Annotated in this window: 39 protein-coding genes, 1 tRNA gene and 1 pseudogene; 20 read left to right on the top strand and 21 right to left on the bottom strand. The window is 39.5% G+C overall.

What is annotated here, in order from left to right:
- Positions 1–1,063: pseudogene (locus tag H6G68_RS21160) on the top strand (hypothetical protein); the annotation flags it as partial.
- A gap of 56 nt (positions 1,064–1,119) precedes the next feature.
- Entirely contained in the window at positions 1,120–2,355 is a 1,236-nt protein-coding gene (locus H6G68_RS21155; RefSeq protein WP_190908408.1) for a WG repeat-containing protein, read from the top strand.
- A 140-nt stretch (positions 2,356–2,495) separates the two neighbouring features.
- Here H6G68_RS21155 and H6G68_RS21150 read toward each other — a convergent pair whose 3' ends face one another.
- Positions 2,496–5,018, bottom strand: a complete 2,523-nt coding sequence (locus tag H6G68_RS21150) for a sigma 54-interacting transcriptional regulator (protein ID WP_190908409.1) — start codon at positions 5,016–5,018, stop codon at positions 2,496–2,498.
- A 1,005-nt stretch (positions 5,019–6,023) separates the two neighbouring features.
- Here H6G68_RS21150 and H6G68_RS21145 point away from each other — a divergent pair.
- Both H6G68_RS21145 and H6G68_RS21140 read left to right on the top strand, forming a co-directional pair.
- Positions 6,024–6,440: a XisH family protein gene (locus tag H6G68_RS21145; RefSeq protein WP_190908407.1), complete on the top strand. Its 417-nt coding sequence runs from the start codon at positions 6,024–6,026 to the stop codon at positions 6,438–6,440.
- A complete protein-coding gene (locus H6G68_RS21140) occupies positions 6,428–6,763 on the top strand; it encodes a XisI protein (protein ID WP_190908406.1) in 336 nt (111 codons plus the stop codon). The genes H6G68_RS21145 and H6G68_RS21140 overlap by 13 nt, the downstream gene beginning before the upstream one ends.
- Before the next feature lie 5 nt (positions 6,764–6,768).
- Here the strand turns inward: H6G68_RS21140 and H6G68_RS21135 are convergent, their stop codons facing one another.
- The 4 genes from H6G68_RS21135 to H6G68_RS21120 form a co-directional block, all read right to left on the bottom strand.
- On the bottom strand, positions 6,769–7,962 hold the full coding sequence (locus H6G68_RS21135; RefSeq protein WP_190908405.1) for an MFS transporter: 1,194 nt from the start codon (positions 7,960–7,962) through the stop codon (positions 6,769–6,771).
- A gap of 26 nt (positions 7,963–7,988) precedes the next feature.
- Positions 7,989–8,483: a hypothetical protein gene (locus H6G68_RS21130; RefSeq protein ID WP_190908404.1), complete on the bottom strand. Its 495-nt coding sequence runs from the start codon at positions 8,481–8,483 to the stop codon at positions 7,989–7,991.
- 157 nt (positions 8,484–8,640) lie between these two features.
- Positions 8,641–9,354, bottom strand: coding sequence for a rubrerythrin family protein (locus H6G68_RS21125; RefSeq protein ID WP_190908403.1), 714 nt, complete (start codon positions 9,352–9,354; stop codon positions 8,641–8,643).
- A 224-nt stretch (positions 9,355–9,578) separates the two neighbouring features.
- Positions 9,579–10,664, bottom strand: a complete 1,086-nt coding sequence (locus H6G68_RS21120; RefSeq protein ID WP_190908402.1) for an alkene reductase — start codon at positions 10,662–10,664, stop codon at positions 9,579–9,581.
- A 293-nt stretch (positions 10,665–10,957) separates the two neighbouring features.
- Here H6G68_RS21120 and H6G68_RS21115 point away from each other — a divergent pair, with 293 nt between their 5' ends.
- Genes H6G68_RS21115 through H6G68_RS21105 form a run of 3 tightly spaced genes read left to right on the top strand, consistent with a single transcriptional unit; the run spans position 10,958 to position 13,573 of the window.
- Positions 10,958–11,956: a GDP-mannose 4,6-dehydratase gene (locus H6G68_RS21115; protein ID WP_190908401.1), complete on the top strand. Its 999-nt coding sequence runs from the start codon at positions 10,958–10,960 to the stop codon at positions 11,954–11,956.
- A gap of 9 nt (positions 11,957–11,965) precedes the next feature.
- Complete coding sequence (locus H6G68_RS21110; protein WP_190908400.1) at positions 11,966–13,153, top strand: glycosyltransferase; 1,188 nt, start codon at positions 11,966–11,968, stop codon at positions 13,151–13,153.
- Positions 13,154–13,201: 48 nt separating this feature from the next.
- Positions 13,202–13,573: a hypothetical protein gene (locus tag H6G68_RS21105; protein ID WP_190908399.1), complete on the top strand. Its 372-nt coding sequence runs from the start codon at positions 13,202–13,204 to the stop codon at positions 13,571–13,573.
- Between the two features lie 34 nt (positions 13,574–13,607).
- On the opposite strand, the gene H6G68_RS21100 is transcribed toward H6G68_RS21105, so the two are convergent.
- A complete protein-coding gene (locus tag H6G68_RS21100; protein WP_190908398.1) occupies positions 13,608–14,048 on the bottom strand; it encodes a hypothetical protein in 441 nt (146 codons plus the stop codon).
- A 474-nt stretch (positions 14,049–14,522) separates the two neighbouring features.
- Between H6G68_RS21100 and H6G68_RS21095 the strand changes: the two genes are divergently transcribed.
- The 7 genes from H6G68_RS21095 (at position 14,523) to tnpA (ending at position 22,870) form a co-directional block, all read left to right on the top strand.
- A complete protein-coding gene (locus tag H6G68_RS21095) occupies positions 14,523–14,867 on the top strand; it encodes a hypothetical protein (RefSeq protein ID WP_190908397.1) in 345 nt (114 codons plus the stop codon).
- A 55-nt stretch (positions 14,868–14,922) separates the two neighbouring features.
- Positions 14,923–17,049 carry a pentapeptide repeat-containing protein gene (locus H6G68_RS21090; protein WP_190908396.1) on the top strand — a complete coding sequence of 709 codons (2,127 nt, stop codon included), beginning with the start codon at positions 14,923–14,925 and terminating at the stop codon, positions 17,047–17,049.
- 190 nt (positions 17,050–17,239) lie between these two features.
- Positions 17,240–17,734: a hypothetical protein gene (locus tag H6G68_RS21085; protein ID WP_127055730.1), complete on the top strand. Its 495-nt coding sequence runs from the start codon at positions 17,240–17,242 to the stop codon at positions 17,732–17,734.
- Positions 17,735–17,834: 100 nt separating this feature from the next.
- Positions 17,835–20,705 carry a pentapeptide repeat-containing protein gene (locus H6G68_RS21080; protein ID WP_190908395.1) on the top strand — a complete coding sequence of 957 codons (2,871 nt, stop codon included), beginning with the start codon at positions 17,835–17,837 and terminating at the stop codon, positions 20,703–20,705.
- A gap of 82 nt (positions 20,706–20,787) precedes the next feature.
- Positions 20,788–21,210, top strand: coding sequence for a DUF1636 domain-containing protein (locus tag H6G68_RS21075; RefSeq protein WP_190908394.1), 423 nt, complete (start codon positions 20,788–20,790; stop codon positions 21,208–21,210).
- Positions 21,211–21,351: 141 nt separating this feature from the next.
- Positions 21,352–22,098, top strand: a complete 747-nt coding sequence (locus H6G68_RS21070) for a cobalt-precorrin-6A reductase (protein ID WP_190908393.1) — start codon at positions 21,352–21,354, stop codon at positions 22,096–22,098.
- A gap of 310 nt (positions 22,099–22,408) precedes the next feature.
- The gene (gene tnpA / locus H6G68_RS21065) at positions 22,409–22,870 is read left to right on the top strand and encodes an IS200/IS605 family transposase (protein WP_190908392.1); all 462 of its coding nucleotides are present in this window, start codon (positions 22,409–22,411) and stop codon (positions 22,868–22,870) included.
- Positions 22,871–22,974: 104 nt separating this feature from the next.
- Here tnpA and H6G68_RS21060 read toward each other — a convergent pair.
- Positions 22,975–23,048: transfer RNA gene (locus H6G68_RS21060), tRNA-Val, on the bottom strand.
- 69 nt (positions 23,049–23,117) lie between these two features.
- Positions 23,118–23,297 carry a hypothetical protein gene (locus tag H6G68_RS21055; protein WP_190908391.1) on the bottom strand — a complete coding sequence of 60 codons (180 nt, stop codon included), beginning with the start codon at positions 23,295–23,297 and terminating at the stop codon, positions 23,118–23,120.
- A 101-nt stretch (positions 23,298–23,398) separates the two neighbouring features.
- On the opposite strand from H6G68_RS21055, the gene H6G68_RS21050 reads away from it, so the two are divergent.
- Both H6G68_RS21050 and H6G68_RS21045 read left to right on the top strand, forming a co-directional pair.
- Positions 23,399–24,367 (top strand): pentapeptide repeat-containing protein, encoded by a 969-nt coding sequence (locus H6G68_RS21050; RefSeq protein WP_190908390.1) that lies wholly within the window; start codon positions 23,399–23,401, stop codon positions 24,365–24,367.
- Between the two features lie 399 nt (positions 24,368–24,766).
- Positions 24,767–25,555 carry an SDR family NAD(P)-dependent oxidoreductase gene (locus H6G68_RS21045; RefSeq protein ID WP_190908389.1) on the top strand — a complete coding sequence of 263 codons (789 nt, stop codon included), beginning with the start codon at positions 24,767–24,769 and terminating at the stop codon, positions 25,553–25,555.
- 135 nt (positions 25,556–25,690) lie between these two features.
- Here H6G68_RS21045 and H6G68_RS21040 read toward each other — a convergent pair whose 3' ends face one another.
- From H6G68_RS21040 to H6G68_RS21010, 7 genes are all read right to left on the bottom strand, one after another.
- On the bottom strand, positions 25,691–26,470 hold the full coding sequence (locus tag H6G68_RS21040; RefSeq protein ID WP_190908388.1) for a photosystem II electron transport protein, Sll1252 family: 780 nt from the start codon (positions 26,468–26,470) through the stop codon (positions 25,691–25,693).
- Positions 26,471–26,581: 111 nt separating this feature from the next.
- Positions 26,582–27,082, bottom strand: a complete 501-nt coding sequence (locus H6G68_RS21035) for a hypothetical protein (protein ID WP_190908387.1) — start codon at positions 27,080–27,082, stop codon at positions 26,582–26,584.
- Between the two features lie 103 nt (positions 27,083–27,185).
- Positions 27,186–27,563 (bottom strand): hypothetical protein, encoded by a 378-nt coding sequence (locus tag H6G68_RS21030; protein ID WP_190908386.1) that lies wholly within the window; start codon positions 27,561–27,563, stop codon positions 27,186–27,188.
- Between the two features lie 230 nt (positions 27,564–27,793).
- Positions 27,794–29,698 (bottom strand): TolC family protein, encoded by a 1,905-nt coding sequence (locus H6G68_RS21025; RefSeq protein WP_190908385.1) that lies wholly within the window; start codon positions 29,696–29,698, stop codon positions 27,794–27,796.
- Positions 29,699–29,822: 124 nt separating this feature from the next.
- The gene (kaiC, locus tag H6G68_RS21020) at positions 29,823–31,382 is read right to left on the bottom strand and encodes a circadian clock protein KaiC (RefSeq protein WP_190908384.1); all 1,560 of its coding nucleotides are present in this window, start codon (positions 31,380–31,382) and stop codon (positions 29,823–29,825) included.
- Positions 31,383–31,458: 76 nt separating this feature from the next.
- Complete coding sequence (gene kaiB, locus H6G68_RS21015) at positions 31,459–31,773, bottom strand: circadian clock protein KaiB (protein WP_190716823.1); 315 nt, start codon at positions 31,771–31,773, stop codon at positions 31,459–31,461.
- Positions 31,774–31,983: 210 nt separating this feature from the next.
- Positions 31,984–32,577, bottom strand: coding sequence for a KaiA family protein (locus tag H6G68_RS21010; protein ID WP_190908383.1), 594 nt, complete (start codon positions 32,575–32,577; stop codon positions 31,984–31,986).
- 843 nt (positions 32,578–33,420) lie between these two features.
- On the opposite strand from H6G68_RS21010, the gene H6G68_RS21005 reads away from it, so the two are divergent.
- The gene (locus H6G68_RS21005; protein ID WP_190908382.1) at positions 33,421–36,774 is read left to right on the top strand and encodes an ATP-binding protein; all 3,354 of its coding nucleotides are present in this window, start codon (positions 33,421–33,423) and stop codon (positions 36,772–36,774) included.
- Between the two features lie 111 nt (positions 36,775–36,885).
- Here the strand turns inward: H6G68_RS21005 and H6G68_RS21000 are convergent, their stop codons facing one another.
- A complete protein-coding gene (locus tag H6G68_RS21000) occupies positions 36,886–38,703 on the bottom strand; it encodes an ArnT family glycosyltransferase (RefSeq protein ID WP_190908381.1) in 1,818 nt (605 codons plus the stop codon).
- 220 nt (positions 38,704–38,923) lie between these two features.
- On the opposite strand from H6G68_RS21000, the gene H6G68_RS20995 reads away from it, so the two are divergent.
- Complete coding sequence (locus H6G68_RS20995) at positions 38,924–39,469, top strand: hypothetical protein (RefSeq protein WP_190908380.1); 546 nt, start codon at positions 38,924–38,926, stop codon at positions 39,467–39,469.
- A 62-nt stretch (positions 39,470–39,531) separates the two neighbouring features.
- On the opposite strand, the gene H6G68_RS20990 is transcribed toward H6G68_RS20995, so the two are convergent.
- The 5 genes from H6G68_RS20990 to H6G68_RS20970 form a co-directional block, all read right to left on the bottom strand.
- Positions 39,532–41,538: a transglutaminase-like domain-containing protein gene (locus H6G68_RS20990; RefSeq protein ID WP_190908379.1), complete on the bottom strand. Its 2,007-nt coding sequence runs from the start codon at positions 41,536–41,538 to the stop codon at positions 39,532–39,534.
- Entirely contained in the window at positions 41,535–42,881 is a 1,347-nt protein-coding gene (locus H6G68_RS20985; RefSeq protein WP_190908378.1) for a DUF58 domain-containing protein, read from the bottom strand. The genes H6G68_RS20990 and H6G68_RS20985 overlap by 4 nt, the downstream gene beginning before the upstream one ends.
- Before the next feature lie 247 nt (positions 42,882–43,128).
- Positions 43,129–43,368 (bottom strand): type II toxin-antitoxin system VapB15 family antitoxin, encoded by a 240-nt coding sequence (gene vap15, locus H6G68_RS20980; protein WP_190908377.1) that lies wholly within the window; start codon positions 43,366–43,368, stop codon positions 43,129–43,131.
- Positions 43,369–43,433: 65 nt separating this feature from the next.
- Complete coding sequence (locus H6G68_RS20975) at positions 43,434–44,396, bottom strand: AAA family ATPase (protein ID WP_190908376.1); 963 nt, start codon at positions 44,394–44,396, stop codon at positions 43,434–43,436.
- A gap of 22 nt (positions 44,397–44,418) precedes the next feature.
- On the bottom strand, positions 44,419–45,054 hold the full coding sequence (locus H6G68_RS20970; RefSeq protein ID WP_190908375.1) for a hypothetical protein: 636 nt from the start codon (positions 45,052–45,054) through the stop codon (positions 44,419–44,421).
- Positions 45,055–45,529: 475 nt separating this feature from the next.
- Here H6G68_RS20970 and H6G68_RS20965 point away from each other — a divergent pair, with 475 nt between their 5' ends.
- Positions 45,530–45,862, top strand: coding sequence for a DUF565 domain-containing protein (locus H6G68_RS20965; RefSeq protein WP_190908374.1), 333 nt, complete (start codon positions 45,530–45,532; stop codon positions 45,860–45,862).
- Between the two features lie 24 nt (positions 45,863–45,886).
- A complete protein-coding gene (locus H6G68_RS20960; protein ID WP_190908373.1) occupies positions 45,887–46,861 on the top strand; it encodes a glycerate kinase in 975 nt (324 codons plus the stop codon).
- The last annotated feature ends 85 nt before the right edge of the window (positions 46,862–46,946 follow it).

Below are 46,946 nucleotides of genomic sequence, written 5' to 3'. Positions count from 1 at the left end.
TGATTTTAGTGAAACGGTGTTGGAGTTTAAAGCGAATAGGTTAGGGGAAAAAATAACGCAAAGTTTCACAGTTAAAAACCCCATTCCAGATACTTTGCTAGAAGGTAAATGGGAAGTTGCACCTCATCCTCAAGACCCTCCACATACTCCAGATAATCATGCTTGGATTTCGGTGACACCTGCTCAGTTTAACGGGAATCATACTCGTTGTCAGGTTGAAGTAGATACGAGTAAATTGATGGCAGATAAGCAGTATAAACGTCAACTTATTTTCCATAGTAATGCTTATCCAGCAAGTCATACTTTAACGGTGAAGGTGCAGACAGCGGCTTTACTGATTGAGAAGCGAGAAGTATCTTATGCAGGATTAATTAAACTGTTTTCAATAGCTGCGGTAGTAGCTATGGTTACAAGTTTGTTTATTACTTATGCCATAACTCCGGTTACTATTTGGTTATTACAAAATTTGGGATATGAGGGGATACTCTCTATGCTTGGGGTGTGGGGTGTTGTTACACTCCTGGGTGTGATTTGGAGTTTTACTAAAGTAGTAAATACAAAAGAAACTTCGTATTCATATTCATATATTGTGGGTGAAGTTGTGGCTTTGGCTGTAGCTGTTTCTGTAGCTGGGGCTGCGGTTGGTCTTGTGGTTGGAAGTGTGGTTGGGAATATACTTAAACTTGCAGTTAATCATAGCGGTTTTGATCTAGTTTGGCAGGTTGTGGGTTCGATTTTCAACGCGGCTATACCTTTCGTTCTAGTGGGTGTTTTCACTTGGGGTGTGTGTTGGGTTGTATATTGGGTTTTTTATCGGGTTGTAAATTTTGTGGCTGTGGACTTAGCTGAAGATTCGGTTATGGGTAGACTTTTACTACTGGTAACAGGGTTTGGGGCTAGTGCAGGAATTGGTATAATAATTGGTTTTCTAAATCCTTTGATTTTGTTAGCTCTAACTGGAACAAGTTTACCCACACTTGCTATGTTATTTTATTCACCAATTAGCCACCGTCAATTAATTGCTAAATATCGCCAGTCTGAGGAATCTTTAATTAAGCCATAGAAGATTAAGCTAAACTTGCATTAAATTACGTCAATTGAAAATTAAAAGGTGAATCTATGCTATTGCAAAGCGAAAAACAACAGAGTATTAAATTAGTAGGTATTGGACTAGGAGTTGGACTATTAATTCCTTTCCTATGTATATTATCCAGTATTATTTTTGCCCTCAATTCTTATTTAGTGATTGCGCCGAAATTCGATGAAGCTGATTATTTTTATCAAGGGTTAGCCAAGGTTAAAATTTCTGATAAATATGGCTATATAGACAAAACAGGTAAAACTGTTATCCCCATACAATTTGATTTGATTGATGAATTTCATGAAGGTTTAGCTAAGGTTAGAATTGGTTATAAATATGGATATATAGATAAAACAGGTAAAATTGTTATTCCCACACAATTTGATTCGATTGATATTTATGAATTTCATGAAGGGTTCGCTAAGGTTAAAATTGGTGATGAACATGGCTATTATAAATATGGATATATAGATAAAACAGGTAAAATTGTTATTCCCACACAATTTGGACAAGCTGATAACTTTCACAAAGGTTTAGCTAAAATTAGAATTGGTGATGAATATGGCTATGTAGATAAAACAGGTAAAATTAAAATTCTGATATCACTCACGTCTGAAAAAGCTGATTCTGTTGAAGAAGAATTAAGACCAGCTAAAGTTGGTGATAAATATGGCTATGTAGATAAAACAGGTAAAACTGTTATTACACCCCAATTTTATGAAGCTGGTAACTTTCATGAAGGATTGGCTGATGTCAGAAATTATATTAAGCTGAGTGAGTTTAATAGTGACTTCAAATATGGCTATATAGATGAAACAGGTAAAATTGTTATTCCGCTTCAATTTGACGAAGTTGGTAGCTTTAACGAAGGTTTAGCAAGTGTTGAAATTGGCGGTAAATGGGGCTATATAGATAAAGCAGGTAAAATTTTTATCCCCCCACAATTTAATAAAGTTGGTAACTTTAACGAAGGTTTAGCAAGTGTTGAAATTGGCGGTAAATGGGGCTATATAGATAGAACAGGTGAAATTGTTATCGCACCTAAATTCTATAGTTTGGAAGACTATTATATAGTGGGTGATTTTCACAAAGGTTTAGCAAGGATTCAAATTGGTGACGAATCAGGCTATATAGATAAAACAGGCAAAATTGTCTTCACACTAGAATTTGAGAAAGACGAGTCTGAAGCCAAGTCTAAGGAAGCACAATCCTTACAAGAGGGATTAAAACCAGTCCAAATGGGACACAAATATGGTTATATTCGCACTCCTTAAAAATGAAAATGTCTGAATCAGGATTCTCAAGATTAAAGGATGAACAGGATGAATGATTCTTGATAAATAGGAAATCTTGTTAATCCTTAAATCCTCTAAATCCTTAAATCCTGTAAATCCTGATTCAGACAATTAATCTTTCACACAATCAACATCCACATACTGCTACCTAAAACAACAGATCCCAAGTGTTGCCAAAGCAGCATCCGTAAGGGTTGTCGAGCAATTTTTTGTGTTAAAACTATCGTTAACAGCACAGAAAACACCAAGGTAGAACCTTGTAAAAATGCAATCACAGCTGGATGTGCTACCAATATTGGCAACTGTTCACCATTTAAACCAAAAGTTGCAAAAGTCACGGGCAAAATTCGCCCTCCTTCATTTAAACCCAAACGTAAATAATGCGCTAAATTGCCCCCCAATATCAAAGGTAAATAACCATAAACAAGTTCGATAAAAGGTCTAGGTTTAGAAGATGTTTGCATCTTGGATTTTCCCAGCCAGTAAAAAAGTTGCATTAATTTATATGCCCCAAAAGGAACAGCCACAGGAATAATTAACGCCAACAGCGATAAACCTAAATGTGGCATAAACTGGTTTAAATCTAGTTCTAAACCTAACAAAGTTTGTAATTCTGGTAAACGATGTAAATATACCCCACCCAAGAGTAAAAATAATAATGCCACTTCATAACTGCGGGGGGTATGAGTTGTCCACAATTCAATTCCAGGAGGACGTAAGTTGAAGGCTACAGAACGATGGGGACAAGCTTTTAAACAAGTCATGCACAGAACACAATCGCGGTTTTCTTCTAACTGGGCTGGGTGGGAATATATAGGACAGCCGTTAGTTTCTAAACCTTCGCCTTTTTGCACTCCGCCTTTATAACATTGATAAGTTGTGCAACTGGCAGAACAGATACCTTGTTCAGCGCGAAGTTCGGTCATTGAGAGTTTAGCAAATAAACCATTCATTCCACCAATAGGACAGAGATAGCGACACCAAAACCGCCGCTCAAAAATTGCAGAACAAATCATTGCGCCGGCGGTAATTAATAATAGTAACCAAGCCGAAAGATAAGCTGTATTTTCTAAATGCCAAAGTTCTTCCCAGAGGAAAATGAGGGTAAATAAACCAAATAAAAACCAGCCACCCCATTTTTCAGCTTTTTCTCTCGGCCAGCGTTGGAGTGTGCGCGGAAATAATATCAAAGATAGCTTTTGGGTGATTTCTCCATAAATCATAAATGGACAAACGGAACACCAGACCCGCCCTAAAAAGGGAAATATCAACAGCGAGAAAGGCCACCACCAAGCCCAAAACATATTTAAAGCAAAATTGCGATCGCGTGTTTGCGGTCCCATAAACAACACAGCCACAATCAAGGGAAAGGCTATGACTGTAAAACCATAGTTGATACGTTCCGGCCACCAAGGACTTCGCAGAAATCGCCGCAACCCTGGATAGGCATTTAATAAATTTACCCGAAATTGCTGTTGCTTGGGTTGGGTAGCCCAAAAGAGTTCGGGTGTTAATTCTCTGCCTGTTCCCGCTTGCACTATGGCGCGTTCAACGATATTTTTGAGTTCTTTGAGGTTTCCGGGAAAATCATAGGACTGAAGGCTGCGTAAAGCTTCTGGAGTCATCCGTGGTTTCGCTAAACCTCTGGAACGAACATAAAGACCAGCGTAATATTCCACCTGCACTTTAATATCCGCTTTCCGTACCCGTAACGGCGGGACTTTAATACTATGTCCAACACAGCGCTCAACAGTTGATAAAGTTTTTTCTGACACCATGAGAATCCGGGCGTTACTGGTGCGAGGTTCAGCAGCTGGATCTTCAGGACGAGTGGTAGGGGAATATGTCCCTGTTTTGAGTAGCTGTATCAAACTCGGTAATAATTCTGTGGGTAATTCTTGGATATTGTTGAGAATGAGAGTACCCGCTCCCAACCATTCCAACAGTCCTGGTTTACCACCAGCACGACCAAATAAATCTGCACCGCTATGTTGGAGAATGCCACAATTAAGTTTAATAATCGGTTGTCGTCGTTGGGGGGAACTATAGTGAATTAGGGCGGCGATATTATCTTTGTCTAAACCAGGTTCTCCAAAGATAACTACAGATTTCTTGTCGTGTGTAGCTTTGCGAATTTGCTCTCGTAACTTGACAGCATACCGACTTGTACCCACAATTCCCCGTTGGGCTTTGGTGACTAGATAGGGTCGCAAAGCGAGAGAACGCTCTTGTTCGTAGGTTAACGCAGATGCTAACTGAGCCAATTCTTGAGCTAATAGACGAGACAAAGCTTGGCTAATTTCTGGGTATTGACTGACTAAATCCTGGAATTTGGCGCGGGGGATAACCCAGAGATGACATTCTGTGAGGGTGGTAATTGTGAATGGGGTTAATTCATCTAAGAGTATTTCTTTGAGGTGAATGACTGCACCAGGAAGGAACCCACAGACATTATCGCTTTCTATTTGACCATTTACGAGAATATAGAGGGCTTTTGGGGATATTCCTTCAGTAACGAGGTTTTTTCCAGCGGGAATAACGGTTTCTTCTATGGCCGCAGGCATCGCATTCAATACCTCAGATGAGAGAATGCCTAGAGTTGTACGTTCTTGTAGCCATGTAACAATTTCTGGAGATGTCAGCATCAGTTCTCCGTGCAGGCGTATAACCCAAATTATCGCTGAAATTCCTGACAAAATAACTTTGTTCAGATGTTGTACATCAATAGTGCAGTTGTTGTCGCCCCCTAAAAGCTGCATCTTTACCAGATGGAGCCGACTATATCACCTTAGCGTTGGCTATGTGGCTAGATATCACAACTCATGAATTTTTTCATCCCACCGTTGCTGATTTTGCCCCCAGGAGAATTGGGTTAACCATTTAAATTCGATAATTACGACTTTTAGAAAACAGGTTGTTAATTAATGAAGGGTTTCACCCCTCATAGCTAAAACCTTGGTTTTACATGGTTAACTTGCTTTAAAATCAGTTTTAGGTAAATATATAAAGTGTCTTAAAACCCACTGAAATCAAGTCTGGATAAAGATGAGGGGTGTGACCCCTTTTTAATTTACCAACAGTCTCTTTTCAGTCATCCGGACATTTTATCAGAAATTTATCTAGTAATTTTCTGTTGCATTAACAGAGATCTATGTTGGGAAGTGTCAAGAATGAACAATCTAAAAAATAAAAGAAAATGCCAATTTGGCAACCACCTGATGATGAACCAAGTTAAATTGTATTAGACAAACGAAAGCAAGGCAGTTGTTAAAAGGTTTAACAAATTAGCAAATGATTCTTGTTAAGGTTGTCCGACAAATAAATAGAATTAGTGTTTGCTGCAATAGGAATACTCACTGAGTAGAGGCGTTATCGTTAACCTGTAGATTACCCCCCTAAGAAACGATTAGCGTTATGTGTATATTCCTGAATCGCTTCAGCAGCAAATAGTAGAGTGGGAGAGAATGGCGCTTGATAATGCCTCCTCCCACTCTCTTTTTTTGGCGGGTATATTTCACGCATAGACACCCGGAGGTTGGTTTCCCGCTTTCTGAGACGCATAGACAGATTTTTTTGATAACTGCAAATAAACAAGTTACTTAAGCTACAGGGGGTTTAAGATAAAATTAGAGATTTTGTGAAGATAAATGGCTGCTAAAGACTTATTCCATGATGCTGTAAAACAAGCACTTTTAAAAGAACAGTGGGTGATTACAGCAGATCCCCTTAAAATTAGAATTGAGGGTGTAAAGTTTGAGATTGACTTAGCAGCAGATAAAGTTGTTGCCGCTGATAAAGCAGGATTAAAAATTGCAGTTGAAATCAAAAGCTTTATTAATAGCTCGGTTATTACTGATTTTCACGCAGCGTTAGGGCAGTTTTTGAACTATCGCCTCGCACTACAAATGAAAGAATCTGATAGAATACTTTATTTAGCAGTTCCCTCAGATACGTTTGAATCTTTTTTTCAAGAGCTATTTATTCAGGAAGCTATCAAGCTTTATCAAGTGAAGTTAATCATCTATGATCAATTTCAGGAGGTAATTGTCCAATGGAAAGATTAGAGCATTATCGTCAAATTATCCGCCAAGTATTAATTTCTCATGCTACTTTTGAGAGTGGTGATTCAGATATTGAATGCCAGCTTGTATTTGACACAGAAAATGATCATTACCAGATTTTAGATATTGGCTGGGAGGGAATGAAGCGAGTTTACAACTGTTACATTCATTTAGATATTAAAGATGGCAAGATTTGGATTCAGCGTAATATGACAGATGTAGATATTGCACAGGAATTAGTTGAAATGGGTGTAGCAAAGGAGGATATTGTTTTAGGTTTGCATCCGCCATATAAGCGACAGTATACAGGTTATGGTCACATTTAACTCCCTCACTCACAAGTCAAATACCTAAATACGAAAAATATCAAAATCGTAAACCCCACAGCTGCGAAAAATACGCTATTTATTCCCCCAAAACCAAACGCAACACCCATCAACAACGGCCCCAAGGTTTGCCCTAAACCAAAAAATGTCCCATTCACTGATACAACCGTTGCCAAATATTCTCTGGGTGCTAACTCCGCTAACAAAGTTTGAATGCTGGGAAAACCAATTCCTAAACCAATACCCAATATTGTTGTCGGGATTAACAATAACCAAATACTTGAGACAAAAGGAACAATTAACATTGATAAAGCATATAAAATATAGGATGCCTTAATTAAAGTTGTCGGTTGATATCTTCTTGCTAATTTACCCAATTGAGAAGATGTAACTGTAATTGCTACAGATACACTTGAAAGTATTAAGCCAATGGTAGAAGGCGGTGCTTTGAAAGTATCATTAATTAATTGTGGTAAATAGGTAACATAAGCACCATAAAGCAGCACAAAATTAGACGCACTGGCAATAAATAAACCAAATAATCGCCGATTTTTGATGATTGTTCCCGCATTAGTCAAATATTCTTGAAGATTGCGATCGCCTTTTGGTTCTGGATTCTTCAAAGCAAACAACACCAGCAAACCTATAGGAATAGCTACCGCAGGCAACATAAAGGGATAATACCACCCCAGCGTTGCTAATGCACCACCAATTAACGGATAACTTGCCGTACCTACACTGCTAAAACTGGCATTGTATCCCATAGCAGCAGCACGTCTATCTCCTGTATATAAATCACCAATTAAAGTAATACTTAACGACAATAAAGAAGCCGCACCAATTCCTTGCAATAAGCGTAAACATAACAATAAATTAAAATCACGAGCAAAAGCGCAAGCTGTACCAGCAATCCCAAATAAAAATAAAGAAGGTACAATAATTTTTTTTCTGCCCCATCTATCAGCTAATATTCCAATTACAGGCCCCAAAATCAAGGCAGGTAATGTAAATACTGTAATTAACAATCCCAAATTTTTGGGGTTGATATTTAAAGATTTAGCTAAATAAGGAAATGCAGGAGTAACGCTAGAAACTCCAATCACAGCAATCAGAGTCACTGCACAAATAATCTGAAAATTAAATTCTTGATAAACGGGTTTACGGTTATCAAATTGAGATTGTTGTTCTGATGAATTCATAATGATGCACCTCTAGATAATTAATGTTATGTATTCTCTTTCAGAAACAAAATATAATCAACTATGTTTTGTTTACTATTAAACATAGTTGTTTCATAATAAGTTAGGCGACGATGTTCACCAGAATGCAAAACAACAACAATCCAATATACTTGGTTATCAATTTGGATTTTTTGACCAAACTTAGCTTTAGTAGTAAATGAAGAACTGCGTGAGTTAATTAGTACTGTTTCAATTTCATTAAGTGGTAGTTCAATCACTCCCTGAGAAAATATATTTCGTTGTCGCAAGGTGATTTTACCAAGTGCTGAATTGAAATTGCAAGTTAGTACTTCATGACAATTATCAATATCTAAAAAGAAAATACTAATAAATGCACTTGTTAACAACCAAAAACCAAGCATTGTCCAGCCACCAAAAACCGATAAGTTTATTCCCAGGATGGGAGTAAAAGAATGATAGAATATATCTAGTTGAGAGTATTCTTCACTTCTGTACAGTTTTCTGATTTTTGGCTGCATATTTATTTCTCCAGAAATTAAAACCAGTTAGTTAAAAATATAAAAAATCCCCCTTCCATATTTTATACATTATGAGTAAATGATCAGGGAAGAGGGATAAAGGCTAGATTACTTGTAATTTACTTAAATTGAACCGAGAAACTCGATCAGTGTTGTCTTAAGCAGCAACTTTTTCCTCAAGAGGTTTAAAAGTCTTTTTAGTAGCACCGCAAATAGGACAACTCCAATCATCAGGAATTGCGGCAAAAGGTGTACCAGGTGCAATTCCCGAATCAGGATCACCAGCAACAGGATCATAAATCATGCTGCATTGTCTACAAATCCATTTTTGAGTTGCGGGATCTTCACCTGCTACTCTAGTTACAGCTTGTCCTCCATTTAATACTTCCAAAGCTTCAGAGTAGCGATCTGCATGGTAATTTTCAATGAATTTTAGCAACCCAAAACGGTGTGCTGCGGAGCGGAATGTGTTAGCGTGATCGCTAGATTCTTGAGCTTGTTTGAGAAATTCTTCTGCTGCGGGGTTATCTCTGTCTTGTTGAGCAGCAGCAGCAAATTCAGGATACATTGTAGTGTATTCATAGGTTTCACCTTCAATTGCTAAAGACAAACAACGAGAGATAATTTCCCGTTTTTGTTCATCAGTTAAAGCTGTTGCATCTTTAACAACTAGTTCTGGATGTAATAACTCAAAATGTGCAAAAGCGTGTTCAGTTTCTTGATCTGCTGTTTCCTTAAAAAGTTTTGCTAAGTCTGAAAAACCCAGTTGACGGGCTACATTAGCAAAAAACAGGTATTTGCGATTTGCCATCGATTCACCACCGAAAGCAGATTCTAAGTTTTGAAGTGTAGTAAAGTTTGACAAATCCATAATTATTTGTGTGTGCCTGCGAAGTGATATTTCCTGGGAAAAACAGACTTTAAAACTAGGTTAGATGAGGCGATATATAAAATATTTAAACAGGTTTTATCCAACCTATTTCTGCCCATCTTTAAATTACCCATTTTCTTAGCTGCTCTAGACGATTATAAAACCGAAACTGGTTGTTAGTTTATCGATTTTATGCCGAATTTTATGCTTTCTTTGTGAAGATGCTAAGATTCTAAGAAAGCATAATCAGTATATCCTGTAGCATCGGCAGCATAAAACGTTTTTGGATCTGGTGTATTCAATTCAGCGTTAATTTGTAAGCGTTTTGGTAAGTCTGGATTAGAGATAAATAACTTGCCAAAAGAGACTAAATCTGCGATACCACTAATGATAATGAGATCGCTGGTGATGCCATCATACCCACCATTAGAAATGATAGTTCCTGGGTAAATCGGGCGAAACTCAGTAATGACAGGATTCAACACCTCACGGGTAGCTAAATCAACTTCATTCGGTTCCATCAAGTGCAGATAAGCAAGTCCAAAAGAGTTAAGCGCCTTGATCACATAGCTAAAAGTTGCTTGAGGATTGCTATCTTGCATCCCGTAAAATGTATTACTAGGTGAAAGTTTAATACCGACTCGTTCACCCCCCCAAACATCAACAACCGCAGCTACCACCTCCAAAAGAAACCTGCTGCGATTCTCAATGGAACCACCATACTCATCAGTACGTTGGTTAGAGCCATCTTGTAAAAATTGGTCAATTAAATAACCAAAAGCACCGTGAAGTTCAACACCATCAAAACCAGCAGCCAAAGCATTTTTCGCCCCTTGGCGGAATTGCTCAACGATTCCAGTAATTTCCTCGATTTCTAAAGCACGAGGAGTTTCTAAAGAAACCTTACCAATAGGCGTATGTAATGAACCAACTCCTGCGATCGCACTAGGTGCAACAGGCAACTCACCACCCAACAAAGACGAGTGGGAAACTCTACCAGAATGCCAAAGTTGCAGAAAAATTCTTCCTCCTTGTTCATGGACAGCATCTGTCACCAAGCGCCATCCTGCCACCTGTTCTTCTGAGTAAATGCCCGGACAATTCATGTAGCCTAAACTGAGAGGAGACACCATCGTGCATTCTGTAACAATTAACCCTGCACTGGCGCGTTGAGCGTAATAAGTCGCCATCAGCGAGTTAGGGATACTGTCAATTGCCCTTAACCGAGTCATAGGAGCCATAACAATCCGATTGGGTAGGATATAGGCTCCCAGCTGAACAGGTGCGAAAAGATTGAGATTGCTACTCATTTGGTCAAATCTTTAAAATAGACAGCCAAAATTAATATATTCATAAATCTTTAATAAATGTTTAAGAAATTTCCGAAATCTCACTAATGGAAAAACCAATTTTTCTGTAAAAATAATACTAAATATACTATAGACATCTCCGCATTCGTGAGATACAGCCACAAAGATTTAAGATCAAGTCCGGTTAATTGCTTATTAAAAAACTCGACCCGTCCCCCCATCCCCGCGTCTCCGTGTCAGCCCCATTCCCTATTCCCTCCCCTAACTAGATAATTTATTTTGCACGACTACTTATGACAAAAACAGCCCTAATTACAGGCATTACAGGTCAAGATGGCTACTATCTCAGTCATTTACTGCTTAACCAAAATTATCGAGTCGTAGGCTTGGTATCCCCCCATCGACAACCTAATTTGTCAAAATTGGGCAGTCTAGCAGACAAGGTAGAAATTTACACCGTTGATTTAAGAGATAGTGCGGGTTTATTAACTGCTGTGGAACAACTACAGCCCCACGAAATTTACAATTTAGCTGCGCCGAGTTTTGTTCCCGATTCCTGGCATGATCCTTTAGGAACTCTCGATCTGATCACCGGCACTGCTACGCGGTTATTAGACGCAATCCGGCAAGTTGGTTTATCTACAAGGTTTTATCAAGCCAGCAGTTCAGAAATGTTTGGGGATGTTGATGTATCTCCTCAAGATGAAGAAACTACCTTCCGTCCCAAAAATCCCTATGCGGCAGCAAAATTACACGCTCACTGGACTATGGTGCATCACCGACAGCGTTATGGTTTGTTTGCTTGTAGTGGTATTTTGTATAACCATGAATCTCCTCTACGTCCTCCTCAGTTTGTGACACGCAAAGTATCTTTAGCGGTAGCATCGATTAAATTGGGTTTAACCCAAACCTTAGAAATGGGTAACTTGGATGCCAAACGTGATTGGGGTTTTGCTGGAGATCATGTTGAAGCTATGTGGCGAATGCTACAGGTTGATGAGCCGGAGGAATATGTGATTGGCACAGGTAAACTCCACAGTGTTAGAGAATTAATCGCCACGGCTTTTGATTGTGTGGAACTAGATTGGCGAAATCACGTAGTTACTAATAGCAATTTGTTACGCGCAGATGAACATTTTGAACTCGTTGCTAACCCTAGTAAAGCCAAACAAAATCTTGGCTGGGAACCAAAAGTTAGTTTTGAACAACTTTTAGAAAAGATGGTAAAAACAGATTTGGAAGGTTTGCAAAGTGGCAAAGTTACGCCATTTATATCGGCTCTACCAAAATAATATTCAACAATGCTAATTAATAAAGTGGCAGATAAAGTAACTTCAAGTGGAAAATTTAACGAGAGAGCCAATCATGTATTTGTGTTCTTAGAAATTTTTGCCCTTGAAGGTGGAATTCAATCCTATGTTAAGGATATTTTTCGCGCCTATTTGGGATTAAACCAAAGTTGTAAAGCGGAAGTTTTTTTGTTGCGGGATAGTCCTGATTGTGTTAATCCTTTTGCCTCAGAAAATTTAAAATTTCATTATTTTAAAGATAATTCCCCCAAAATAGGGAGAGTTAAATTGGCTTTGGCATTATTTCGATATCTAATCCAAAACCGACCACAACAGGTTTTCTGTGGTCATATTAAGTTAGCGGGACTTATCCAAATTTTATGTCAGCCCTTGGGTATTCCTTATACTGTATTAACTTATGGCAAGGAAGTCTGGGAACCGCTAAAAAATCAAGAACGACGTGCGTTGGCTTCAGCTTCGGCAATTTGGACAATTAGCCGCTATAGTCGAGATCGTGCTTGTGCGGCTAATGGCATCGATCCTCTTCAGGTAAAGATGTTACCTTGTGCTATTGATGGGGATAAATTTACTCCAGGCTTTAAAGCACCAGAATTAGTTGAGAAGTATGGCTTAAATAATGCCAAGGTATTAATGACTGTAGCGCGTTTATGGTCTGGGGATATTTACAAAGGTGTAGATGTCACAATTAGAGCATTACCGCAAATTATCCAGGTGGTTCCAGAGGTAAAATATTTGGTGATTGGCCGTGGTGATGACCAACCACGATTAGCTCAGTTAGCACAAGATTTAGGTGTGAGCGATCGCGTAATCTTTGCCGGTTTTGTGCCTACAGAAGCATTAATGTTACACTACCGTCTAGCGGATGCCTATGTTATGCCCTCTCAAGAAGGCTTTGGCATAGTTTACCTAGAAGCAATGGCTTGTGGTGTCCCAGTTTTATCTGGTGACAATGATGGCTCGGCTGATCCCTTACAAGATGGTAAACTAGGATGGAGAGTACCACACCGTAACCCCGATGCAGTAGCAGCAGCTTGTATAAAAATTCTTCAAGGTCAGGATCAACGTTGTCATGGTGAATGGTTACGAGAGCAAGCGATCGCTATTTTTGGTATACAAGCCTTTCAACAACGCCTACAACAAATGCTCCTCTCCTCCTCTTTACTGACCAATGACCAATGACCAATGACCAATGACTAAGATAGAGTGAAAGTCGAAAAAATTTGAGAAATGCGCCTTAATAACTTTCAATTGAATCTTGATAAACTCCGCCCTTGGCTGACACTATTAGCAGTGTTCTGGCTGTTAGCATCATTGGGCTTAGGCTGGTTAGTTAATTCTTTACTCATTATTGTGGGACTGTTGCTGGTGACACCAGTTATAGCCTACGTTGGGTTTCGCTGGTGGCTACAACGTAACTTAGTTGCTGACAACTGTCCCGTCTGCGGATTTGAATCGACAGGTTTAAATAACAGCCAGCTACAGTGTCCAAATTGCGGAGAACAGCTATTAGTACAAAATAGTAAATTTCGCCGCTTCACACCAGACGGCACAATTGATATCACCGCAGTTGAAGTCCCAGCCACATCAATAGAAGATTAACTGTCAGATTGACGCTCAAGACAAAGATTACGACTTACTTATTTTGTTGCTTTTGTTGCGAAATCGATAGTGTATAGCTATACTGCTGCTGGGATAAATCGCCTATATAGAGCGAGTATTCCCCAGCCTGCCAAAAACCAGCAAGTTCTGGCTTATCTCCTGAGTAATTATCTGCCATCACACAAAAGCGCCCCCCAGGCCCGTCAATTAACAGTGTGGGCTTTCCCTGGCTCTGAACTGTTAATCGTAAATAAGGTAGTGGTTCTTTAACCCTAATAACTTGACTGGGTGCAGTGGTAATATTTCCGCAATTGCTCTTGACATTTCCCCCAGACGTTCCATTGACAATAGTCGGGTCTGTCTGGAGATTTTTATCAATTAGAATTATGGGAGTTTGGGCGAAACTAACTTGGTTAAAAACCAAACTCATCGCCAAGGCTGCGGGAACAAGGGTCAATAGCCTTAAAGTCTTCATTTTAATTAATGCTCCCGACTGTTGATATAAAAATTTATAAATTATCTCTATCTGTCTCTAAAGACGTAAGCCAGCCGATTTTGTTCCGACAGAGAAGGTATAAATTTTTAAGTAATTGGACAAAATTAAAATAATTCGTAATCAGGGAACAGGGAACAGGGAACAGGGAACAGGTGACAGGTGACAGGTAATTCTTAATTTTCCCCGCGTCCCTGTGTCCCCGCGTCAGGGACTTAAACCCCCTGAATTAGTTAAAATATCCTGAAATGTGAGCAGAAAGACAGAAAAGTTTTGCTGATACCCAAACTCTTGTTTTACAACCTCTAGTAAATTAACGGCGAAATACATTATTTTTCCTAACTACAGAGGTACTGCACATATAAACATTAGCTAAAATCACTAAAACAACTGCCAAATAAGGGATTTGGTGGATTGGTTGTAAAATAAGTGTCCTAGCTGAAGTAAATAAGATTTATGAATCCGCAATCTGAAGAAGACTGGCAACGTCGTCTCCAAAAGCTAGAAGAGGAGATGAATTCATTTTCCCCAACCCCTGCCCAACCAGAAACACAACAACAGACACCCCCGTCTAGGTTTGCCAAATTGAACTTATATCTAGAGCGATCGCGTTTATGGTTCCAAAGTTTAGCGGGGATAAAAAAAGTTGCTGTTGCCGGTTTGGCGATCTTTTTGGGCTTTTTGGTGCTACAAACAGTGTTTAAACTTGTGGCATCTGTAATTAGTCTGGCACTGTTGGCAGTCTTAGTGTATCTTGGATACAAATTTTTTGTGTCTAATAGCTTTCAAAATAAGCAATAGTCTATTTTAACCGCGCCGAGAGTGGCGTAAACATAAAGTCAAAGGGAAATATGCAATGACGACTCCAACTGTCAGGACAAATATTAATCAATCTAGCCAGTCCAAAAAACCAGAAAAAGCGAATTCCCTGCCCCTAGTAACAAGGCGTTTTGCAGCTTGGGCAGTGGAAATGACACTAGTAGCTGCCAGTGGCTTGGTTCCCTTTGGCATGGGTGTTTATGCCAATTCTCGCAGCGATATCAACCGAGTGCCGCTGAATCCAGTGTTAGTAGTCACAGAAAGAGCGATCGCTCGCCCTTTAGCTCTACCCGTAAGTTACGGTATTAGAAATGTGGCCTGGCCGACTAATTTCCTCTGGACAGTCGCCCTATTAGCACCCATCACTCTCTCCTGGTGGCAATTGTATTTACTAGGTAAAACCGGCAGCACCATCCCCAAGCGCAGGTTTGGTGTGCAGGTAGTTAATGAGGAAGGTAACGCCCCCGGTTTGGGCGCTGTAGTCGTGCGGGAAGGACTGGGACGCTGGTCTGTGCCAGTTTCCATCGCCTATCTACTCTGGCGCTACAGCTTTGCCTTTCCTAACCTAGGTCTGTTCACATTTTTAGCTGTGTTGATGGTGCTAGGAGAAGGCATGGGCTGGCCTTCGCAAAAGCGCCGTCGTGCCTTCCATGATCAGTTAGCAGGTACGTACACCATTGATGCCACAACAGCCAACAAACGGGTTAAACCCACTGTCATTCCTGCCAACGAGGAGTCACCATCAGCAAATGAGGATGGGGTAAATACATCTAGTCAGCAGCCTACCTCAACAGCAGTCAGAACCCGCAGCCCCAATGTCACCCTGTTTTTGGTAGGTCTAGCCAGCATGATTGCTGTTTTGTCAACCTTAGTAGGTACACAAATCTACATCCAAAATCAAGAAAGCCTACGAAAAACCCAGCAACTCAACAGCCAAAAGTTTCTCGAACTGGTAAAACAACTTAATCCTAACGCTGGTGTCACCAATGAGGAACGCCAAAGGGCCATTCTGGTTTTGGGTGGTATCAATGACACACAAGCAATCAAATTTCTTGTGGATTTGCTGGTTACGGAAACTGACCCCAGCACCTTGGATACAATCCAACAGGCTTTGGCAAATATTGGCACCCAAGCTCTGCCAGAATTAAAACGCATGAATCAGTTTCTCTCAGGGGAACTGGAATCAGCAGGTAACAGCCCAAACCGAGAACTTCGACAAAAGCAGTTAACTCTTAATCAACAAGCTATCAATAAGATTTTGACTGTCTATAGTGGCAAAATTAATGACATCGATTTGAGCAGCGCCCAACTTGGGACTACAGGCTCCGAGGCAAGTTCTTTATTCAACTTGGTACTAAACAACACTGATTTATCTGGAGTTATTTTTAAAGCTGCCAATCTGAATCGAGCTAGTTTGACCGGTAGTCGCTTCCGCAGTGTAGGTGAAGATGGACGTTGGGATACCTATGATGATGTCATCGCTGATTTGAGTAAAACTCAGTTGAAGCAAGCCAACCTCTCGGAGGCTAATCTCAGTCGAGTATTGATGAACCGCAGCGACTTAAGCCGCGCTACCCTTAACAAAGCTAACTTATCCAATGCCCGTCTCGTGGCTGCAAACCTCAGCAGCGCCCAGCTAATCGGCAGCGATTTACAGAAAGCAGTCTTAGAAAATGCCAGCCTCACCGGGGCGGATATCAGTGATGCTAAATTAATGGAAGCTAATTTATACGCCGCTCATTTAGGGCGTGTTTCTGCGATCGGCACACAGTTATCCTATGCCAATTTAACTAACACCGATTGGCAAGGCTCGGACTTATCTGAAGCTTATTTGGATAATGCTAATCTTAGCAATGCTAACTTCAGTACTGCTCGTCTCTCTGGTGCTGTTTTACGCTCTGCCCACATGGAAAACGCCAACCTGCGAAATGCTGATTTAAGTCGTGCAGATTTACGGGGAGCAAATTTGAACGGAGCAGATTTTCAAGGTACTATTCTCTTCCCTGCCAAACAAGACCCCGCAGATCAATTTGTCCAAACTTCCGATCTCGGTTCACAAGCGGCTATAGTCCAGGGCGTTGATTTTACTCAAGCCAAAAATCTAGATCCCAACCAACTGGCTTTCATTTGTACTAAAGGTGGCATTCATCCCCGTTGTCCATAGTATTAGGTGACAGGTGACAGGTGACAGGTGACAGGGAAGAGAGTAAGGGAAGTAGGGGAGTAGAGAAGAATAACTTCTATCTATTCCCAATCACCAATCACCAATCACCAATCACCAATCACCAATCACCAATCACCGTTAAGAGTAATATAGGTAACATATTTATATAAATGGTGTCAGGAGTTCGCTCATGAAGCATCTTAAACATTTAGTTTCAGTTCTAGGGGTTGGTGCGGTTTTGAGTCTGACTATCAATAATCAACCAGCACAAGCTCAAGTAGCTTATGGTAGCTATGTTGGTATTGGTCCAACATTAGGGCTAAGTGATGGTACTCAACTTGGTGGAGTTTTGGCTGCCCGTTACAAGTTACTAGAAACACCAGTTTCTTTCCGCGCTCAAGCTTTAATTGGTCAAGGTACAGCAGTTGTGCCTACAGTTTCTTATGATGTTCCTCTCAATTGGCAAACTGATGTTTACTTGGGTGCTGGGATGGTCTTAACTAGTGGGAATACAGCTTCCCCTGTGGGTAATAAGATTAGCTTTGCTTTGCAGCCGGGAATTGATTATGTAGTTCCTAATAGCAATACTGTGATTTTTGGTAATGCTATTATCGCTTTTGATGCCTACCGCAATGGTGGAGGTACTGCTCTATCTTTGCAAGGTGGTGTGGGTTTAAGATTTTAAATAATAAAAAAGTAGGTTGGGTTAAGCGACAGCACAACCCAACAAAAGTATTAATAATGTTGGGTTTCCTTACGTCAATCCAACGTACTTTCAAAACATTATGAGCGACACATCAGGGATTCTCATCAAAAAGCCAGTTTCACTATTAAATAAAAAAATTAACTTTAACTTCGGAAGTTTCTTTACAGCATTAACCAAAGCTGGTGCAAATGCGACTGTTGCAAATTTTGGTAATATACCAGAAAATTTTGTGGAAGTTTTCGCCGCAGTTGGGTTAGGTAAAGAGCCTGGAGAAGTTGCTTGGGATTTAATTCTTCGGGCTTTAATTCAAGCAATGTGGACTTTAGCAGAAGAGAGAAAAGATTTATTACAAGATGCTGATAATAAAGATATTCAAACAATAGTTAATCATCGTTTAGAGCAATGTTTAAAAAAGTTAGAATCACAAGAAATAACAATTGATATTAACTTTTTTGATCATCCTGAAAATTTGGTAATTGTTGAAGAAATTAAAACACCTTTTGCTCAATGGTTAGAAAGCTTTGGTGTAAGTTCAGCAGAAGCGAAAGTTATTAGTAATCAAATTCCCGCTCAGTTTGTCTATGCACTGCACAAAGAATGGTTAAAAAATAGTGATCAATATCAATCTTTAATAAATAACCTCAACAGTCCTTTTGTTAAAGCCACTGAACGACAACAAGCATGGAAAATTTATAGCGCGTGGCTGGAAAACCAAGTTAATGAAAGGATGTTTGATGAAGCCTTTGGTTTAAAACAGGTTTATGTGCCGTTGCGGGCTTATTATAAACGCAAAATTAAGGTTAAAAAAACTGAAACTTTTGGTAGAGAAGAAGAGAAAATTGAGCAGGTTGTTGTTGATTTAGAAACAGAAGTAGAAAATTGGTTAAATAAAGCTGACTCTCAAGATGCTATGAGGGTGATTAGTGGTGGACCCGGAAGTGGTAAATCTTCCTTTGCCAAAATATTTGCAGCTAACCAAGCTAAAAAGGGAGAAGTTAGAGTTTTATTTATTCCCTTACATCGGTTTGAAATTACAGATAATTTAGTTAATGCCGTTGGTAATTTTGTTTTGAGTAATGGTTTTATTAAAGAGAATCCTTTAGAAGGAAATGATTTTGAATCACGATTATTAATTATCTTTGATGGGTTAGATGAATTGGCAATGCAGGGTAAACATGGGGCTGAAGTTGCTAAAGAGTTTCTTCTGAAAGTTGAGAGAAATTTAGATAATTTTAATCAACGGGAAACTCGTTTACAAGTTTTGATTACTGGACGCGATTTAACGATCCAGGCAAATAGCAGTTTATTGGATAACTCATCACAAGAAATATTGTATGTTTTGCCTTATTTTATAGAAGAAAATGAGAAATATAATTATAGTGATGAGCAAAATTTATTAGAGAATGACCAAAGAAATTTATGGTGGCAGGGTTATGGTGAAGCCAAGGGGATAAAATATACTGGCTTACCATCGGATTTAAATCAGGGAAAGCTAAGAGAAATTACTGCTCAACCTTTGTTAAATTATTTGGTGGCTTTAAGTTTTGCTCGTGGTGAAGTAGATTTTTCAGCAGATAGTAATTTGAATAGTATTTATGCAGATTTACTTAAAGCAGTTTACGAACGTAAATGGGCAGATAAGAAAAAACATCCCATAAATCAAGAATTTGGAATCAAAGATGAGGAAGAATTTGCAGAAGTTTTAGAAGAAATTGCTTTGGCTTGTTGGCACGGAGACGGAAGAACTACAACAGTTAGTAAAATTGAGAAAATTTGTAGTGATAATAATCATTTAAAAAATCTTTTTGCTGAATATCAGCAAGCAGCAGAAGCAGGTATAACTCGTTTATTAACAGCCTTTTATTTCCGCCAAAGTGGGGTGAGGGAACAGGAGAAAACTTTTGAATTTACTCATAAGAGTTTTGGTGAATATTTGACAGCTAGACGGATAGTAAGAGAATTATATTTGATTCATGAACAGTTAGAAGAACGTCAAAAAAATCGCCGTAAAGGATGGGATGAAAAAGCGGCTTTAAAACAATGGGCTATTTTGTGTGGTATATCTCCTCTAAATGAATATCTATTTAGCTTTATTTTTGATGAAATACGTTTACAAGAACTAGGAAATGTTGCCAAATGGCAGCAAAATTTATGCGATTTGATTAGTTTTATGTTACGTGATGGGATGCCGATGGAAGAATTAAAGTTAGCTAATTTTTATGAAGAAAATCGGCAAGCACGAAATGCAGAAGAAGCATTATTAGTTGTGTTGAATGCTTGTGCTAGAGTGACAAAGAAAGTTTCCGAGATTAAATGGCATTCTCCTCAAGATTTTGGTGTATGGATTTCTCGGTTGAGGGGACAAAGATTGAATAATGAGGTATTTTGTTTAAGATTCTTGAATTTTTTAGATTTACAAAACTGTATTCTCGGTTTTCAAGATTTTTACAATGCGGATCTTCAAAGGGCAAATCTTCAAAGAGCAAATCTTCAAAGAGCAAATCTTCAAAGAGCAAATCTTCAAAGAGCAAATCTTCAAAGAGCAAATCTTCAAGAGGCTGATTTTCGAGGGGCGTATCTTGGAGGCGCGGATCTTCAACGAGCGTATTTTGGAGGTGCAAATCTTCAGGGGGCAAATTTTCAAGAGGCTGATTTTCGAGGGGCAAATCTTGAATGGACTAATCTTGAAGGGGCGAATCTGCGACAGGTAAATTTTCAGGGAGCGAATCTTCAATGGGCAAATCTTCAAGAGGCTGATTTTCGAGGAGCAAATCTTCAGGGTGTGAATCTTCAATGGGCAAATCTTCAAGAAGCTGACTTTCGAGGGGCAAATCTTCAAGAGGCTGATTTTCGAGGGGCGTATCTTCAAGGGACGAATGTTAAACGAACTATTCTGGAAGGTAAAGATTTAACGAAATTGAATACAGACACAGATTCCAGCACCGTGTGACAACAGCCGATATCATCAAAAGCTGTGTGAGTCAAAATGCTGGCAGTATAATTATAAATTGTGCAAATCTGCGAGGATACAGATGACTGCTGCTAACATTTCTCCAATTTCCCCTACTAGTAACATCGGTGTAGCTTCTCATAGTCTCTTTGTTTGTAAAACCTGCGCCAGTGTTTGGCAAGATGGTAAGCGTGTCGGTGAAAGCGGTGGTCAAAAACTTTTACAAGAAATTCAGAAACTTGCCCAAGATTGGGATTTACGCGATGATTTCCCCATCAAAGAAGTTGAATGTATGAGTGCTTGTAACCGTTCCTGTGTGGTCGCTTTTGCCGGTCAGGGTAAGTTAACTTATCTATTCGGTGATTTGCCTATTGAGGGTTGTGCTGAGGCTGTGCTGAAATGTGCTAGTCAATACTACACTAAGCCTGATGGTGTCCTACCTTGGTCAGAACGCCCAGAACCTCTTAAAAAGGGCATTTTGGCTAGAATTCCGACAATTAATTGACCTTTTTCCTGATTTCTCTCTGCGACTCTGCGCTACGCCAGTTGCTACAACGCGGGAAACCCGCGCAACGCACCGGCTCCTCTGCGTGAGAAAAAAATGTGATTCATTTACCTGAAAAATAGATAAAAATCCAAAATAGCTATGTTGCGTGTTTTGATTCTGGGTGGAACTGGTGACGCTGCGGAATTATCTGCAAGGGTGGCGAATATTTCTGGAGTTGAAGCGATCGCATCTTTAGCCGGTCGTACCCGTGAACCTTCTACCCCTGTTGGTAATTTCCGTATCGGCGGTTTTGGTGGTGTGGAAGGATTGGCTAGTTATCTGCATCAAATGCAAATTGATGTGTTAATTGATGCTACTCATCCTTTTGCAAATCAGATTTCCTGGAATGCAGCAAATGCAGCAACGATAGCAGGTATTCCCCGTTTAATGATGATTCGTCCTACTTGGGAAAAAGAGGAGGAAGATATCTGGATAGAAGTAGAAAATATTATCGATGCAGCCGCAGCGTTGAACAATCAAGCGCAAAGGGTATTTTTGACTATTGGGAGACAAGAAATTTCTGCTTTTTCCCATTTGCAGGAAATGTGGTTTTTGATGCGAATGATCGATCCACCTAACCCTGATGTTGTATTACCTCCAGGAATTGTGTTGTGCGCTATCGGTCCCTTTACTTTAGCAAAGGAAAGAGAAATTTTAAGTAGTTATCAAATTGATACTATTGTCAGCAAAAATAGTGGTGGTAATGCCACTTATGCCAAAATTATCGCTGCGCGGGAAATGGGTATAAAAGTTGTGATGGTAAACCGTCCACCTATACCAGCAGGGGAACAAGTCCCGGATGTGGAAAGTGCTGTAAATTGGCTTTTGAGGATGTACGGTGACTAAACTTTCGGTAAGGCAAATTAAGTTTATATTCAGCCACCCCAAGGATGAGGTGGATGATTTGTTGGCGGCTTAATTTATATTTTATAGGTGATTAAGTGGCATATCCAAACCAATGGATATAATTGCATTTTTATATAGCCATTTATTTAGCCAGGGAATAAATTCCCTGTCTTATAGCTAAAGTCGGTTTTAACCGACTGGAATGTGGGAGGAGTTGGGGGTTAAGTGGGGAATTTGATTTAATTATGAATAAATTTGTTGAAAAAATGATAGCTTTTATTATTACAGATTTATTTTTTTAAAATTTATTATGGCTTTATGGCGGTTGTATTATCATATTGTGTGGGCTACGAAAAAACGCGAGCCTTTGATCACCAATGATATAGAGGAAAAATTTTATGGTTATTTAATTGGGAAGGCGGATCATTTAGGTTGTATAATTCATGCTATTGGTGGAATTGAAGACCATATTCATTTGGTGGTTTCTATTCCTCCTAAATTGTCTATTGCTGAATTTGTGAAAACTTTAAAAGGTAGTAGTGCCTATCATTATAATCATTCTTTAGGTAATGTAAAACAACAATTTGGTTGGCAGGAAGGATATGGTGTATTTTCTGTAGGAGGTAAACAATTACAAGAAGCCATTGATTATGTGCATAATCAAAAAATACATCATTTCAATGGAACAACAATTGCATTATTAGAACAAGAAACAGATTTAGATAAACCACCCCAACCTCCAACAAAATCAGTAAATAAATTTACCGACTAATAACCAAAATACATTAAACCCGATTAAACTTAACAAAGTTAGTCGGTTTAAACCGACTTTAGCTATTAGACAGGGAATTTATTCCCTGGCTTTACAGAAAAAAATGGACGGTATTGGATTCGAACCAACGACCCCTACGATGTCAACGTAGTGCTCTAACCAACTGAGCTAACCGTCCTTAACCACATGAACATATAAATTAGCATATACTTTGAGCAATTGTCAAGCATAATTGGCAGCTAATTACTTATTTTGCCTGTAGCTGCTTAAGCTTATTATTCGCCAATGTCAATAATCGCTTTGCTTCAGGATATGCTGTGGTTCCTGATTTTACACTGTTCAACTGAGTGATAATTCCTGAAGCTTCCCCGGTCTGTTGGCGAAGCCTGCCGTCAGGCATAGACATGGGGATTTCTGAAGAGTCCACAATCGATATATAATTAATATGTTGAATATGTTGTTAAAACTACCAATTTCCAACTACATCTTGTTATATTAAGCACGCAAGCAGCAGAAGGCTAAATCATCTTGAGAAGCAATCAATCAAAGCAAAAAGTCAAATCATTATTATGGCTAAAGCGACTTTTACTTTGGGCTGTTTGGCTTAGTGCTTTGATAGTTTTGATAATTACCTTATTTTTTTCCGACCCAATTGCTAACTGGCTTTCAAATTTAGGTTTTATCAAGATACTTGATGCTCTTAGTAAACTGGGGGTGCTGATAGGTGTAACTGTTTTCCTACTTGAACTCCCAAAACGAGAAGAACGAATTCTTTCAGAAATAAAGAGGTCACATTTTGAGTACTGGAAAGCAATCGATGCGGCTGCTGCTTCTGGTACAGTTACTAGCTATGCTAGAAAAATTGCTCTGGAAGAATTAGCCAGAGACGGTGTTTCTTTGCGGAATATAGATGCTCCAAATGCTGATTTAAAACGTATTGACTTAACAGGAGCTAATCTCACAGGAGCTAATCTCACAGGGGCTGATTTGACAGAAGCAATACTTGATGAAGCTAATCTCAACAAAGCTAACCTTTATAGAGCTAGATTTTATGGTGCATCTCTTCTAAAAGCCCAATTGGAAAGTACTGACCTCAGAGAAGTTTTATACGATGAACATACCCAGTTCCCGATAAATTTCAACGCTGCGGCAGCAGGAGCATACTTGATTGCTCCTCATGTTTCTCTTCAAAAAGTTAAACTCTCAAAAGCAATTCTTTGGGGTGTGAATCTTCAGGAAGCTAATCTTGAAGAATCTGATTTTACAGAGGCCAGTTTTCACGGAGCAATCCTTAAAAATGCCAACTTCCAAAGAGCTAATTTGAAAGGAGCAAAGTTTGGAAATGCTAACCTTGAAGGAGCAAAACTTAATAACGCCAATATACAAGGAGCTAATTTTTGGAATGCTAAAGGTTTAACTATAGAACAAGTTAAATCTGCCCAAAATTGGGAAACAGCAGAGTACAGTAAGAATTTCAGGGAAAAGCTAGGTTTATAAGGATTTTAGCTGAACTTCTCAGCCATCGCCGCAAATGTTTTTGAGTTAATTACCACTAGTATTCCCTTTCTTCGCTGAAAATCATTACATATAGAAATTATCAGGGAAAAGGGAACTCCTAACAGAGAACCGGGAACAAATCATTTAGTAGGATTGCTATATTCACAAATCAACTTTTTTTAACTACCACAGATTCCAATACTTGTCGGTTAAGCTAAAAACATTAAATCAGGTAGGTTGGGTTGACGTTCTTGTTACCCAACATTTACGGACTTTTGTTGGGTTGCGCTGTCGCTTAACCCAACCTACAAAAACTCTTAACCGAACAGTATTGCCACAGATTCAGAAAAGAGTTGCTACCATAAATAAGGTGATTGAATAAATCAGATAATACCTAAAATGTCAACAGCTTTAGTTACCGGGGCTTCTGGGGGAATTGGCAAAGCTTTTGCAGAAGAACTCGCTGCACGTCAAACAAATCTTGTTCTGATTGCACGTTCAGCAGAGAAGTTGGAAGAAATAGCCACACAATTACAACAAAAACACAAAGTTAAAGTCGAGATTATAGCCAAAGACTTAACCGAACCTAATGCCACTAATGATGTATTTGATTTGCTCAAATCTAAAGAATTAACAATTGATTTGTTAATCAATAATGCTGGGTTTGGCGATTATGGCGACTTTGCTGAAAGAGACGGGCAACGACAATTAAATATGATTCAATTAAATATTATGGCATTGGTAGATTTAACTCATAAATTTCTACCTTTAATGCGAGAACGCCGTTCGGGAAGCATTATTAATGTTTCTTCAATTGCGGGATTTCAACCAATGCCTTATCTGTCTGTTTATGCAGCAACTAAAGCTTTTGTCCTTAGTTTCAGTGAAGCATTATGGGCAGAAAATCGTGATTATGGTGTCCGGGTTTTGGTAGTTTGTCCTGGGCCAACAGAAACAGACTTTTTCACAGAAGCTAAGTTTCCCGCAGCTTTGGCAGGTTCAACAAATAAAATAGCCACTCCTAAAGAAGTTGTGGATGATGCTTTGCAAGCTTTAGAAAAAGGTGAATCCACAGTAGTTAGCGGTGGTTTAGGAAATCGAGTCATTGTGAATATGCACAGATTTTTACCAAGAGAATCTTTCGTAAGTTTGTTGGCAAAACAGTTTAAAGTAACTAGTAATTCGTAATTCGTAATAGTGCCTACGGTCCCGCTAGGGATACGTAATTCGTAATTAGAAGAATTACTTGTTCCCTATTCCCTGTTCCCTATTCCCTGTTCCCTGTCACCTGTCACCTGTTCCCTGTTCCCTGTTCCCTGTCACCTACATAAACCTAGTCAATTGCACGCGGTAACGGTCTTTTTTAGTAACAGCGATTTCGCCGACTTCTAAACGTCCTTTACCGCGAATTGCGATTAAATCTCCTGATTTGACTTGAGAACTGGCTTGGGTAATTTCTTTCCAATTGACACGCACATCATTAGAGTCAATTAAATCCACCATTTTGCTGCGAGACATTCCAAAACCGGCAGATGCGATCGCATCTAAACGCAAAGAAGCTTCCACTGTCGTCAATTCTTTTTTCTTTGGTTCCCGGACTTTTAACTCATTAATATCAATCCGCTGGGTTTTCACAGGAACTGAACGCACTTGCTGGAGACTGATTTCCAGAAATTCCGCCAATTCTGGGACGACGATTACCTGCGCCCCTCTCTCTCCCAAAACAATCACATCTCCTGTCTTTTCCCGGACAATTCCCGTCCCCAACATTGCGCCTAAATAGTCGCGGTGAGTTGCGGTATCAAACAGGAAATTACCCGCAATTTCTAAAGCACTGATAGCGACTTGAGATGAATCTAATGGTAATTCAGAACGTGCGATCGCAATTCTTTGGCGTTCTGCTTGAGGATATCCACCCCACGCCACCAAATGCACGTCTGTTAATCGACTAAAAACCCGTTGAATTTCTGCCAACTCTGGCGGAGACAAAAAATCAGTAAAAACCACTTCCCAGGTCTTAATAGCTTGCTCTGCCTGGTCAATCACACGAGCGATACTATCGCGGTTTTCAACACCTTTTAAAAGTTCTTCTCTGGGTAACATGGGGACTGGGTGTAGGGTGTAGGGGAGGCAGCGGAAGAAAATTCATACTCAATACTCAGCACTCGGTACTCGGTACTCAGCACTCGGTACTCGGTACTCGGTACTGACCAATTAATTAGTTTCAGCATAACCCTGGATATTTTCTGGATCAAACTGACGTAATATGCGGGTAGCTTGGCGAGTCAAAGTTTCTGAACCCTCAACTACAATTATGTACTTACCAGCATCCAAGCGGTTGCGGTAGGGTAAAGCATCTCCACCACCTGCAACTAAACCGACTCCACCACCAACAACTACGCTACCCATTGCACCACTACCAGCACCCAGTAGCCCACCAACAACATGATTACCAATTTCCCCCGCCCAAGCAAAGGTATTCAACCCAGTGATGAAACTGAAAGTAAAACCTGCAAAAAAACCAAAGGGAACCAGCCAGAATGCCATAAGTTGCGCTTGCTTTTTGGCTTGCTCTTTCGGGTCAATTAAGCCAAACTCATCAGCGGTTTTGTACCCTCTACCCAGGATACTACTTGTTATGCCCACTTTTTCTAAGTCTAAATAAGCAGCTTCTGCTTGGATACGGTCTGATAATACGGCCACAAGGTAATTCATTGATTTTAATTAAAATAGTAATCTGACAGAGGTTTTGCTTAATTAACAGCGTATCAGCACTGGTTCCATATCTCAGGAGGAAAGCAGCTGCTGGGTAGCTGTATTACTTTAACGAATCTAATGGCTCGCAAAAAGTATTGACACCTTGTTTGAGAATATATATCAAAACTGGGGTTGCTAAAATTTTCGGAAAAGCAGGTATTGTGGTTAGATGTGTCATCATGGCTGGAATTGAGCCGTTCACCAAGTCTTCTCGATATTCTTGTTCACAAATCACCGCACGCCATTTTCTCGCCAAAGCGTCTAACCACTCAGCATTCGTTCTTTCTGGTTGTTGTCCAGCCCGAATTGCTAGAGACATGGCTGCATCTTCTAAGTCTCCGTCACAATCCTCTATCAAGTCTAGCGCTCCCATGGCTTGAGGATCATCTGCCAATTGAGAGCGGAACTGGGCAATTTCTTGAGATGTCACTTTAGTCATGAGTTGTTTTATCTTTTATCAGTTTTCAATTTTCAGTTTTTAGTGGTTATATCAATTCACTTAAATTCAAGCTACAAATAAATCTCTCCATCTTCCCATCTTCCCATCTCCCCGTCACCGCGTCTTCCCTCACTTTACCAAATATAGTCTTTTTGACAAAAAAGCCTCATTTGCTAGTAATTACACTGCTAAATGAGGCTTTTGGCGCTTTTAAAAAAGTTTGTATTTATTTACTGATTAAAAGCTCTGGAAGTGACGTAGCGTTGTAACTCAGTCAAAGCTCGGTTGTAATCCAAAATTGCGCGAATGCGATTACCTTCGGATCTGGTGAGGTCATTTTCTGAGTTAATGACATCAGTTTGAGTACCTACACCTGCTTGGAATCGCAAACGCGCTAACCGTAAAGACTCTTTAGCTTGTTCTAGAGCCGCATTAGCAGTTTGGACGTTTTCTAAATTAGAGCGCTGAGTAGAATAGGCTTGTTCTACTTGAAAGCGAATTTGGTTACGTTGTTCAGAAAAATTAGTTTCAGCGATCGCTATATTAGATTTAGCCTGAGATGCTCTGGCTTTTGCTGCTCCCCCATCGTATAAATTTAGGGTTGCTTGCACGCCGACTGAATAACCATCGCTAACGTTGGTATTATCATTAAACACATCTAACAGGTCATAGCTGGCAACTAAACTAATTTGTGGTCCCAACGAAGCTAAAGCCTGTCTTCTTTGCTGCTCGCTCACATTCCGCTGTGCCAACTGCTGTTGCAGTTCAGGACGGTTTTGATAAGCTAAGACAATACTCTGTTCGAGGGTTTGCTGCCAAAGACCAGCTAACTGTACAGGATCTGCCGCAGTGATATTTGCCGACTGCGGGATATTTAAGCGAGTTGCTAAACGACGACGAGCAATTTCTTGTTGGGAACGAGCATTAGTGAGGTCTTGTTGGGCATTTGCTAAGTTCACCTGCGATCGCAACACATCGAACCGCGTCCCCACACCAGCCCGTTCTAGAGCCTGTGCATCTCGCAAACTCGCCTCAGAATTCTGCACCGCTGACTGAGAAATCCGGACATTTTCATCTGCTCGTTGCAATTCATAGTATTCTATGGCAACATTCAAACGAATATCCTCTGATTGCCGCTCTACATCCAACTCCTGAATGCGGATATTTTCCTCAGCCTCTCTAATAGCAGCGTTTCGTCTCCCAGAGGTATAAAGGTCATATCTCAGTTGTGCTTCACTCGTAAAGCTGGTATCAGATTCAGCGTCCGGTGCATTGGGATTTAACCTCTGTGTTCGTTTAGCTTGCAATGTACTACTACTACTCCGGCTGTTAGTAATACTACCAGTCAGCCCCACCGTTGGCAACAAAGAAGCTTGTTGTTCCTTGAGAGAGCCTCTACTGCGTTCTAACTGCAATATTGACACTTGTAGTTCATTATTATTGCGCTTTGCCAGTTCTAGAGCCTGTGCCAAAGTAATTGGCTGATTGCCCTGAACTGTCACTTCCTCTGGTTTCGTGGGAAATAGTAGAGGATTGGGACTGGGATTCAGGAATTCAGAAGTCTCTGTGGAACCTGTAGGTGCAGGCGTTACAGTGTCTGAGTTTTGAACAGGCTGCTCTGACGTATTAGGCGTTTCTGATTCAGTAGGGGTAGTAGCCTGGGCTAACCGCTCACTGGAGGCGTTTTCTTGTGAACAGTTTGTTGAGGCCAACAGCAAAGCAGCTTGACTGTTCTGCTTTGTCCGTAAACATTTTTTTGCCTCGAATAACTCTGTTAACTTTGTCCCAGTCACTGAACTTGGTAAAACTGTTTTCGGTATTTTGTCTCCTGGCAGACTTTTATGATTAACCCCAGCGATTTCTGGAACAATGTGATTGCCTAAAGACTTCACATTGAGGTTATTGAAATCAAGGGCAGGTACTAAAACTGGAGAACTATCAAGCGCAGTATTGGGTAGTTGTTTATTCATGTTGTCCACAACCGAGGTTTTCCCATCTGTTGCAGTCAATACAATAGGAGAAGAAGTCGTTTTGACTTCACCTACCTTGACAGTACCCGCCCAAGCTGACTGAGTTGTTAATACCGCTGCTGTTACGCCAGGTAAGAAACTATGAAATAATTGCTGTCCTTTCACCGCATCCCCTCACACGAAAATCTATCTAGCGGCAGAAAACTTGTCTTCACACAGAATATAGCACGACAGTGAATTACCCGACGCTGAACGCTTAGACGTTACAGTGCAGGCTTTCCCAACGAATTTAAGAATCAGAACTTTGTTTTTCTTCAAAACGTTTGACAATGCGAGAAAGTTCTGCCTTTTCGTCTATGCTAACGCGGGTAGGAGCGCCACTGACAATTCGTTCGTAATTACGGAAGGAATCTTTAATATTAGGCCCATCAGCCGTAATATTGTACTCCCGAATCCCCTTATCGTGCCACGAACCCCGCATTTTAAAGACGTTGATTGCCCGCGACATTTCACCATGAATTTCTACATACTGCAACATTAAAATTGTATCAGTAATCGTGGAAATGTGAGAGTCAGTAATGGAATGTGACCCCATAAATTGATCACTGGTGTTAGTAAAGAAACCAGTAATCTCTTCTTGTTTAGCATAACCTGTAACACCAATCACAAATTGGCGAAAAGCATTATTACTTACGCCTCTAGCTAGTGCTGAAAGGGAGTCAATGGCAATCCGGGCTGGCTTAAAATCGGCAATTTCTGATTTAATAATTTGTAAGTGATCTTCTAAACCGGTTGATTCGGGATAGGTACAAATTATTTTTAATAAACCTTGGTGTTCTAATTCCTCAAAGTCAATTCCCCAAGAATAAGCATTGCGAGACAGTTGAGCGCGGGATTCTTCATAAGCAAATAATATCGCCCGCTCACCGCTCACACAACCATCTTGAATAAACTTGCTGACTAACAGAGTTTTACCAGTACCTGTGGCTCCTGTGGCTAAAATAATCGAATCTTTAAAGAAACCACCACCACACATTTCATCCAGGGTTTTGACTCCAGAAGATACGCGAACATTTGAAGATCGTTGTGTTAAACGCATCGCTCCTAATGGGAAAATATTGACTCCTGCATTTGTAATGGTGAATGGATATTCGCCTTTCATGTGGGTTGTACCGCGCAATTTGAGAATTTCAATTGTGCGTCGGCGGCGTTCTCCTTCTAAAACGTTGCGAACAATTACTACATTGTCAGAGACAAATTCTTCTACCCCAAAGGAAGCAACTGGCCCATATTCTTCACCACGCTCTGTGGTAATTATGGTGGTAACGTTTAGTTGTTTGAGTCGTGCTACTAGCCGAAAAATTTCTCGTCTTACTACTCCTACGGCTTCATATTGTTGAAATACTGCTGTGATTGAGTCAATTGAAACTCGATGGGCTTTGTATTTGCGAATCGCATATTGTAAGCGCTCAATTAGGGCTGAAAGATCAAAGTTACCGACGATATCTTGACCTTCAGGATCAGGTGATGCATCGAGAATAAACAGTTTTCCTTCTTCAATCAGTCGTTGTAAATTCCAGCCAAAAATATGGGCATTTTTAATAATATCACTGGGTGATTCCTCGAAGGTAACAAATACTCCTGGTTCATCAAAGTAGGTGATGCCATTATACAGAAATTGTAGAGATAATAAAGTTTTACCTGTACCAGAAGTTCCGCTGACTAAGGTTGTTCTACCAACTGGTAAACCGCCATGACTAATATCGTCAAAGCCCTCGATCATTGTGCGAATTTTCTCTACACCCCCAATTAGTGGATTTTTTGGCTCTTTTGGATCTTTGTAACTCATTTTTTATCACATCTGGGTATTTAACCCTGGTTTTTAAATTACTAAAATTTGGACTCGGTTTTTATGAAAAATAGTTTTATTCTTCCCAGTCTTCGTCACTCAATTCTTCATAGAGTAAATCTAATCCTATCAAAACTCTTTCTCTATCTGAAAGATCTCCGATTATTTTGCGGACTGGGGGCGGCAAAATCTTTGATAATGTCGGTGTGGCTAATATTTTATCTTCTTCTGCTAGTTGGGGGTTTTTGAGGACATCGATTACTTTTAAAGCATAAACACCTTTAAATTCTTGTTCTAATATGTTTTTGAGTGTGTTTAATGCTCTCACGGAGTTGGGAGTGTTCCCGGCTACATACAGCTTGAGAACATAGGTTTTTTTGGATTTATTCATAAAGGTACAGGCTAGTTTTGAGAATAGGAATACAAAATACAGCAGATTGCAGATCAATGAGGTACAGAATCAAAATTGAAACTTATACACATTCGCCAGTTTTACTCCTGACTCCTGACTCCTGACTCCTGACTCCTGACTCCTGAATTCTGCTGTATGCTGATGCATTTGTCTGAAGTTAGCGACGATGAAGTGAGGATTTGAGTTTCTTCAGTTGATTTTAGAAACTGCACTTCTATAGGCTTCACAGAGATTTGCCAAAATATCTATTAATGTCAGTCTGTAATCAAGTAATGTTTCGTCGCTCCTTCCTTCTAATTTAAGCTGCTTGGAAAATTCATCAATAAGTTCCATGTGAATTTCTATAATTTTTGGCACAGGAATATTAGCATAAAATAAGGCATTGATAAATCTATCAATGCTAGATTGCAGAGTTTTGTCTGTAAGATAGTAACGTATAAGAATTTGGCGGTAATCTGATTTCAGTTGCTCTAACAATTCCTGCTTATCAGCTTGACTCATGTGCTGAAATGACTGCTGGTTTTTTGGCTTGTTACAGGCTAATACATAGTTATATTTTTCATGATCATTTAACTGTTGATTGGTTTTTTTTTGGGTAATTTTGTCTAAATAGTATATGTTAACAGGGATAGTAATAGGAAAATAAAAACACCACATTTGGGAAATAATGTGATCAATGAGGTTCCACATCTGCCCAATTAAACCTCGTAGATTGATCATGTCAACGGGGGCATATAAATATTTTTTAACATCTGGTAGCCAAATCAATATCGGTAATAACATTTATTGCTTATATAGGAATCCGGTTTGATTACTGATAGCTTGCGTGGCGTAGCCATATTTACTCATGGAGGCTCTTAACTCTTAATAAGAAATAAGGGAAATAAGGATACTAATTTTTTGGAAGTGCAGAGCGCAGGCCACTTTGGCTCTAGCTGGCGTGGTGTTAGCCATACGCTCCCGTCAGGGATACACAAAAATCAGGAGTCCTATATATTTAGGATGATTGCCCAAACATCAGAGTTATGGGTTAATTAAGTTTTGTAAAAGCTTTTAAGTAAGGACTGGCTAAGAAACGCTTTTTGTCAACAAAAATTTAGGAGTAACCACACAAAAAGGGAGTGGCCGCAACCGAGTGGTATAACTAGGTAGTTGATAAAGCGTTCAACATCAAAAAATATGTAGTAGCTAGATGATGATGTGTAGTATGTATATCTATCTAAATATAGATATTTTTATTTCACTCCTTGATAAGATACATAAACAAAGTTAAAGCATCGTTTCATTCTAAATCATTATAATTCCTCAAGGTTCTAAAACGAATCTTTGGAGCGATAATTGTTCTAGCTGTAACTATCGATGAAGAGTTTCAACACCAGTATTCTGCTGGTGAGGATGATCGCTAGTCCAAAAGAGTGGGACTCGGAAAGCAGCACCTTGGGAATTATTGGAGGCAACCAATTGTCCGTCAGAGCCGAGTTGATTGTTTCAATATCCTTTCAAATGTCACGAAAATCGCTTATGTGACTCTTCTTGGAGGATATTGCTTCAGGCATAAAGACCATCAGCACTTTGGTAGATGTTTATGCCAAAAGTAACCACAGGAAGAATGACCCCCTAAGCCCTATGTTAATGCTACAGTACCCGCTTTATGACTTTCTAGCAACCGTACCCAGCTGCCCAGAAACAAGCACTCTGGCAGTGGTGCTGGAGATTTTAGAAAAAGAGCAGTGCGATCGCTTGGTAGTGGTGAATCAACAGCAATGCCCCATAGGATTGTTGTACTCTGCCCGTTTAATCCCCAAATTATTGGCAGCAGCCAGTGGTGAGGAATTTCTCAATTTACAACAGCCAATCTCAACCTTAAGCCCAACTCTGATTGAGCCAATACATAAAATACCCATTTGTGATCATCTAGAAAAATTTAGCTTGTTTTTGCGTTACCAACAAACCCAAAAAAACCGCAACCTAGATTGGGCATTGGTTGATGCAGAAGAAAAATTTTTGGGGTTGCTGGATAGCTCACGCTTACTACGATTCTTAGTTCAGGAAAAAGTAGCACTTGTTTCTACCACCCAAGGAACTGCCCAAAAAGGTGATGCTAGTGCGAAGAGAACTGATTACAAACAAAATAAACACCAGCTAATCACACACAATCCTCTAGTGCAGTTGTTGGAAAGGCTGCCTTGGCCTTTAATGTTGCAAACAAGTACTGGGGAAGTGGTGACGCAAAATCCAGCTTGGTGGCAACAATTGGGAGTTTTAAAAGATGCAGAAGGAATTAGGCAACAGGTAGAGGCCATACTTGCCCCAGAATATTCTCAACACCAAGAATACGCCGATCAACAAGCAGTTAAAGTTTATGCCAATGGTAGAGTCAGTGAAAGCGAAGTATCCCCGTCCCCAGCTAAACTGCATTCAGAGGGTGATAGCGTCCACACTGACTCCTCCGGTTGCTGGTCGCTAATGAGTGCAGCTACTCCCCAACAAGGCTTACCCCCTTACGCACCATCTGTTTTACCAATGATGCAGGAGCAACCCGTACCGGGGAATAGTGCATCTAGCTACTGTTACTTAGATTCTCAACTAGGCACTTGTACTTGTGTTGTGGAAGTCCAAAATGGTCAGGAGCGAATTTGGCAATTTGCCAAAATCCCTTTAGATGGTCCTGAGTTAAAAGTCTGGAGTGCGGAGTCTGAAGTGACACTCAGCAGTCAGAACCCAGAACTGGGCAATGAAAAGCTGTGGTTAGTCTTAGCAACTGATGTGACCGAACAGCAACAGCTTTGTAAAGAACTGGCAGCAAAAAACGCCGATTTGATTCAACTAAATCGCTTAAAAGATGAGTTTTTAGCTTGTATTAGCCATGAACTGAAAACACCGCTGACGGCAGTTTTGGGCTTGTCCAGGTTACTGGTAGATCAACAATTAGGAGAACTAAACGAGCGTCAAGCGCGTTATGCAGGCTTAATTCATCAAAGTGGCCGTCATTTGATGAGTGTGGTTAATGACATTTTGGATTTGACAAGGATGGAAACTGGACAGATGGAACTGACTCCGTCCCCAGTTAAAATTAAGGAAGTGTGCGATCGCGCTTTATTAGAAGTAAGCACACTCCACAATCAAACCAGCAAAACTAGCCAATCTTACCAATCCGAAAATAAACGTTCACTGGATGATCACCAATTCAGCCTCACCATTGAACCGGGCTTAGAGCAGATGGTAGCAGATGAATTACGTTTGCGTCAGATGCTGGTACATTTACTTTCCAACGCCTTTAAGTTCACGGAAATTTCTGGAGAAATTGGACTGCGGGTAAATCGTTGGGAAGGCTGGATTGCCTTTACAGTCTGGGATACTGGCATTGGTATTCCCGAACATCAACAACATTTAATATTTCAAAAATTCCAACAACTCGAAAATCCCCTCACTCGCCAATTTGAAGGCACCGGTTTGGGGCTAGTATTAACCAGGGCATTAGCTCGCCTACATGGTGGAGATGTCAGCTTTTTGTCTCGTGAAGGCAAAGGTAGTCAGTTTACACTACTATTGCCACCCAGTCCGCCAAAGACAAGTTTTGCAGAATCAGAGCCAGGAAATTCAGAATCACATCAACCGGTTTCTTCCCAACGCTTAGTGTTAGTAGTCGAGGCAGTAGCCGGATATATTGAAGACTTGACTCAACATCTGAAAGGTTTAGGTTATCGGGTGGTGATTGCTCGTTCGGGAACAGAAGCACTAGAAAAAGCCCGTCGCTTGCAACCGAAAACTATATTCTTGAATCCGTTGTTACCCCTACTGTCAGGTTGGGATGTGCTGACTTTACTCAAATCTGATAGTGCAACTCGTCATATTCCTGTGATTGTCACAGCTACAGGTGCAGAAAAAGAACAGGCATTTGCTAACCGAGCCGATGATTTTGTCAGCTTACCAGTAGAGCATTCGGGATTATTACCAATTTTAGAAAGATTGTGTGCTGCACCAGAAGTTGAGCAGATAAGTTTAGAAAATAACGAAATCATACCCACGAAAACTCCCCTGCGTATTCTCAGGTTGGTAAATCCAGAATTAGAATCTGTTACTCCTAACCCTTCACTCCGAGAACATCGGGTGATTGAAGTAGATGATCTAGATCAGGCCGAACTTTTAGCGCGAGTGTGGCAGTTCGATGTGGTTTTGCTAGATGTGGAAAGTTCTACCGCCCAAAATTACCTGCAACAGTTGACTAAGCACCCACGCTTGGCAGCTTTACCACTGGTAACTTGTGATGTAGCTACTACCTTGGCAGCTTCCCAAATCCCAGGATTAGGTGTGTTTCCTTGCTTAATTCCATTAAGTAAACAAGACGGTAGTCGCAAAGGAAAACCAGATGCTTTATTGTCAGTGTTGCAAATTGCTTCTGGTCTTAGCTGCCCTCCTAATATTTTAGTGGTCGATGTCACTATGCTGCGTGATTTACCACAGGTAAGACCTAAGCAAGTGAAGGGTTATCGGTTAGAAAGAAACTCCTCTATCACAGGTGAGTACAGACGGGGTTCATCTTCCTCAAATACAGAACGGGGATCTGAGTGGTTCCAAGCTTTAATTCAATATTTACAAACTGCCGGTTTTAAAGCATCTATGGGTAACTGCTGGGCAGAAGTTCTGCAACAAATTCGCCACCAAAGTGTTGATTTACTACTAATTTGTTTGGGAGAATCGGCAATTCATAAAGAAATGCAAAAAGCACTCCAAGCTTTGTCAGATTTACCGTTGAATTTGCCACCAATTTTAGTACTTGACCAAAGATTAAATCAGGTAAAACATACAGAAATTGGGCAAATGAAAAAAAACGGCAATCAGTCTCGACAAAATAATGTAGTTGCTGAGTTAGAACAGCTAACTGGCGGTATTCCTACCCAGATATTACCTCGTTCTATCTCAATGGAAGACTTATTAAGTCAGATCAATCAAGCTTTAGTAAAAGGTGAAAATGGGTGACAGGCGATACAGTTTCACTTTAAGATTGATACAAATAGACAGACGCGGGGAAAATTAAGAATTCTCTGTTCCCTGTTCCCTGTTCCCTGTTCCCTGTTCCCTGTTTACGAATTACGAAATGTCCAGTTTTTGTTTTTTGCTGTTCTTAAAAGGGATGCGAATTAGATTATAAGCTCCCTTGGTGGCTATATTCTTGTAATTATCTGGTGGTAAGTTCATTTCCAGCAACTTTTTCTGTTCCGTCAGAAGTAGTACTGATGGTGGACGGATTTTCGCAGTTGCTTGATTTTGAATATAGTCTAGTGCCTGTTGGGAAAATTTCAGGTAATTAACGGTTTTTTGACTGTAGAAAGTTACAGTGGGTTTTTTGAAACCGACCATGACTAATTCTTCATTAGGTTGTTTTTCTTGGCGTGCGATCGCAGATAATTCTCTTAACGGTAGTTGACGCTGTTGATCCATCACAAACAAAGTAGGCATTAACACCACTGATAAAAATGCCACAAACCCTATTAAATTAATAAAAATGATGGGACGCAGATGATAACTCAAGATTAAAGCCGCGATACTAATCGCACTAACAAGCCAAATTATACCTCCCAAATTTGTAAACCCTGACTTTTCAATTAGTTCGTATAATTCAGGTGCAGCAGGATCAGTACCTACTAACTTGGATAGGTTAAATAGTCCTACTGATAATGTGGATAAAAAGGCAACATTTATCCAGCTACTGATATTGAAAGATTTAAGGGAATTGGAGATTTGGGGATTTGGGAAAAGGTCACTCCAAAACAATGCTACCAAAATAGCTGTGGCTGGCATTAAAGGTAAAAGGTAGCTGGGGAGTTTAGTGACAGCAATGCTAAAAAAACCAAAGACACCAAAAAACCAGAAACAAGCAAATAAACCTAATTGTTGAGAACGTTCCTGGTTGAGCCAGTGCGATCGCTGCCAAAATTTTAACCTAGCTACAGCTGCGGGAATGTACACTGAGTACGGTGCAAAACCCAACAACACTACCAAAAAGTAAAAATACCAAGGGGCTGAGTGACCATTCACAACTTCTGTAAAGCGTTCTATGTTGTGATAACCAAAAAAGGCGTTAATAAAATTCCAGCCATTGCGCCAAGTCACTAAGACATACCAGGGAGCAGATATAGCGAAAACTATCCCCATTCCTAAGATAGGACGCATTTCTCGCCACAGTTCCCAGAATTTGCCCAAATATACAGCAAAGGCAATCATAATCAGTCCGGGTAACACAATTCCGACTGGCCCTTTAGTTAAAATTGCCCCAGCAATCAATACATAACAAGCCAAATACCATTGATTGGGGAAAGGGGAAGGAGAAGATTTTTGAGCGTATCCCAGAAAGAAGCATAGCAAAGCTGAGGCTATACAACCTGTCAGTAACATATCAGAAACACCGATTCTACCCCAAACAATCATTTCCGGGTTAAGTGCCATTAAAGCCGATGCCACAGCAGCTGTTAAGTAACGACGAGTAGGATTTGCAACTTGCTCTAATTCATCTTTTTTTGCAAAATGCCACTGTACCGCGTAGAATGCCAGAGCAGTTACAGCCGTTGCTGCCAGTGCTGAAGGGATACGGGCTGCCCACTCATTCACCCCCATAATAGAATATGCGATCGCTTGACACCAGTAAATTAACGCCGGTTTGTCAAACCGAGTTTCACCATTAAAAAATGGGGTAATCCAATCACCTGTAACTAGCATTTGCCGGGAAGCTTCAGCAAACAACGGCTCAGTTTCGTCAACCAAGCCAACGTTGCCCAAATTCCAACCAAACGCTATCCAGTTAATCAGCAGTAACCACAAGATGGAAATAGCCACAGCAAGGGCTGGACGCTGTTCTATCTTGTTAAAAATTTGGTCAACAGGGCGGGTAACGCTCAATTTCAGCCTCATAAATCCATACTCACAGACACCGTAAATCGCGTCTTTCTCATACACAATAATTCAAAAGTCGTTAGTAAGTTCGATTTTGTTCTCACCACACCCCACACCATATCTCCACAAATAATCTTGGTGCATAATTTCTATTTGTCAGGATAAACATTTCTGGAAAGCGCCTAACGCACCTGTATCTAACTATGTAATCACAGCCTACCTACTTAGTTGAAGCCTTATGAACCGTTATTATCCATTTAAGTTGCCATTGATAACTTTAGCTGTACTGCTGTGCAGTGCGATGAATGGTTCTAAGAGTCTATCCCAACCCGCCGCTCTTGATTTGAACATACTTCCTAATGGCAACCATCGCTTTTGTAGTCAACAACCCAAATCAAGTAATGTAGCTCCTCCAGATGCTCGCATTGGTGATTGCTTTTTATTTCGGAAACAAGGAAATCAAGTTGTTGGTACTTATTACGACACTAGAACATTAGGGGAAGAAGCACTATGTTTGCAAGGCACTTTTAAAGATCGCTTTTACGGTGAAGGATTAGAAATTATTCGTGGTATTGGTCGTCAGCGTATACCTACGAACGCTCAAGGTTCGCGTCTAGTAAATTGGGACAAGGAAGGAATTTTGCAAGTTGCCAAAGCTATACCCTATGGTAAAGGTACAGCATTCGGTCAACCAATACGCTACCGTCGAGCTACCTTGGATTTTAAGCGGCTTTATCGATATAATTTAGGCAATGAACTGCCACCAACACGCTGTCTGCGTTAACGACTATTAAACTACAAATTTCACTGTAAGGCATATTGGTAGAGACGGAAAATTTTCTGTCTCTACATCAATCCACTCTGAGGATTGCCATATTTATCTAACCATGATTGCACAGCAGATTTTAATCCTGCTCTTTCTGGTTCTTTAATCCCTTGAGGATCAAAACGATAGCGATAATGAAGCTCAATCAGTGATGATAAATCCTCAATAAAATGAGATGTAGGCATTTCCTCTTTTAGCCTCTTAATCCAGTTTTTCAAAGATTCTGAAGGCTGACGGCTCAATCCTAACTCGTTTAATTTCTTTTCAATTAAATAAAATTCAGAATCCTTATTAATTAAGTCATATTTATGAATAATTTCTGGAAAAATCTGTTTCTTAAATACACGTCGTATCCCTTTTTGAGGAGCAAACTTCCGCACCAGAATCAATATAAATGGCAGCAATAACCACCAAACATATTTAAATACATTACTACTTCTCAAGTTTCGTAACCAGCTGGAAAGTGTGAAACCCAAAAACGACCATAAATCAGAGATAAATGTCCATTTTCCAGCAGTTGCATCTTCAATACTTGTCCAGTCAGATGGTGTAGTATCAAACGCTTGCCAATTACCATCTATATATACCATTGTCCAAGCATGACCATGACGACTGCGGACAATATATTGCTTTTCTAAGTTGCTAAATTCGTGAACAGAATACCCGACAGCATAACGCGCTGGAATTCCTAACGCACGCATCAGTAATGTAGTTGCACTAGCAAAATATTCACAATGTCCAGCACGAGTTTTTAGTAAAAATGTTGATAAAGGTGTGGAAGCATTATCTTTACCTGTGAATTGAAGAGAGTAACTGTAATTTTCGAGTAAAAATGCGTCTACAATTTGTAAAATTTGTTGGGGTGATTTTCCTCTAATATCGAGTTTATTAACTATCTCATTTATTGCTGATTTTTCAGCTTTCGGAATTTGTAAATCATCTGCTGTCGGTGAACTATCTAAAGATAATTGCTGATTAAATTTTATTTTGTAAGCAATATCATTTACTTTTCCTGCTACTTTAACCGTGCCATATTTGTTTTTTTCCATCTCGCTAACTGGTAAATCATTGATTTCAAATGTTCCATCAGCTAACCTTAAGACACCTTTACCATTATTAAGTGTTCCATAAATAGTTAGCATTGAATTATTATCTAATTGACTTTCAAACCGCCAAGTTGTATTATTACTCTCTGGTTTAACGGGAGTAAATTCAGGATTTAATGCTATCCACAATGAAGATTGATATTTATTATAAGTTGCTTCTCTCAGCAGTAAAGGAGAATTATTTTGAGTCTGGGAAGATACCCTAAAAACAATATCATTGGACTGCTTTAAAACTCCAATTTCTCCCATACTGGTTTCTTTCTTGAAAGCATTTATCTCTTGTCCAATAGCATCGCTAAACCATGCTATCACCTGCTCTTCTACTTTATTATGAAGTTGATGTAATCCTATTTGTCCTACAAATCCCACACTTCCCGCAGTGAGGAACAAACAAAGCCAGATAATAGGTGAAAATCTTGGGGAACGCACATTCCAAAGTGCAATAGCTGAAAGTATAAACATCCCGATATAAAAAAATATATCTTTAGTATTAGCGTTACTAGCACCTAAAATACAAAAAGCAAAATATGGATAAGCTAAATTTAGAGAAAATTTATTGCTTTGCTCTCCTGTTTTAACATCATAAAATGTGATAAAAAGTGTGGTGAAATTGATGTTGTCATTTAGAGAATATATCTGAGCCGCTACCAGAGGGAAAAATGCTAAGGGTAGCCATTGTAAAAGAGTATATACAAGGTAAAAAGAACGATTGTAAATTATCAAATAAACGGTTAAAGTCAATAGAATAATTAAGCATAAATTAGCAATACGTTTGATGTCATCAGTAGAAAAATCCCAACGTGATTGCATAAAGCGAGAGGCTTCGAGAATTATAGCCATTGGTATGGCAAAAATCCATAATCCTGTTTGCAAACCCCAAAAGATTAAAGCGGCACAAAGCAAAAAAGGTGGTATTTTCATAGCTGCATTAAATCCTCTTGTATTTTGTCTAACTTTAAAATATGAAATGTTGCTAATTGATATTGCATATATTCAATTTTTTCTAAATTATCTGGGTTATGAGTGAGAATTAATACTAGTGTGTTAACACCCATTTTATTGAGATAACTAACTAATTTTTTTCTTTGTTCGTCCCAAGCAATAAATATACAAATACACCCACTTAACAGGGAAATTTTATCCAGCACAACAGGAATAAGTGAATCAAAAGATTTATCTCGACACGCAACTACAGAAGCCATGATTTCTAACATTTTTTCAGTATGACTAATTCCTCTACCAAATGTAAAACAATAAGCTTCGTTTCCCACAAACATTAAATCTAATAAAGATTCTTGAGTTTGCACTTCAGAAGCTAATGAAGCTGCTATTGATATTGCTGATTCTAAAATTTCGCTATATTTCACACTTTGAAATGTATCTAAAATTAATGCATGACGGACAAAAAACTCATCCTGTTCTTCTTTAACAATTGGTTTACCGATTTTTGCCCAACTTTTCCAGTGAATTTTACGTAATGAGTCCCCAGGACGATATTCTCGTAAAGACCTAAATTCCTCTGCGTCTCCTACAGATGATGCTAAAGCTACTCCACCCGATTGATATTTCCTGAAACCAGGAAGTTGAATGGGTGGTAGGTTATATAATTTGGGGAGAATTAATAAAGATTGCGGTAAAGAAATAGTTTGACAAGCATTAAGAAGACCAAAAGGATCTGGTCGTGCTACTGTCATACCTATAAACCTCATCACACCTCTATGGGTGGGTGTTATTTCACCCATAATTTCTGTTTTGCTGTGAGGTAAAAGTGGGGGTAATTCTATTGTTTTTGCGGTTCCGCATTGTTTGCGTGCAACTAGCCATAACCACCGATAAGATCCTAATTTTATATCAATGTCAGTGCGTTTATCTTCTCCAGGTTCTGGGTTTTCTAGGAATTCTTTCCAAGTGGGACGAGGGTCAGCAAAATTTTCAAATAGTTTGAGTTTAGTTTGAATCTTGTTGGTTTTGTTATGAATAACAAGGCGATACTTTAGTTTTATCCCCACGGTTGCAAATTTGGGTAGAGTTCTATTACCTTGAAAGCGGGAGCGGAATAACAATGTAGAAACTATAGAAATGAGGACAATGGATAACAAAAAAGTAAATATTTGATAAGTCATACTTTGGTTAGTATCCAAACCCAAAGATGCAGAAAAAATTAGGCCAAATATTACTGCAAAGCCACTGATAGTAACTCTTTTTTTGAGTTTATGTTGAATTGCTGAACTGAAATGGTAAATACGATATATGAATTTTTGCATTTCATTTTTAAAAGAGTAAGTTTATATTTTTAATATGGTTATTTTTAGATAATATCTAATTACACATATACAAGGATTGATGGATACTTTATAATTTAAGTAAAAAATCTTGATAATTAACAACTTTTAAACGCAGAGGTTCGCTGAGGTAAACGCAAAGTGACGCAGAGTTTTTATTGAAGTTTTCGCTTTGAATTTTGTTATCCTAATAAAGTCGAGATATTTACTGTGTTTAGTATAGTATCAATTATTGTTTTAATTTTTTTATGTCATAAATTTGAGAACGTAAGATTTCAACTTCTTCGGTAATTTCTTCTATAGATAATTCATCGGTTTGAAATACCTCTAGTAATTCTGTTAATTTTTTATCTAAAGTCTCTTTTTCTAATTCTTTGCTCAGTAACAATTTTTCTGAATCGGAAAGCTGTTTAACTAGAGTGAGAATTTGATCAAATGTCAAGGGTAGTTGATAGGTATTTTTTAGCATGATGTCTAACATTCTCCTTTGTTGATGAATAAATTGATATAGCAACTCATTTTCTTGATCTCAAATCAAGTAGGAACAGGGACAGATTTGAGAATATCTTCAACAACACCTGCTGCGGTTCTACCAGAAAAACGTGCTTGAGGTTCCATGACTAGTCGGTGAGCAATAACTGACACTGCAAGTTCTTGAATATGTTCTGGTGTGACAAATTCATAACCATCAAATAAAGCCAATGCTTGGGCAATTTTCATTAAGGTAATAGAGGCTCTAGGACTAGCTCCTAATTGCACACCTTCTACCGCACGAGTAGCATTGATAATTTCTACAAGATAGCGTTTTAATTCTTCGCTAATTCTGATTTTTTTAACTTGCTGTTTTAAGATGATAATGTCTTCTAGGTCAACGCATGATTGAAGTGTGTCAATAGGATGTTGTTGGATTTGGTCTGAGAGGAGGTTAACTTCGTCTTCAGGTGATATGTATCCTAGACTAAATTGAAGCGCAAACCGATCCATTTGGGCTTCGGGAAGAGGGTAAGTACCACGAGATTCAACTGGGTTTTGAGTAGCAATAACAAAAAATGGATCTTTGAGTTTTCGCAAATTCCCATCAACAGTAACTTGAAATTCTGCCATTGCTTCTAATAGTGCTGACTGGGTACGGGGTGAAGCTCGGTTGATTTCGTCAGCTAAAACAATATGAGCAAAAATCGGACCTTCATGGAAATTAAAGGTTTGTTCATGGGGATTTAAAATAGAAACACCGAGGATATCTGATGGTAACAGGTCTGGTGTAAATTGAATGCGTTTGAATCTCACATCGACAGAGGATGCTAAAGCTTTTGCTAAAGTAGTTTTACCAGTTCCAGGATAGTCTTCTAACAGGACGTGTCCACCACTAGCAAAAGCTGACAGCAATTTTCTAATTGCTGCTGATTGCCCTTTCATTACTTTTTGAATGTTGTCACATATTCTTTGATAGATTTCTCGACCGGACAAACTATTATTCTCTGGGTTGACATTAGACATTTTTGCTAATTAATAATACCAATTATGGAGTTAGTAGCAATTGCCATTCTTTGGTTTGGGAATTCCATTTAGGTGAGGAAGTTTCCCCAATAACATAAGGTCCCCAATAGCGTCGAGAACCATCTTGGGCAAAAGCCACTAAAATATCTCCCTGTTCTAGTTTTAGATTACCCTGTGGCAGGGATAAAATTAAACCCTTCTGACTACCTTCTTGGGGAGCAAAATCCCAATGAGCCGGAATATTATATTTGCTTTTGCTCTGGGAGGAATTTTTAACTGCTGACTGTCGCGCTAATAGGGCTAGACGTACAGGTTGATTTGTTTGATTGCTCATTCTCAAACTGCCTAAGCTTTTGCTTTTATTAGCGGAGTTAAGCTGATATGCCAAGACATGAGGTGAATTTTCAGGACTGGGTTTTTCTAATTGCTTGCTTGGGCTAGTTGTGCCATTAGCTGCATTAGCAGATATCACTTCTTCTGAAGCAGGAGGTGCGGATGTCTTTTGCTCTAATGTGGAGGTTGCTTGAGGAATTGTTGATGATATTTCTGGTTTTTTAGAATCAAATGATACAGTCATTTCTAAGCATCCCATCATTAGTCCTAATAGCCCCAATGCACAGCCGACAATAGTGAAGTTACGATACATGGCAGATTTCATAATGATAGTGTTTAGAGATAAGATTTTTATTAGCCTTAACCGCAGGGTAGCCGATAATTCCACATGGGAATTAAAGAGTCTTAACCATATTAGACATGGTGATAATTAAGAGCATCTATGTTAATAAATCCATGATGAAGGTTACACAACATCATTTTTGCCAGTCAGATATTACTGCTAACAAAGTTGATTGTTAGTAATCTCCTAAGTTAGAAGGTAAATTTCATCTTGGATACTTCACGCTTTATATTTAAGATAACCCTGGAAGGCGGGGAGATACCACCCTATGGGGCAGTAATTTTTTGGAAATATGTATGACTCAAGATAGTGGTTTGTATAATTTTTGATGTACACTGAAAACCCAAGAGCTATTTATAACAACATTAAATAAGCTGAGACTAAAATCCGATGACCTGAACAAACAGGTGACAGGAAAAACTGATAACTAATTTAATTTTACCCCGCAGTCTCATTAATGCAAAATACTCGTCTTAACACTCTATTAGATACCATTGCTAGGAGCTTGGGGCAATGGTTTATCAATCCTTGGCGGCGATTATCACTATTGTTAATTAGTTGGTTGTTTGGTTTTTTTCTAGGTTCTGCGGTATCTACTACCGCTGGACAAAAGGCAGAATTGGATATTGTGGTTGCTGCTTTTTTAGTCTTGCTGACGGAAATTACCAGCAGGATATTTTATAGTCGCAGCTTTTTTGCAAGACAAGCTCTTTGGGTAGAATCACTCAATTTACTCAAGGTTGGTTTTATCTACAGTCTATTTTTAGAAGCATTTAAGCTGGGTTCATGATTTTTTGGTTAGGGGGTGCTGATTATGACTAGTAATTGGTTAAATGAAATTTTGATCACGGGTGCAACTGACCCATCTTGGCAAGATTTGGCACAAGAATCAGCACTAGTAGATTATTTGAGGGCAAAAGTTTTTAATATTACCCCGGCAAATGTGTCTCAAGTCATTCAAGAGCGATTGCACCTACTCCGTTTATTTTTACCTACTTTTAGTCAATTTTGCCAAAATGACCTGCAAATTCCGCCTCAGACAATGTTAAAGGTGTTGTGGGATTTATGGCTACCTTTGGGAATAAAAATAGCATCTAGTCGCAAAGATTTAGGTAGACCACTGATTCAGGGGATTTTGGGTGGACAAGGTACTGGTAAAACTACAATGTCGCGGATTCTCAGTTTGATTCTCCAGCAGTTGGGATACCGGACTTTGAGTTTATCTTTGGATGACTTGTACAAAACTTATAGCGATCGCTTGGCTTTAACGCAGCAAGATCCCCGTTTGATTTGGCGAGGCCCACCAGGAACCCACGATATCGACTTAGGTTTAAGTTTACTTGATCAGCTTCGCCAAGGCAAGAGTCCTGTGAGCGTTCCCCGCTTTGATAAATCGGCTCACTCAGGTGCAGGCGATCGCACTACCCCAGAAATTGTGGAGAATGTGGATATTGTCTTATTTGAAGGTTGGTTTGTTGGTGTCCAAGCAATTGATCCAGAAGCTTTTACCAATGCACCACCACCGATTATCACGGACGAAGACCGCATTTTTGCTCGTGACATGAATGATCAACTCAGAAATTATCTCCCACTTTGGCAGCGTTTGGATAGTTTAATTGTCCTGTATCCCACCGATTATCGCTGTTCTTTGGAGTGGCGTAAACAGGCAGAAAAGCAAATGATTGCTACTGGGAAGCCAGGCATGACTGATGCAGAGATAGAAGAATTTGTCAAGTATTTTTGGCGATCATTGCACCCAGAATTATTAGACATCTCCGGAAATAGCTAAAGTGTTACTGCCACTGCTTTTAAAAGTGAGATGCCCCAATGCAAAGGTAGCTGGCTGGTACGCTAAAATAAGCGTTAGAGATGCC

The sequence above is a fragment of the Anabaena catenula FACHB-362 genome (assembly GCF_014698735.1).
GTDB lineage: Bacteria > Cyanobacteriota > Cyanobacteriia > Cyanobacteriales > Nostocaceae > Anabaena > Anabaena variabilis_A.
The sequence above is the reverse complement of the archived record's forward strand: the minus strand, read 5'-3'. Positions and strand labels throughout refer to the sequence as shown.

Coding starts and splice junctions, on each gene's coding strand:
- H6G68_RS21155 (WP_190908408.1), top strand. CDS start 1,120: ATGCTATTGCAAAGCGAAAAACAACAGAGTATTAAATTAGTAGGTATT.
- H6G68_RS21145 (WP_190908407.1), top strand. CDS start 6,024: ATGGCTGCTAAAGACTTATTCCATGATGCTGTAAAACAAGCACTTTTA.
- H6G68_RS21140 (WP_190908406.1), top strand. CDS start 6,428: ATGGAAAGATTAGAGCATTATCGTCAAATTATCCGCCAAGTATTAATT.
- H6G68_RS21135 (WP_190908405.1), bottom strand. CDS start 7,962: ATGAATTCATCAGAACAACAATCTCAATTTGATAACCGTAAACCCGTT.
- H6G68_RS21130 (WP_190908404.1), bottom strand. CDS start 8,483: ATGCAGCCAAAAATCAGAAAACTGTACAGAAGTGAAGAATACTCTCAA.
- H6G68_RS21125 (WP_190908403.1), bottom strand. CDS start 9,354: ATGGATTTGTCAAACTTTACTACACTTCAAAACTTAGAATCTGCTTTC.
- H6G68_RS21120 (WP_190908402.1), bottom strand. CDS start 10,664: ATGAGTAGCAATCTCAATCTTTTCGCACCTGTTCAGCTGGGAGCCTAT.
- H6G68_RS21115 (WP_190908401.1), top strand. CDS start 10,958: ATGACAAAAACAGCCCTAATTACAGGCATTACAGGTCAAGATGGCTAC.
- H6G68_RS21110 (WP_190908400.1), top strand. CDS start 11,966: ATGCTAATTAATAAAGTGGCAGATAAAGTAACTTCAAGTGGAAAATTT.
- H6G68_RS21105 (WP_190908399.1), top strand. CDS start 13,202: ATGCGCCTTAATAACTTTCAATTGAATCTTGATAAACTCCGCCCTTGG.
- H6G68_RS21100 (WP_190908398.1), bottom strand. CDS start 14,048: ATGAAGACTTTAAGGCTATTGACCCTTGTTCCCGCAGCCTTGGCGATG.
- H6G68_RS21095 (WP_190908397.1), top strand. CDS start 14,523: ATGAATCCGCAATCTGAAGAAGACTGGCAACGTCGTCTCCAAAAGCTA.
- H6G68_RS21090 (WP_190908396.1), top strand. CDS start 14,923: ATGACGACTCCAACTGTCAGGACAAATATTAATCAATCTAGCCAGTCC.
- H6G68_RS21085 (WP_127055730.1), top strand. CDS start 17,240: ATGAAGCATCTTAAACATTTAGTTTCAGTTCTAGGGGTTGGTGCGGTT.
- H6G68_RS21080 (WP_190908395.1), top strand. CDS start 17,835: ATGAGCGACACATCAGGGATTCTCATCAAAAAGCCAGTTTCACTATTA.
- H6G68_RS21075 (WP_190908394.1), top strand. CDS start 20,788: ATGACTGCTGCTAACATTTCTCCAATTTCCCCTACTAGTAACATCGGT.
- H6G68_RS21070 (WP_190908393.1), top strand. CDS start 21,352: ATGTTGCGTGTTTTGATTCTGGGTGGAACTGGTGACGCTGCGGAATTA.
- tnpA (WP_190908392.1), top strand. CDS start 22,409: ATGGCTTTATGGCGGTTGTATTATCATATTGTGTGGGCTACGAAAAAA.
- H6G68_RS21045 (WP_190908389.1), top strand. CDS start 24,767: ATGTCAACAGCTTTAGTTACCGGGGCTTCTGGGGGAATTGGCAAAGCT.
- H6G68_RS21040 (WP_190908388.1), bottom strand. CDS start 26,470: ATGTTACCCAGAGAAGAACTTTTAAAAGGTGTTGAAAACCGCGATAGT.
- H6G68_RS21035 (WP_190908387.1), bottom strand. CDS start 27,082: ATGAATTACCTTGTGGCCGTATTATCAGACCGTATCCAAGCAGAAGCT.
- H6G68_RS21030 (WP_190908386.1), bottom strand. CDS start 27,563: ATGACTAAAGTGACATCTCAAGAAATTGCCCAGTTCCGCTCTCAATTG.
- kaiC (WP_190908384.1), bottom strand. CDS start 31,382: ATGAGTTACAAAGATCCAAAAGAGCCAAAAAATCCACTAATTGGGGGT.
- kaiB (WP_190716823.1), bottom strand. CDS start 31,773: ATGAATAAATCCAAAAAAACCTATGTTCTCAAGCTGTATGTAGCCGGG.
- H6G68_RS21010 (WP_190908383.1), bottom strand. CDS start 32,577: ATGTTATTACCGATATTGATTTGGCTACCAGATGTTAAAAAATATTTA.
- H6G68_RS21005 (WP_190908382.1), top strand. CDS start 33,421: ATGTTAATGCTACAGTACCCGCTTTATGACTTTCTAGCAACCGTACCC.
- H6G68_RS21000 (WP_190908381.1), bottom strand. CDS start 38,703: ATGAGGCTGAAATTGAGCGTTACCCGCCCTGTTGACCAAATTTTTAAC.
- H6G68_RS20995 (WP_190908380.1), top strand. CDS start 38,924: ATGAACCGTTATTATCCATTTAAGTTGCCATTGATAACTTTAGCTGTA.
- H6G68_RS20990 (WP_190908379.1), bottom strand. CDS start 41,538: ATGAAAATACCACCTTTTTTGCTTTGTGCCGCTTTAATCTTTTGGGGT.
- H6G68_RS20985 (WP_190908378.1), bottom strand. CDS start 42,881: ATGCAAAAATTCATATATCGTATTTACCATTTCAGTTCAGCAATTCAA.
- vap15 (WP_190908377.1), bottom strand. CDS start 43,368: ATGCTAAAAAATACCTATCAACTACCCTTGACATTTGATCAAATTCTC.
- H6G68_RS20975 (WP_190908376.1), bottom strand. CDS start 44,396: ATGTCTAATGTCAACCCAGAGAATAATAGTTTGTCCGGTCGAGAAATC.
- H6G68_RS20970 (WP_190908375.1), bottom strand. CDS start 45,054: ATGAAATCTGCCATGTATCGTAACTTCACTATTGTCGGCTGTGCATTG.
- H6G68_RS20965 (WP_190908374.1), top strand. CDS start 45,530: ATGCAAAATACTCGTCTTAACACTCTATTAGATACCATTGCTAGGAGC.
- H6G68_RS20960 (WP_190908373.1), top strand. CDS start 45,887: ATGACTAGTAATTGGTTAAATGAAATTTTGATCACGGGTGCAACTGAC.